The organism is Ruegeria sp. CDSA079 (assembly GCF_059612245.1).
On record NZ_JBXWQF010000010.1, the window covers coordinates 1 to 56,065 of the forward strand.

57 protein-coding genes (1 of these 57 cut by a window edge) are annotated in these 56,065 nt (G+C 58.2%); 27 read left to right on the plus strand and 30 right to left on the minus strand.

Annotated features, from left to right (window positions below; translation table 11 throughout):
- Positions 1-338 precede the first annotated feature (338 nt).
- Positions 339-1,532 carry a Zn-dependent hydrolase gene (locus AC2FJZ_RS12170; protein ID WP_496777813.1) on the minus strand — a complete coding sequence of 398 codons (1,194 nt, stop codon included), beginning with the start codon at positions 1,530-1,532 and terminating at the stop codon, positions 339-341.
- A gap of 135 nt (positions 1,533-1,667) precedes the next feature.
- On the opposite strand from AC2FJZ_RS12170, the gene AC2FJZ_RS12175 reads away from it, so the two are divergent.
- Genes AC2FJZ_RS12175 through AC2FJZ_RS12190 form a run of 4 tightly spaced genes read left to right on the plus strand, consistent with a single transcriptional unit; the run spans position 1,668 to position 5,167 of the window.
- Entirely contained in the window at positions 1,668-2,318 is a 651-nt protein-coding gene (locus tag AC2FJZ_RS12175; RefSeq protein ID WP_496670742.1) for a histidine phosphatase family protein, read from the plus strand.
- A gap of 18 nt (positions 2,319-2,336) precedes the next feature.
- Positions 2,337-2,951 (plus strand): glutathione S-transferase family protein, encoded by a 615-nt coding sequence (locus AC2FJZ_RS12180; protein ID WP_496777814.1) that lies wholly within the window; start codon positions 2,337-2,339, stop codon positions 2,949-2,951.
- 14 nt (positions 2,952-2,965) lie between these two features.
- On the plus strand, positions 2,966-4,021 hold the full coding sequence (locus AC2FJZ_RS12185; protein WP_496777816.1) for a saccharopine dehydrogenase: 1,056 nt from the start codon (positions 2,966-2,968) through the stop codon (positions 4,019-4,021).
- 3 nt (positions 4,022-4,024) lie between these two features.
- Positions 4,025-5,167 carry a saccharopine dehydrogenase family protein gene (locus AC2FJZ_RS12190; protein WP_496777817.1) on the plus strand — a complete coding sequence of 381 codons (1,143 nt, stop codon included), beginning with the start codon at positions 4,025-4,027 and terminating at the stop codon, positions 5,165-5,167.
- A gap of 85 nt (positions 5,168-5,252) precedes the next feature.
- Here AC2FJZ_RS12190 and AC2FJZ_RS12195 read toward each other — a convergent pair whose 3' ends face one another.
- The 4 genes from AC2FJZ_RS12195 to AC2FJZ_RS12210 form a co-directional block, all read right to left on the minus strand.
- The gene (locus AC2FJZ_RS12195; RefSeq protein WP_496777818.1) at positions 5,253-5,456 is read right to left on the minus strand and encodes a DUF1127 domain-containing protein; all 204 of its coding nucleotides are present in this window, start codon (positions 5,454-5,456) and stop codon (positions 5,253-5,255) included.
- Positions 5,457-5,514: 58 nt separating this feature from the next.
- Positions 5,515-5,742: a DUF1127 domain-containing protein gene (locus AC2FJZ_RS12200; RefSeq protein WP_050605049.1), complete on the minus strand. Its 228-nt coding sequence runs from the start codon at positions 5,740-5,742 to the stop codon at positions 5,515-5,517.
- Positions 5,743-5,981: 239 nt separating this feature from the next.
- Positions 5,982-6,299: a DUF3775 domain-containing protein gene (locus AC2FJZ_RS12205; protein ID WP_050605050.1), complete on the minus strand. Its 318-nt coding sequence runs from the start codon at positions 6,297-6,299 to the stop codon at positions 5,982-5,984.
- A gap of 85 nt (positions 6,300-6,384) precedes the next feature.
- Positions 6,385-7,158, minus strand: a complete 774-nt coding sequence (locus tag AC2FJZ_RS12210) for a DUF1365 domain-containing protein (protein ID WP_496777820.1) — start codon at positions 7,156-7,158, stop codon at positions 6,385-6,387.
- Between the two features lie 287 nt (positions 7,159-7,445).
- Between AC2FJZ_RS12210 and AC2FJZ_RS12215 the strand changes: the two genes are divergently transcribed.
- From AC2FJZ_RS12215 to AC2FJZ_RS12225, 3 genes are read left to right on the plus strand one after another with little or no spacing between them, the layout of a single operon-like run.
- Positions 7,446-7,961: a sigma-70 family RNA polymerase sigma factor gene (locus tag AC2FJZ_RS12215; RefSeq protein ID WP_496670764.1), complete on the plus strand. Its 516-nt coding sequence runs from the start codon at positions 7,446-7,448 to the stop codon at positions 7,959-7,961.
- 10 nt (positions 7,962-7,971) lie between these two features.
- Entirely contained in the window at positions 7,972-8,622 is a 651-nt protein-coding gene (locus AC2FJZ_RS12220; protein WP_496777821.1) for a ChrR family anti-sigma-E factor, read from the plus strand.
- 45 nt (positions 8,623-8,667) lie between these two features.
- The gene (locus AC2FJZ_RS12225; protein WP_496777823.1) at positions 8,668-9,072 is read left to right on the plus strand and encodes a hypothetical protein; all 405 of its coding nucleotides are present in this window, start codon (positions 8,668-8,670) and stop codon (positions 9,070-9,072) included.
- A 2-nt stretch (positions 9,073-9,074) separates the two neighbouring features.
- Here the strand turns inward: AC2FJZ_RS12225 and AC2FJZ_RS12230 are convergent, their stop codons facing one another.
- From AC2FJZ_RS12230 to AC2FJZ_RS12255, 6 genes are all read right to left on the minus strand, one after another.
- A complete protein-coding gene (locus tag AC2FJZ_RS12230) occupies positions 9,075-10,304 on the minus strand; it encodes a DNA recombination protein RmuC (RefSeq protein ID WP_496777825.1) in 1,230 nt (409 codons plus the stop codon).
- Positions 10,305-10,361: 57 nt separating this feature from the next.
- Complete coding sequence (mutL, locus tag AC2FJZ_RS12235) at positions 10,362-12,224, minus strand: DNA mismatch repair endonuclease MutL (RefSeq protein WP_496777826.1); 1,863 nt, start codon at positions 12,222-12,224, stop codon at positions 10,362-10,364.
- A gap of 262 nt (positions 12,225-12,486) precedes the next feature.
- Positions 12,487-13,416: a metal ABC transporter permease gene (locus AC2FJZ_RS12240; RefSeq protein WP_496777828.1), complete on the minus strand. Its 930-nt coding sequence runs from the start codon at positions 13,414-13,416 to the stop codon at positions 12,487-12,489.
- Positions 13,413-14,618 (minus strand): metal ABC transporter permease, encoded by a 1,206-nt coding sequence (locus tag AC2FJZ_RS12245; RefSeq protein WP_496777829.1) that lies wholly within the window; start codon positions 14,616-14,618, stop codon positions 13,413-13,415. Before AC2FJZ_RS12245 ends, AC2FJZ_RS12240 begins: the two co-directional genes overlap by 4 nt.
- A 3-nt stretch (positions 14,619-14,621) precedes the next feature.
- Entirely contained in the window at positions 14,622-15,425 is an 804-nt protein-coding gene (locus tag AC2FJZ_RS12250; protein WP_496670692.1) for a metal ABC transporter ATP-binding protein, read from the minus strand.
- Between the two features lie 3 nt (positions 15,426-15,428).
- Positions 15,429-16,382 (minus strand): metal ABC transporter solute-binding protein, Zn/Mn family, encoded by a 954-nt coding sequence (locus AC2FJZ_RS12255; RefSeq protein WP_496777831.1) that lies wholly within the window; start codon positions 16,380-16,382, stop codon positions 15,429-15,431.
- A gap of 200 nt (positions 16,383-16,582) precedes the next feature.
- Between AC2FJZ_RS12255 and deoC the strand changes: the two genes are divergently transcribed.
- Genes deoC through AC2FJZ_RS12270 form a run of 3 tightly spaced genes read left to right on the plus strand, consistent with a single transcriptional unit; the run spans position 16,583 to position 20,759 of the window.
- Entirely contained in the window at positions 16,583-17,581 is a 999-nt protein-coding gene (gene deoC, locus AC2FJZ_RS12260) for a deoxyribose-phosphate aldolase (RefSeq protein WP_496670679.1), read from the plus strand.
- An 11-nt stretch (positions 17,582-17,592) separates the two neighbouring features.
- Positions 17,593-19,926 carry an aldehyde dehydrogenase family protein gene (locus AC2FJZ_RS12265; protein WP_496777833.1) on the plus strand — a complete coding sequence of 778 codons (2,334 nt, stop codon included), beginning with the start codon at positions 17,593-17,595 and terminating at the stop codon, positions 19,924-19,926.
- A 23-nt stretch (positions 19,927-19,949) separates the two neighbouring features.
- Positions 19,950-20,759 carry an SDR family oxidoreductase gene (locus AC2FJZ_RS12270; RefSeq protein WP_496777835.1) on the plus strand — a complete coding sequence of 270 codons (810 nt, stop codon included), beginning with the start codon at positions 19,950-19,952 and terminating at the stop codon, positions 20,757-20,759.
- 21 nt (positions 20,760-20,780) lie between these two features.
- On the opposite strand, the gene AC2FJZ_RS12275 is transcribed toward AC2FJZ_RS12270, so the two are convergent.
- The 7 genes from AC2FJZ_RS12275 to AC2FJZ_RS12305 all read right to left on the minus strand — a co-directional run bounded on the left by AC2FJZ_RS12275 (position 20,781) and on the right by AC2FJZ_RS12305 (position 29,253).
- Positions 20,781-22,091: a M16 family metallopeptidase gene (locus tag AC2FJZ_RS12275; protein ID WP_496777837.1), complete on the minus strand. Its 1,311-nt coding sequence runs from the start codon at positions 22,089-22,091 to the stop codon at positions 20,781-20,783.
- A complete protein-coding gene (locus AC2FJZ_RS12280; protein ID WP_496777839.1) occupies positions 22,088-23,428 on the minus strand; it encodes a M16 family metallopeptidase in 1,341 nt (446 codons plus the stop codon). Before AC2FJZ_RS12280 ends, AC2FJZ_RS12275 begins: the two co-directional genes overlap by 4 nt.
- Before the next feature lie 81 nt (positions 23,429-23,509).
- Complete coding sequence (locus AC2FJZ_RS12285; protein WP_050605066.1) at positions 23,510-24,025, minus strand: DUF3035 domain-containing protein; 516 nt, start codon at positions 24,023-24,025, stop codon at positions 23,510-23,512.
- 50 nt (positions 24,026-24,075) lie between these two features.
- Complete coding sequence (gene lspA, locus AC2FJZ_RS12290) at positions 24,076-24,552, minus strand: signal peptidase II (protein WP_496777841.1); 477 nt, start codon at positions 24,550-24,552, stop codon at positions 24,076-24,078.
- Entirely contained in the window at positions 24,552-26,141 is a 1,590-nt protein-coding gene (gene purH, locus AC2FJZ_RS12295) for a bifunctional phosphoribosylaminoimidazolecarboxamide formyltransferase/IMP cyclohydrolase (protein ID WP_496777842.1), read from the minus strand. The genes lspA and purH overlap by 1 nt, the downstream gene beginning before the upstream one ends.
- Before the next feature lie 22 nt (positions 26,142-26,163).
- Entirely contained in the window at positions 26,164-27,903 is a 1,740-nt protein-coding gene (locus AC2FJZ_RS12300) for a heparinase II/III family protein (protein ID WP_496777844.1), read from the minus strand.
- Positions 27,904-27,993: 90 nt separating this feature from the next.
- Positions 27,994-29,253, minus strand: coding sequence for an RsmB/NOP family class I SAM-dependent RNA methyltransferase (locus AC2FJZ_RS12305; RefSeq protein ID WP_496777845.1), 1,260 nt, complete (start codon positions 29,251-29,253; stop codon positions 27,994-27,996).
- An 88-nt stretch (positions 29,254-29,341) separates the two neighbouring features.
- On the opposite strand from AC2FJZ_RS12305, the gene AC2FJZ_RS12310 reads away from it, so the two are divergent.
- Positions 29,342-29,524 carry a DUF1674 domain-containing protein gene (locus tag AC2FJZ_RS12310; protein ID WP_496777847.1) on the plus strand — a complete coding sequence of 61 codons (183 nt, stop codon included), beginning with the start codon at positions 29,342-29,344 and terminating at the stop codon, positions 29,522-29,524.
- Between the two features lie 4 nt (positions 29,525-29,528).
- Here AC2FJZ_RS12310 and AC2FJZ_RS12315 read toward each other — a convergent pair whose 3' ends face one another.
- Positions 29,529-30,383 (minus strand): LysR family transcriptional regulator, encoded by an 855-nt coding sequence (locus AC2FJZ_RS12315; protein WP_496777848.1) that lies wholly within the window; start codon positions 30,381-30,383, stop codon positions 29,529-29,531.
- Positions 30,384-30,481: 98 nt separating this feature from the next.
- On the opposite strand from AC2FJZ_RS12315, the gene tmpA reads away from it, so the two are divergent.
- Genes tmpA through AC2FJZ_RS12330 form a run of 3 tightly spaced genes read left to right on the plus strand, consistent with a single transcriptional unit; the run spans position 30,482 to position 32,870 of the window.
- Complete coding sequence (gene tmpA, locus AC2FJZ_RS12320) at positions 30,482-31,618, plus strand: 2-trimethylaminoethylphosphonate dioxygenase (protein ID WP_496777850.1); 1,137 nt, start codon at positions 30,482-30,484, stop codon at positions 31,616-31,618.
- Positions 31,615-32,205: a (R)-1-hydroxy-2-trimethylaminoethylphosphonate oxygenase gene (gene tmpB, locus AC2FJZ_RS12325; protein ID WP_496777851.1), complete on the plus strand. Its 591-nt coding sequence runs from the start codon at positions 31,615-31,617 to the stop codon at positions 32,203-32,205. Before tmpA ends, tmpB begins: the two co-directional genes overlap by 4 nt.
- Positions 32,202-32,870 carry an ureidoglycolate lyase gene (locus AC2FJZ_RS12330; protein ID WP_496777852.1) on the plus strand — a complete coding sequence of 223 codons (669 nt, stop codon included), beginning with the start codon at positions 32,202-32,204 and terminating at the stop codon, positions 32,868-32,870. The genes tmpB and AC2FJZ_RS12330 overlap by 4 nt, the downstream gene beginning before the upstream one ends.
- On the opposite strand, the gene AC2FJZ_RS12335 is transcribed toward AC2FJZ_RS12330, so the two are convergent.
- From AC2FJZ_RS12335 to dapB, 3 genes are all read right to left on the minus strand, one after another.
- Positions 32,857-33,534, minus strand: a complete 678-nt coding sequence (locus AC2FJZ_RS12335) for a DUF2306 domain-containing protein (RefSeq protein WP_496777853.1) — start codon at positions 33,532-33,534, stop codon at positions 32,857-32,859. The two genes, AC2FJZ_RS12330 and AC2FJZ_RS12335, sit on opposite strands and share 14 nt — an antisense overlap.
- 147 nt (positions 33,535-33,681) lie before the next feature.
- Positions 33,682-34,242: a M48 family metalloprotease gene (locus tag AC2FJZ_RS12340; protein ID WP_496777855.1), complete on the minus strand. Its 561-nt coding sequence runs from the start codon at positions 34,240-34,242 to the stop codon at positions 33,682-33,684.
- Positions 34,243-34,330: 88 nt separating this feature from the next.
- Positions 34,331-35,140: a 4-hydroxy-tetrahydrodipicolinate reductase gene (gene dapB, locus AC2FJZ_RS12345; RefSeq protein ID WP_496777857.1), complete on the minus strand. Its 810-nt coding sequence runs from the start codon at positions 35,138-35,140 to the stop codon at positions 34,331-34,333.
- A gap of 90 nt (positions 35,141-35,230) precedes the next feature.
- On the opposite strand from dapB, the gene rbfA reads away from it, so the two are divergent.
- The 6 genes from rbfA to rpsO all read left to right on the plus strand — a co-directional run bounded on the left by rbfA (position 35,231) and on the right by rpsO (position 39,372).
- A complete protein-coding gene (gene rbfA / locus AC2FJZ_RS12350; RefSeq protein ID WP_050605078.1) occupies positions 35,231-35,626 on the plus strand; it encodes a 30S ribosome-binding factor RbfA in 396 nt (131 codons plus the stop codon).
- Entirely contained in the window at positions 35,623-36,366 is a 744-nt protein-coding gene (locus AC2FJZ_RS12355) for a phosphodiester glycosidase family protein (RefSeq protein ID WP_496777859.1), read from the plus strand. The genes rbfA and AC2FJZ_RS12355 overlap by 4 nt, the downstream gene beginning before the upstream one ends.
- A 54-nt stretch (positions 36,367-36,420) precedes the next feature.
- Positions 36,421-37,326: a tRNA pseudouridine(55) synthase TruB gene (truB, locus tag AC2FJZ_RS12360; RefSeq protein ID WP_496777861.1), complete on the plus strand. Its 906-nt coding sequence runs from the start codon at positions 36,421-36,423 to the stop codon at positions 37,324-37,326.
- Between the two features lie 21 nt (positions 37,327-37,347).
- Positions 37,348-37,851 (plus strand): DUF1643 domain-containing protein, encoded by a 504-nt coding sequence (locus AC2FJZ_RS12365; RefSeq protein WP_050605081.1) that lies wholly within the window; start codon positions 37,348-37,350, stop codon positions 37,849-37,851.
- 94 nt (positions 37,852-37,945) lie between these two features.
- Positions 37,946-38,959 carry a calcium-binding protein gene (locus AC2FJZ_RS12370; RefSeq protein WP_496777862.1) on the plus strand — a complete coding sequence of 338 codons (1,014 nt, stop codon included), beginning with the start codon at positions 37,946-37,948 and terminating at the stop codon, positions 38,957-38,959.
- A gap of 143 nt (positions 38,960-39,102) precedes the next feature.
- Positions 39,103-39,372, plus strand: coding sequence for a 30S ribosomal protein S15 (rpsO, locus tag AC2FJZ_RS12375; RefSeq protein WP_050605082.1), 270 nt, complete (start codon positions 39,103-39,105; stop codon positions 39,370-39,372).
- 178 nt (positions 39,373-39,550) lie between these two features.
- Here rpsO and AC2FJZ_RS12380 read toward each other — a convergent pair whose 3' ends face one another.
- The 3 genes from AC2FJZ_RS12380 to AC2FJZ_RS12390 all read right to left on the minus strand — a co-directional run bounded on the left by AC2FJZ_RS12380 (position 39,551) and on the right by AC2FJZ_RS12390 (position 43,752).
- Positions 39,551-40,645 carry a Hint domain-containing protein gene (locus tag AC2FJZ_RS12380; protein WP_496777863.1) on the minus strand — a complete coding sequence of 365 codons (1,095 nt, stop codon included), beginning with the start codon at positions 40,643-40,645 and terminating at the stop codon, positions 39,551-39,553.
- Between the two features lie 415 nt (positions 40,646-41,060).
- Positions 41,061-41,813 (minus strand): class I SAM-dependent methyltransferase, encoded by a 753-nt coding sequence (locus AC2FJZ_RS12385; protein WP_496670607.1) that lies wholly within the window; start codon positions 41,811-41,813, stop codon positions 41,061-41,063.
- 337 nt (positions 41,814-42,150) lie between these two features.
- Positions 42,151-43,752 (minus strand): BCCT family transporter, encoded by a 1,602-nt coding sequence (locus AC2FJZ_RS12390; protein WP_496670604.1) that lies wholly within the window; start codon positions 43,750-43,752, stop codon positions 42,151-42,153.
- Positions 43,753-44,083: 331 nt separating this feature from the next.
- Here AC2FJZ_RS12390 and AC2FJZ_RS12395 point away from each other — a divergent pair, with 331 nt between their 5' ends.
- From AC2FJZ_RS12395 to AC2FJZ_RS12405, 3 genes are all read left to right on the plus strand, one after another.
- Positions 44,084-44,695 carry a hypothetical protein gene (locus AC2FJZ_RS12395; protein ID WP_496777865.1) on the plus strand — a complete coding sequence of 204 codons (612 nt, stop codon included), beginning with the start codon at positions 44,084-44,086 and terminating at the stop codon, positions 44,693-44,695.
- 465 nt (positions 44,696-45,160) lie between these two features.
- The gene (gene pnp / locus AC2FJZ_RS12400) at positions 45,161-47,311 is read left to right on the plus strand and encodes a polyribonucleotide nucleotidyltransferase (RefSeq protein ID WP_496777867.1); all 2,151 of its coding nucleotides are present in this window, start codon (positions 45,161-45,163) and stop codon (positions 47,309-47,311) included.
- A gap of 177 nt (positions 47,312-47,488) precedes the next feature.
- Positions 47,489-48,493: a Hint domain-containing protein gene (locus AC2FJZ_RS12405; protein ID WP_496777869.1), complete on the plus strand. Its 1,005-nt coding sequence runs from the start codon at positions 47,489-47,491 to the stop codon at positions 48,491-48,493.
- A 6-nt stretch (positions 48,494-48,499) separates the two neighbouring features.
- Here the strand turns inward: AC2FJZ_RS12405 and AC2FJZ_RS12410 are convergent, their stop codons facing one another.
- Positions 48,500-49,135 carry a DUF1326 domain-containing protein gene (locus AC2FJZ_RS12410; RefSeq protein ID WP_496777870.1) on the minus strand — a complete coding sequence of 212 codons (636 nt, stop codon included), beginning with the start codon at positions 49,133-49,135 and terminating at the stop codon, positions 48,500-48,502.
- Between the two features lie 255 nt (positions 49,136-49,390).
- Here AC2FJZ_RS12410 and AC2FJZ_RS12415 point away from each other — a divergent pair, with 255 nt between their 5' ends.
- Entirely contained in the window at positions 49,391-50,080 is a 690-nt protein-coding gene (locus AC2FJZ_RS12415; RefSeq protein WP_496777871.1) for an outer membrane protein, read from the plus strand.
- A gap of 228 nt (positions 50,081-50,308) precedes the next feature.
- Here AC2FJZ_RS12415 and AC2FJZ_RS12420 read toward each other — a convergent pair whose 3' ends face one another.
- Positions 50,309-50,959: a peroxiredoxin gene (locus AC2FJZ_RS12420; RefSeq protein WP_050605090.1), complete on the minus strand. Its 651-nt coding sequence runs from the start codon at positions 50,957-50,959 to the stop codon at positions 50,309-50,311.
- A 214-nt stretch (positions 50,960-51,173) separates the two neighbouring features.
- On the opposite strand from AC2FJZ_RS12420, the gene AC2FJZ_RS12425 reads away from it, so the two are divergent.
- Positions 51,174-52,613, plus strand: a complete 1,440-nt coding sequence (locus AC2FJZ_RS12425; RefSeq protein ID WP_496777998.1) for an aldehyde dehydrogenase family protein — start codon at positions 51,174-51,176, stop codon at positions 52,611-52,613.
- 59 nt (positions 52,614-52,672) lie between these two features.
- Here AC2FJZ_RS12425 and AC2FJZ_RS12430 read toward each other — a convergent pair whose 3' ends face one another.
- Positions 52,673-53,110 carry a glyoxalase superfamily protein gene (locus AC2FJZ_RS12430; protein WP_496777872.1) on the minus strand — a complete coding sequence of 146 codons (438 nt, stop codon included), beginning with the start codon at positions 53,108-53,110 and terminating at the stop codon, positions 52,673-52,675.
- Between the two features lie 174 nt (positions 53,111-53,284).
- A complete protein-coding gene (locus tag AC2FJZ_RS12435) occupies positions 53,285-54,136 on the minus strand; it encodes a bifunctional helix-turn-helix domain-containing protein/methylated-DNA--[protein]-cysteine S-methyltransferase (RefSeq protein WP_496777874.1) in 852 nt (283 codons plus the stop codon).
- Positions 54,137-54,252: 116 nt separating this feature from the next.
- On the opposite strand from AC2FJZ_RS12435, the gene nth reads away from it, so the two are divergent.
- A complete protein-coding gene (gene nth / locus AC2FJZ_RS12440; protein WP_496777876.1) occupies positions 54,253-54,897 on the plus strand; it encodes an endonuclease III in 645 nt (214 codons plus the stop codon).
- Positions 54,894-55,883, plus strand: a complete 990-nt coding sequence (locus AC2FJZ_RS12445) for an adenosine kinase (protein ID WP_496777878.1) — start codon at positions 54,894-54,896, stop codon at positions 55,881-55,883. Before nth ends, AC2FJZ_RS12445 begins: the two co-directional genes overlap by 4 nt.
- 71 nt (positions 55,884-55,954) lie before the next feature.
- Here AC2FJZ_RS12445 and trhA read toward each other — a convergent pair whose 3' ends face one another.
- Positions 55,955-56,065, minus strand: partial view of a PAQR family membrane homeostasis protein TrhA gene (gene trhA / locus AC2FJZ_RS12450; protein ID WP_496777880.1) — the end only. 531 nt of this gene lie beyond the right edge of the window; the window shows 111 of its 642 coding nt (coding positions 532-642); its start codon lies off the right edge, out of view; it ends in the stop codon at positions 55,955-55,957.

Sequence of the window (56,065 nt, forward strand, 5' to 3'; positions counted from 1 at the left end):
CAACCAGCTTACCACCCAACTCAACATGCAACGAATGCAAAGGCGTGCGTTTAAGTGAAGTCATTGCGGATACCTTTTCGTACCTGTGGGTTGACGCATCCCCGTCAGTCTGCCCCAAGCTGCGCGGATTGCAACGATTCCAGACAGTTTACACCCGACACACCGGCTTTGGACAGCACTGCATACGGAGGTATGCACATAAATGTTCCTATAGGAAACTTTTTTCCCTTAAGCAACACGCCTTGTTCGAACCCGAATATCCCGGAAATGTTTCCGCTGTTTTGCTCCAGCCTACTTGGCCGCAAGGATCAGAAAAAACAGTATTTTGCCTTCTCCTTTTACCATTGCCCCCCAAGCACCTGAAGGGCGGTGTCGAGCACGTTCAGTCCGGCAAGCAGATCGCTTTCTGCGGTGTCTTCGGCGAAATCGTGGCTGATTCCGTTGATCGAAGGCACAAACAACATTGCAACCGGCATCAGGCGCGACACGTTTGTTGCATCATGCAACGCGCCCGAGGGCATCCGGCGCCATTTCCCCGGAGCGACCTGTTGCGCGCCGCTTTCCAAGGCTTCCCGCAGTGTCCGGTCCATGGCAACAGGCTCTAGCCCCAGCATCGGGCCGTAATCCAGCGCCATCCCCTGTTCATCGGCAACATCCAAAGCTGTCGCGCGAATGATCTCTTCCATCCGGACCAGCCGGTCCGCATCGCCATCGCGCCATTGCATCGAAAACCGAACCCGCCCCGGAACGATGGACGAAGCATTGGGATGCACGTCAACACGCCCGATAGTCCAGACGGTCTGAGGCGTCACTACATTGCGGAAACGGTCATTGAGACGCGTGTTGAAAAGGGACAGTGCCTGAAACGCATCGCGGCGCAGGTGCATCGGTGTTGTGCCTGCGTGGTTCTGCTGACCCTCAAAAGTAATCGACATGTCGCGTATGCCGACAATATCGGTAACAACGCCGATCTGCTCACCCGCCGCGTCCAGGGAAGGGCCTTGTTCGATATGCATCTCAACAAAGCCGCTGAACCGGGAAGGGTCCACAAAGTCACCGGACATCCCGGACATTGAGGCACGGGCGGCACCAAAGCTGACACCCGCGCCATCCGTCAGCCCATCCGCCTGATCCAACGGCAGGCCACCGGACCATACGGCAGAGCCAGTGGTCACACCAAACCGCCCTTCTTCGTCCTGAAAGCTGACGACCGAGATGGGCCGTTCACTGGAGCGCGCGATCTCCAACGCGGCAATGACACCCAGCGCGCCATCCAGCCAGCCGCCTTCGGGTTGGCTGTCGGAATGCGATCCCATCAGCAACGAAGGGCCTTCGGCCAACCCGAACAGATTTCCGACCCGATCGAAATGTGGTGTCAGCCCGGCGTCAGACATGCGCTCTGCAAGCCATTTGCGCGCAGCAATATCCGCTTCTGAGTATGCCGGTCGGATCACGCCCTTGCCGACACCCGAGGCCCCAAATTCGCGTAACTTATGCAAATCTGCCAATAACCGCGTGTGATTGACCGACATGACATCCTCCGAGTTTTCCTTGGGCAGACCATAGCCACAAACCGGGTCACAGCGAGGATTTTTTCAATGGCACATGAAACCCCTCTGGTCCCGGGGTGGAACCTGCCCTAAGACGTCTGCGCAAGAGGGACTAACATGTCACATATTACATTGGTGCGTCACGGACAGGCCAACACCGCAGCGCGCGACGAAGTAAGTTATGACAGGCTAAGCGAGTTGGGGCATCAGCAAGCCCGCTGGCTGGGCGCGCATCTTCGTGACACCCGCAGCCACTATCCCCGCGTCTTTTGCGGCACTCTGACTCGCCATGCTGAAACAGCCGCCAGCATGGGGTTGGTCAATCCGGTGCAAGATGCCCGGCTCAATGAGATTGAGTATTTCACGCTTGCGCAACTGTTCGAAGAACAGCACGGTGTTGCGATCCCAACGGATCGCGAGGGCTTTGTCGAGCATCTGCCAAAGACATTTACAGCGTGGGCCAGTGGGGAAATCGAGGACACGCCCGAAACCTTTGACGAATTCGAAACCCGCGTCCGCGACGCGCTGCACGAGATCGGGACCGCAGGCGGACCGGCCATCGTGGTGACATCAGGCGCGCTGATCTCGATGGTGGTGCGGCAGGCAATGGGGCTGGACATCCCGTCCATGGCGCGGGTGGCCCTTGCCATCATGAACACGTCAATGCATCGTCTGCACCCGATTGGGGCTCAGCTAAGCCCGGTTCTGTTCAACGCCGTTCCGCATCTGGAAGCACCCGACCGGCAGTTCGCGCAGACACACCTGTAATTTGATCGGAGACCTCTGATGCAGCTTTACTATGCCCCCCGCACCATCTCGGTCGCTGTTGCGATTACCCTGGAAGAGGCAGGACTTGAGTATGAAGCGATCATGCTTGATTTTGCCGGGGGCGAGCAGACGAAACCTGCCTACAGGCAGATCAACCCAAAGGGCCGCGTTCCGGCGCTGGTTGTTGATGGCGGCATCCTGACCGAAACCGGAGCGTTGCTGGAGTATATCTCGGCCAAAGCACCTGAAGCCGGGCTGGTGCCCGCCGATCCGGTCATGGCCGCGCGGATGCGCGAGGTGATGTTGTACCTGGCCTCGACCATGCATGTGAACCACGCCCACAAGATGCGGGGCCACCGCTGGGCCGACAAGAAATCCAGCTGGAAGGACATGAAAGACAAGGTGGCGCAGACGATGACTGCGTCCTGTGACTATATCTGTTCAAACGGGTTGCGTGGTCCGCTTGTGCTGGGTGAGGCGTTCTCGCTGGCAGATGCCTACCTTTATGTGGTTTGCAGTTGGCTGGAAGGTGACGGCGTCGATGTCACGGCCTTCCCCAAAATTCTCGCCTTCCGCGAAGCGATGGAGGCACGGCCCTCGGTTCAGGCGGTCCGTGCCGCCGGAATGCTCTGACAAAAGGAAATACGATGACACATCTCTGGGTCCGGGCAGAACAGCGCCCGAACGAGGAACGGGTTGGGTTGACCCCCGAAGGCGCCGCAGCGCTGATTGCGGCTGGCATCCGCGTGACGGTCGAGGAAAGCCATGTCCGTGCCATTCCGATTGACGGCTACAAAGACGCAGGCTGCGAGATCGCGGCTGAAAACTCCTGGCCCGAAGCCCCGCTGGACGCGATCATCTTCGGTCTCAAGGAACTGCCCGAGGACGGCACGCCCCTGCCCCATCGCCACATCATGTTCGGCCATGCCTACAAGGGCCAGCATTCTGGTCGCGCGCTGTTGGAACGGTTCAAAGCCGGGGGCGGTACGCTGTATGATCTGGAATATCTGGTGGATGAAAACGGCCGCCGGGTTGCCGCCTTTGGCTATTGGGCCGGGTATGCCGGTGCGGCAGTTACCCTGAAAGCATGGGCCGCGCAGCTGCGGGGCGAGGTATGCCCGCCCGTAGGTGTCTACGCGGGCAAGGACGTGCTGAATGACGAACTGTTGGCTGAACTGGACGCCACCGGAACCGCCCGACCGCGCGCCATCGTCATCGGGGCCTTGGGCCGCGTTGGCACTGGTGCTGCCGATCTGTGCGAAGCGATGGGCGTCGCTGTCACCAAATGGGATATGGCTGAAACTTCCAGCGGTGGACCTTTCCCGGAGATCCTGGACCACGATCTGTTCCTGAATTGCATTTTCGCGCGCCCCGGTACGCCTATTTTTGTCCCGCAAGAGGCCCTGACCGCCCCGCGCAACCTGACCGCCATTGGTGACGTGGCCTGCGACCCGGACAGTGATTACAACCCAGTTCCGGTCTATGACCGCGCAACCACATGGGACGCGCCGGCCCTGCGTGTGGCGAATGATCCGGTGATGGACGTGATGGCCATCGACAATCTGCCGTCGATGCTGCCGGTCGAAAGTTCGGAAGACTATGCCGCACAACTGCTGCCTTCTTTGTTGACATTGAATGATCTGGACAGCGGTGTCTGGGGTCGGGCAGAATCAACCTACAATACCCATATCGAAGGACTCTGAACGATGACGATTCACTGGTGTGGCACCGGCCTGTCGGCCATTCCCGGCCTGCGCCGCCTGATAGAGGGCGGGCACAAGGTCACCGTCTGGAACCGAACCATCGAAAAGGCCAAGGCCGAGGTCGGAGATCTGACCGACGATATCCGAGCCTTCGACATTGATTCACTTGGCGCGGTGCTTGGAAAAGGCGACGTGATCGTCTCGATGCTGCCGGGCGACTGGCATGTTCCACTGGCAGAACTGGCGATCTCGAAACAGGCCAACTTCGTCTCGTCATCGTACATCGCTCCCGAGATGCGTGCACTGGACGACAAGGCGCGCGAAGCCGGTGTGGTTCTGGTCAACGAAGTCGGGCTGGACCCGGGCATCGACCACCTGATGGCCCATGCGTTGGTCGACGACTATCGTGCCTCAGAAGCATTTGACCCGGAAAACCACCTAAGCTTTATCTCATACTGCGGTGGTATCCCCAAAACCCCAAACCCCTTCCGCTACAAATTCAGCTGGTCGCCTCTGGGTGTGCTCAAGGCGCTGCGGTCGCCTTCGAAATCAATCCGTGACTATGCTCCGCTGGACGTAGCCCGCCCGTGGGACGCGATCAGCAGCTATGTTGCACCGCTTCCGACCCCGGAAAGCTTCGAAGTCTACCCGAACCGCGACTCGATCCCGTTCAAGGCGCAATACCATTTCGAGGATCATTGGCCGGTCAAGGAATTCGTCCGCGGCACCCTGCGCCTGAACGGCTGGGCCGATGCATGGTCGGATGTGTTCACCGAGATTGAAACCCTGTCGGGGCCTGAAGGCGATGCACGTCTGAAAGAGATGTCAGATCAGTTCTGGGACGAAAACGCCTATGAAGAAGGCGAGCCTGACCGGGTTGTGCTGTGCGTTGGCCTGAAGGCCGAGAAGGACGGCATCGAGGTTTGGAACAAAACCTATGTCATGGACGCGTGGGGTGATGCGCGCGGCACCGCGATGGCGCGTCTGGTGTCTATCCCCGTCTCAATGGCTATTGAGGCCGTCCTGAACCGCGCGATTCCAGCCGGGGTTCACGCAGCACCCAGCGACCCGAAGCTTGTGCAGGAATGGATGGGTGAGATCGATAAACTGGCGCAACATTTGCAGATCGTCGATCATCTGAACTAGTGGAAAGAAGAAAGCCATCCCAGGTTTGCTGGAATGGCTTTCATTGTTCTTCTTTAGGCATGTCTAGCTTTCCCTATTCGGGCCTTCAGATGTACCGCTCAATCGTGTCTTCGATATCGCAGCGATTGATGCCAAGCTCTGACAATTGGTGATCGTTCAAAGCGTTCAGATGCTGGGCCGCGCGGACAATGTCAGGGCTGATCGCTCGGATGCGCATGGCACGGTCGAACAGCAGCAATGCGCTGGCCGCAGGGGACGGTTGATTGATGGGCGGGATAACGTCAAACATACTGATAACCTCACTGACTGGTTCATTTGGGTAACTTGAAATCCGGCTGAGTTCGGTATCACTGCCGGTAAGGCTTGTTGTAATAAACACTCTCGTACGCGCGCCGTTTGATCTGGTCCCGCTGGATACCGATATCGGCAAGTTGCTGGTCGTCCAGCCTTTCGAGATCGCGCACAGTTTTTGCAACAATCCGGCGACGGAAGTGTTCGACCTTTCCATCGGCGTATTTCGAAAACAGGCCATCAAAAAGGCCGTTCCGGGTGTCTGCTGTCTGGGTATGTACCATGTCTTTGTCCTCCTGAATTTGATGTGCGTTGTCTTCCTGACATCAAATTTGGGAACGCTGCCTTAACGTTATCAAAGCGCTTCATTAAGGTTTGTTTAGATAGGTTCGGAGGAAGCGCGCGGTGGATCAGATCCGCCGAAGCGTATCTGCTAAATGCATCCGCAACACGCATCTTATTCAATGATTAAAATCAGATGGCGGGCGAACCGCCACCCATGGCACTTGGTCGACGAGGTGAATTACATCAGGTCGTTCTCAACATCCTCAGCCGAGATGCCCAACGCATCCAGTCCGTTCTCAAGGTGGTCCGACAGATGCGGGGTGCCGATCAGGTAGTCGGCGCAGGGGGTCGAGGCTTCGGACTTGGCGGTTGCGATGGCCTCGGCCAGGTCTTCAGCGAAAAAGCTTTCGCGGCCGATCCACATGATGGCGACCAGCTCGGCCTGCTCGTCTTCGCCCATGCGGCCGATGAACGCCCGCAGCTCACCCTCGGCCCGGTTCAGTTCGCGGCCCATCATGGCCACTTGGGCAACTTTCCTTGCCGAAATTTCCAACATGTCCTCAGCTCCTGTTGTTCGCGGTTGTCATGCCATCACAACCATCGAAGGGGGCCTGAGTCTTTGATCTTAAGCAAACCAGCGATCAGTCCCGCGCTCGGGATATCGGTTGTTCTGGTACAGGCTCGGATCGAAACGGGCGGAAGGATGCCTTTTTCACCCACAGTTTCAACGCCTGCCAAACGATCAGCGTAAAGGTCCGCCGAGCCCCAAATGGACGCCGAAGCAAAGACCACAGGATCAAACGATTTGTCAGTGGCTGGCGCGGTCCGGTCAGTGTGGCGATCAGCCCACCGTCGGGCCGTGTATAGTCAATCCAGACACCGACCCTGTCCACGCGAAAATCGAACCGGAACGTATAGGTGCCTTCGATCTTCTGGAACGGAGAGACATGCATCAGCTTATCGGCCACCACCCGGTCTGATGGCTCGATGGCTGCAAAACCAGGCTTGTGGCACAGATAGCTGTGTCGCGTCCCAAAGGTGTTCGTCACCTCGGCTACGACGGCGTAGAATTGGCCGTTGTCGTCAAAACAGAACCAGAAGCTCACCGGGTTGAAGACATGCCCCAGAACCCTTGGCTGAGTCAGCAACATGATGTGCGCCGGTTGCGGCACAGCCATCTTGTCAAAGCGGGCACGCAACCACGCGGCACCTTCACCTTTACCGGGCGCGCCACCATGATCGCTCGTGCGCCAGTTGGCGACATTTGCGCGGTCACGTGAAAATAGTAGCGGCGTTTTCAGCTGTGCCTCAGGGTCGAACAAAATGTAATCGATCGAATACCGAAACGCATTTTCGATCCCGCCCTTGCGCCCGTGATAGGTGTGGCCAGCGATATGATCTATTTCTTTTGCCATTGTTTGTTTTCAGACCTGCCCATAACTGCCTAAAACAGCATCGTTTTCTGTCCAATGCATACATTTATAGTACGGAATTTGGCGCAGGTTGGATCATAATGTCCTGATAAAGTGATCCGGCTTGGGGTGCGGCCCGTAATGTGGTTATGTTTACCGAGATCAATACTGCGACCTTGGACGAACCTGCGGTTGACACAGCCGCCCCTCAGCCTTGGCGCGGGAAGAAACGCATCAAGGGTAGACAGGTGAACGGAACAAAAGACAGTTGCGACACCAGATCCGAGTGGGTGGAACACGTCAAGCGCATCCGGGATGCGCAGGACCAGTCGGCCTTTGCCGAGTTGTTCCAGCACTTCGCGCCACGCATCAAGGGGTTCCTGATGAAGTCAGGGTCTGATGCCACCATGGCCGAAGAATGCGCGCAAGAGGTGATGGCAACCTTGTGGCACAAGGCCCATCTGTTCGATCCAACACGGGCCACCGTGGCCACGTGGGTGTTCACAATTGCTCGGAACAAGCGCATCGACGTGCTGCGCAAGCAACGCCGCCCCGAACCCGAGGAACTGGGATGGGGACCCGAGGCCGAGCCTGACCAGGAAGACGTCATCGCACTGCAACAGGAAACCGCGCAGCTGCGCACCGCCATGCTGGCGTTGCCGGAAGCGCAGAGAGAGCTGATCGAGAAGGCGTATTTCGGGGATCTGAGCCACGGGGAAATTGCGTCACAGACCGGGTTGCCCCTGGGCACGATCAAATCACGTATAAGGCTGGCGCTAGACCGCTTGCGCCATGCAATGAACTGAGATGAGTGAGATGAGCAAGTCGATTAAACATCACCTGACAGATGACCTGCTGATGGCTTATGCTGCGGGGAATTTGCCCGAGGCGTTCGATCTAATGGTCGCGACCCATCTGTCCCTGTGTAACCATTGCCGCGCACGGGCCGAGAGCTTTGACGCCGTTGGTGGGCAAGTTCTGGACGATCAAGCAGGTTTAGTCGCCATTTCTGATGCTTCTTTGGTGGCAACCATGGCCTTGATAGCTCAGGGCGCACCGACCCCCAAACCCGCGCGCGCCGGCTGCTCTGTTTTGCCAACTCCCTTGCAGGACTACGTGGGTGGAACCGTCGCAGACATTCGCTGGAAATCGATTGGCATGGGCGTGAAGCAGGCCATCCTGCCGACCACCAAAGAGGCCACAGCGCGATTGTTGTTCATTCCAGCCGGTGCGGCGGTCCCGGACCACGGTCATCAGGGCATGGAACTGACAATGGTACTGCAAGGCGCGTTTTCGGACGAGGTTGATCACTTCGCTCGCGGTGATGTTGAAATCGCTGACGAGAATCTGGAACACTCACCCGTTGCTGATATCTCGGAAGACTGCATTTGTCTTGCGGTCACGGATGCGCCGCTGAAGTTTAGCAAGCTCATGCCGCGCCTGTTCCAGCCCTTCCTACGCATCTGACCTGCTGGTGATTTCCACCTCAGGCCGACTTGAAAGGACACAGACATGACAGGAAAACTACTTTTGTCGACCCTTTTGCTGGGCGTTGCAGCTGGCGCATCAGCCCAAATGACGGCTGAGGTACAGTTTGAGTCCGGAAATTATGGCACCATGGTCAGCGGGACTGTCACTGGCGATGAATATTTCGACTATGTGCTGGGCGCCAAAGCCGGACAGGAGATGTTTGCCGACCTTCAGGTCAGTGACACCAATGGAAACGGCGTGATTTACTTCAACATCCTTCCACCGGGAAGCGACGGCGTTGCGATCTATAATGGATCGATTAACGGCAATACTGCCCGGATCAACTTGCCAGACGAAGGAGATTACACGATCCGCGTCTACCTGATGGGCAATGACAGGGACACAGGCAAAACCGTGGGGTACAATCTGGACCTGTCGATCCAGTGATTTCAGCCTTCGTGACGCGCCAACGGCACAACGTCTGACGCGGCATCAGATGCGATTTCCTCGAAATCAAAATTGTCCAGACGTTGCGCCCGTCGGCCGGCTTTTTCCGCACTGATCTTGATTTCCGAGATATCCTTGGCCGCCTGTCCAAAATGGCGGTCCAGATTGTTCACACGATCCCCCAGACGATCCACATCCTTGTGCAGCAACCCCAGTTCTTTGCGGATCGCACCGGCCTGTTCGCGCATGCGCGCATCTTTCAGGATCGCGCGCATCGTATTCAGCGTCGCCATGCAGGTGGTGGGTGAAACGATCCAGACGCGCTTGGCGAAACTCTCCTGAACCAGCTCAGGGAACTTGGCGTGAAGTTCAGCATAAACGGCCTCGGACGGCAGGAACATCAGCGCACCATCGGCGGTTTCACCGTCCAGGATATACTTCTCGGCAATGTCGGTGATGTGTTTGCGGACCGTACTGCGGAACATCTGCAAGGCCGCTTTCAGCTCAGCGTCATTGGTCGCACCGATCAATGCCTCATACGCCTCCAACGGGAATTTGCTGTCGATCACGATGGGGCCCGGAGGGTTCGGCAGATGGATCAGGCAATCCGCACGACGCCCGTTGGACAGCGTGGCCTGCAACTTGAAACTGTCCCGGGGCAGCGCCTTTGAGACAATGTCAGTCAGCTGAATTTCCCCAAACGCACCGCGCGTCTGCTTGTTTGACAGGATATCCTGCAGGCTGAGAACATCACCGGACAGTTTGGTGATATTGTCCTGCGCTTTGTCGATCGCGGCCAGACGCTCCTGCAATTGGGTCAAGGATGTCGCGGTCTGTTTCGATGACCCATGCAGGGATTCTTTCATCCTCTCCTGCATCTCGGCCAGCGCACGTGCAGACTTCATGGCGTTATCAGCCAGCCGGTCATTCATCTGCTGCTGGACCGAGGACAGACGCGCCTCGACCGTTTGGATCACCTGCACCTGCGCATTGGCCTGCGTGTCCGAGACATGCTGCAAGCCACCTCGCATTTGCTCTTGCCCCTGCCCCAATTGCTGCACATGCTGGCCCAGATGCGCCATTTGCCGCGCCAGAGGTTCCGCCATCCGGGCCGAGCGATTGGCTGCCCGTAAAGACAGGAACAAAAGCAGCAGGATCAGCAGGACAACCCCGCCGGCGGTCAGAAGAACCGGGTCGTTCAGTGGGATCTGGGTGCCTGCTATCTGGATCATGTCAGTCTTTATGTTCTCGTTTTGTTTCTATCTTCTTAATAGGTTCTGAACGACGGATCAACTGCGTCCGAACAACCTTTCGATATCGCTGAGCTTCAACTCCACATAGGTCGGGCGACCGTGGTTGCATTGACCGGAATGCGGTGTCGCCTCCATCTCGCGCAGCAGGGCGTTCATTTCTTCGGCGCGCATCCGGCGGCCGGACCGGACGGAACCGTGGCAGGCCACCCGGCTGAGGATCGCCTCGATCTTTGCCTGAACCATCTGGCTTTCGCCCTGATCGGCCAGTTCGTCGAGGATATCGAGGATCATCGCGCGGGCATCGACCTCACCCAGAATGGCCGGGGTTTCACGCACAGCGACAGCTCCGCCACCAAAAGGCTCAACCGTCAGGCCAAAGCGCGTCAAATCATCCGCAACGGCCATCAGACGTGCGCAGTCACTTTCCGACAGTTCCACGATTTCAGGGATCAGAAGCGCCTGCGCCGCGACGCCGTTCTCGGCCATCTGAGTTTTGAGTTTCTCATAGACCAACCGTTCATGTGCGGCGTGCTGGTCCACAATCACCATACCGTCGGCGGTTTGCGCAATAATGTAATTCTCGTGCACCTGCCCCCGCGCGGCCCCTAAAGGCAAGTCCTGCGGTTGGGAGTCTTGTGCTTCCGCTACCGGGGTAATTGGGCTCGGTTCGACAATGCTGCCGCTGTAATCATGGGCCAGTTCAGCAAAGCCCGGAGACTTCGCCCGATAGGCCGCCTGCCGCGCAGCGGGCGAAGGACGGTCCATCTGATACACCCGCGCCGGGGTCGGTTGCGCCGGTTCCGGCCGCATCGCGCCCAGGGTCGCGTTGGCCACGGTCGAGGACGCCCGATGTCCAGCCTCGGCCAGTGCATGGCGCAGGCTGGACACGATCAAGCCACGTGCAACGCCGGGGTCGCGGAACCGAACCTCGGATTTGGCGGGATGAACGTTCACATCCACCAGCGTCGGTTCACAGTCGATAAACAAAGCCGCCGCCGGATGACGATCGCGGCTGAGGAAGTCGAAATATGCAGTCCTCAAAGCGCCGGTCAGCATCTTGTCGCGCACGGGGCGGCCATTGACGAACAGATACTGTGCGACTGCTGCGCCACGCGAGTAAGTCGGCAAGGCAGCATAGCCATAAAGCCGGATTCCCTCACGTGTGGCGTCGATCCGCAGAGCGTTTTCGGCAAATTCACGCCCGATCACGCGGGCCAGACGGGCGTGGAGCGCGTCGAACAGATCTCCGTTCTCGCGATCCGCACGGAAAGTGACACGGCCCTCACCGCCTCCAGACACATCGCGCAGGGTGAAGGTCACGGAAGGTTCGGCCATCGCTAACCGTTTCACTGTGTCGCTGATGCCCTGTGCCTCGGCCCGGTCGGTGCGCATGAACTTCAGCCGGGCCGGTGTGGCGAAGAACAGATCGCGCAGCTCGACCACTGTGCCTGTGCGCAGGGCGGCGGGTTTGACGGCGTCCATCCTGCCGCCCGCAACGTGGATCTGCGCCGCATCCACGCCCGGCACGCGGCTGGTGATGGTCAAGCGCCCGACCGCGCCCAAAGAAGGCAGCGCCTCACCCCGAAAACCAAAGGTGTGGATGTTCAGCAAGTCTGACCCGTCGATCTTTGACGTGGCATGGCGGGACAACGCCAGCGGCAGATCATCGGGCGAGATACCGCAACCATCATCCGTGACACGGATCAGGGTCTTGCCCCCATCTGCAATATCGATGGCAATCCGCGTGGCCCCTGCGTCGATAGCGTTCTCGACCAGTTCCTTCACAGCAGAGGCCGGACGTTCCACCACCTCACCGGCAGCAATCCTGTTGATTGCAGCATCGTCCAGCTGTCGGATCACCGGGCGATTTTCGCCGATATTGGGGTTTGTTTGCGCCATACCGCTAAACCTAGCACAATCGCACGCGATTCTGCCACTGGTTTGCGCAGGTTTTCTGATCAGAAAAAAGGTGTCCGGGGGGCCGTGAACGGCTTTGCCTTCAGGTCCACCCGGACGCACCAAGTGAGTGGTGTGAGTCAGTTAATGAATAGTGGGCGTGTAACATGTGCCTGCCCAATAATCTTCTTAAGATTAACCTTTTGGGCATCTGGGCAGAGATTGGCCGACGACGCACGGGCAGGTGTGGCAGGAACATGCCGGGTCACGCAGATGTGTGCGCCCCGATACGCGCACGGCAGGGTCCGAACATAGCGGCTGCGGCAAGTATCAAACCTGACATCGTGGCTATCATGCCCGCCGCGCTGACCGCATCCGACCCGCCCAGCCATAAAGGGCCGTAGCCTGCCAGCACATAGCCCGACACTGCCGAGGCTGTGGCGAACACAATACTCCAGGCAATCTGCGCCTCGAGCCGGTTGGTCAACATTCTGGCCGCAGCCGGAGGGCAAATGAACATGGCGATCACGATGATCGAGCCTACTGCGTCGAATGCGGCCACCGCCGCGATGGCCGCGGTAATGACCAGTGCCATGCCCAAGGCACCCGTTCGAATGCCGATCGTGCGCGCAAAGCCTTCATCGAAGGTGGAAATCTTCAGCGGTCGCCAGAACAGCCAGGTGAACACAGACACACCCACCAGCGTTAGAGCAATCCGGGACAGTTCAGGCGGCAGACCTGCAAGGGCTTCGACATCCAGCAATGATCCCCAGCCGGTTGCATCCAGCCAGATCAGGCTTTCAAGGTTGCCATAAAGCGCATGTTCCACGTCCAGATGCACAGTCGAGGTGTCCGTCTGTTCAAGCAGCAAAACACCCGCCGCAAACATTGCGGTAAAGACAACGCCCATGGCTGCACCGGGTTCGATCTGACCCAGTCGGCGAATGGCCTCGATCAGAACCACAGCCACAATTGCAGCGCCCGCAGCACCCAGCATCATCGGCCAGGTTGATATTGCCCCGGTCAGCAGGAACGCCACAACAATACCCGGAAGCACCACATGGCTGATCGCGTCCCCGATCAGCGCCTGTTTGCGCAGCACCAGAAAATTGCCGGGCAAGGCGCAGGCAATGGCCGCAAATGTGCCAATCAGCAGCGGCGTCAACGACAGCGGTACAAACTCCTCACCACTCATGCCGGTACCCCCTGCGGTCCACCAATTTGACGGTCGATTTCAGCGATCTGATCATGGGTCATGACGGTTTCGATATCCCGCAACCCGTCATACAGCGCAGCCGTCGCCTCATGCGCCTGATCCCCGCGCACGATCTCCCAGCGTTTTTCGTCGCGCAGCGCCTTGGCGGCCCGCGCCTTGCCGGTGTCAGTGGCGACCCCGTCTGGCCGGACCAGACCCGCACGGCGCAGCAAGCGCAGTGTGAGCGGTTCGTAGATCTTCTGCCCCTGCGCCAGTGCCAACAGACCCTGACGGATATGCACCCGGCGTTGAAAGCGTAAATGCCGCAAGACCGCCGCCAGCACCCCGCGCTTTGGGGCGCAGAACAGGGACAGGACAAAAAACGCAAAGCTGACCAGAACGATGATCGGGCCTGTCGGCAAGTTGGGGGCAGAAGCGGAAATAGCAGCGCCGATGTATCCGGCCAGACCTCCGGCAAACCCGGCAAGCAGGACAACGTGCTCCGAACGCTCCGACCAGAACCGCGCCGTGACCGCCGGAATAATCAGCAGAGCCACAATCAGGATCAAGCCTACGATTTTCAGGCCGACCACAGTGACAGCCATGACCAACCCCATCATCGCAAGGTCGATGCGATGGATTGTCAAGCCACGGGCCGCAGCATATTCCGGGTCAAAGGCAACAAGAGTCATGGGACGGCGCAGGATCAGAACCAGCAGCAGCGTCGCCGCGCCACCGATGGCAATGATCATCGCATCCGCCCAAAGCATTCCGGCGGTCGAGCCCAACAGGAAGCCCTCCAACCCCGCCTGACGCCCTACACCCATGGTCTGGATGATTGTCAAAAGCACGATACCAAAACCGAAGAAGACGGAAAGGATCGCGCCGATCGCTGCGTCTTCGGCCAGTCGGGTGCGGCGCGTCAGCCAATTCATGCAAAGAAGCCCAACCCAGGCCGAAATCGCTGACCCTGCTAGCAAGCCCAACAGGTTGCGCCCATCCCCACCCAGCGCGACCAAAACCATGAAGGCCAGACAAACGCCCGGCAGTGTTGCATGGCTGATTGCGTCGCTGACCAAAGCGCGCTTGCGCAGGAACAGGAACGTCCCCGTCACACCCGCCGATACACCCAGCAAAGTCGCACCAATGGCGACCAGCGTGGCGTTATAGCCAAGCTGCAGGGTCAGAGCGTCCCAAATCATGTGTTACCCCAGTGCGCGCGAAATCTGATCAATCTGCGCGGTTGCCAGCCGCCCTCCATAAGCGGATTGCAACGTTTCCGCAGTGAAAGCCTCGGACACCGGCCCTTCGGCCACTTTGCGGGTATTGATCAGGAAAACGTGGTCGAAGTAATCGGTCACGGTCGCCAGATCGTGATGCACCACCACAACTGTTTTGCCCGCGTCTTTCAGGGATTTCAGCACCGCAATAATGGCCTTCTCGGTGGCGGCGTCCACCCCGGCGAAAGGTTCATCCAGAAGGTACAGATCCGCCCCTTGCGCCAAAGCGCGGGCCAGAAATACCCTCTGCTGTTGGCCACCGGACAATTGCCCGATCTGACGATCCGCGAAGTCCCGCATTCCGACACGGTTCAGACAGTCCATCGCGCAGGCCTTGTGACGGGCGCGAACGCGTCCCAGAAGCCCAAGCTCACGCGACAGGCCCATCAGGATCACGTCAATCACGCGTGTCGGGAAATCCCAATCCACGCTGGCGCGCTGAGGAACATAAGCAATGCGCGCACGCTGCTTGTCCAATGGCTGACCAAATACGGTTACCTGACCTGACAGAGGCGAAACGATACCAAGCGCCGCCTTGAGCAAAGTGGACTTCCCGGCCCCGTTCGGTCCGATGATCGCCGTCATCGCACCGGGCTGGACGGTCATATCAACCGAAAAGACCGCAGGCTTTTGCCCGTATGATACTGTCAGTCCGCGCACAGCAAGGGGGCTGTCTTCCAACCTTTGCGCCTCAACTGTCACGCCTTCATTGCTGATCAGGTCCAACATCAATCAAAATCCCGCCGACAGTTTTCCGTCCATGCCACGACCCGGCACATCGCCACCCAAAGCACCAGCAATGACAGTGATGTTATGGTCCAGCATTCCGACATAGGTACCTTCATAAGTACCCTCTTCACCCATGGCATCCGAGAACAGCTCGCCCCCGACTTTCACGTCATGCCCCTTGGCAGCCGCACCTTCGATCAGCGCGCGGATCGAACGATCCGAGACCGAGCTTTCAACGAAGACGGCCGTGACTTGACGGTCAACCAGCAGATCGACCAGTTCACCAATCCGGTTCAGACCAGCCTCGGACTGGGTCGAGATTCCCTGAATGCCCAAAACCTCGAACCCGAAGCTTTCGCCAAAATAACCAAAGGCGTCGTGGGCGGTGATCAGAACCTTGCTGCTTTCCGGAACGGAAGACAACGCGTTGTTGGCATACGTTGCCAGACGATCGATATCAGCCAGATGGGCCTTTGCATTTGCGGCAAAAACCTCGGCCGCTTCGGGGCGTGCTTCAGTCAATGCAGTCTGGATTTCCAGTACAACATCACGCCACAACTTGGGTGTCATCCAGACATGTGGATCAAACTTGTCGGCGTAATCATCATGCGCACGCAGTTTGGATTTATCGACCCCTTCAGCAACTGCGACCACGGCCCGTTTGCGCCCCAGATCATGGAAGAAATGTTCCATCTGCGCTTCCAGATACAGACCGTGCCACAGGATCAGATCCGCGCGGGTCATGGCCGCGATGTCACTGCGGGTCTGGCGATAGGCATGCGGGTCCACGCCGGGGCCCATCAGCCCTTTGACTTCAACCTGATCGCCACCGATCTGACGCGCCGCATCCGCGATCATGCCCGTCGTGGCAACCACTTTGAGCGGTGCCTCGGCCCAAGCTGCCAGTGGCAGTGAAACCGCCAGCACCAATGTGCAAAGAAAACTCCGACGAATCATCTTAGACCTCAATTTCGCGTCCTGATTAGGATAAATATGAGAACCACTCGCAACTAAGTCAACGCTAATGCGAATTATTCGCAAGAAAGTCATGTTTATTTGTCCATTTGGTCAAAAATTTCCCTATCAAATCCTCTCAACACCTTCCATTCCACGGCCTACCATGCGATTTTGTCGCAAACCTCCCAAAGGACGTGACTATGGATACGCAGAGCTCAGAAAGCCCCGTGCGCACCGCGCATCTGCCGCAAGTGACTGAACCCCGGAATCCCGGCATGGAACTGGATCTGGATTGGGTCCGCGCTGTTCAGGCCAACACTTCCGCGATTGAACGTCGGGCAGCCACCCTGCCCGGGCGTCGGTCAGTGAAAAAAGAGTATCAGGCCGCGTGGCTGCTGAAGGCGATCACGATGATCGACCTGACCACCTTGTCCGGCGATGACACCGTGGGTCGCGTGCGCCGTCTGTGCGCCAAGGCGCGCCAGCCCGTTGCGCCTTCAGTCCTCCAAACGCTGGAAATGCCGCCGATCACCACGGGCGCCGTCTGTGTCTATCACGACATGATCGAAACCGCCGTGAACGCGCTGAACGGCACCGGCATTCCGGTTGCTGCTGTCTCGACAGGTTTCCCGGCGGGCCTGTCCCCTTTCCACCTGCGCGTGGCAGAGATCGAAGAAAGCGTGAAAGCCGGTGCAGAAGAGATCGACATCGTGATCTCGCGCCGTCATGTGCTGTCGGGCGATTGGCAGGCGCTGTATGAAGAGATGAAGGCTTTCCGCGTGGCCTGCGGCGATGCCCATGTCAAAGCCATCCTTGCGACCGGTGAACTGGGCAGCCTGCGCAACGTCGCGCGCGCCTCGCTGGTCTGCATGATGGCGGGGGCGGATTTCATAAAAACCTCGACCGGCAAGGAAAGCGTCAACGCCACCCTGCCAGTGTCTCTGGTGATGATCCGAGCGATCCGCGATTACTATGATCGCACCGGGTATCGAGTTGGATACAAGCCTGCGGGTGGCATTTCGAAAGCCAAGGATGCGCTGGTCTATCTGTCGCTGATCAAGGACGAGCTGGGCGACCGTTGGCTGGAGCCGGATCTGTTCCGCTTTGGAGCGTCATCGCTGCTGGGCGACATCGAGCGGCAGTTGGAACACTATGTCACCGGGACCTACTCGGCTGGCTACCGTCACTCCATGGGCTGAGGACAAGAACAATGACAGTCAAAGAGATTTTCGAGACCATGGATTACGGCCCCGCCCCCGAAAGTGCTGCCGAGGCGCTGGCCTGGCTGGTCGATCAGGGTGACAAGTTCGGTCACTATATCGATGGCGCCTTCACCAAGCCCGGTAAAGGCTTCGACAGCCGCAACCCAGCTAATGGCGAAGTGCTTGCCAAGCTGACACAGGCGAAACAGGCCGACGTAGACGCTGCTGTTGGCGCTGCGCGACAAGCACAGCCAAAGTGGGAGAAGCTGGGCGGCGCAGGCCGCGCACGGTATCTCTATGCCATTGCGCGCCTGCTGCAGAAGCATTCGCGTCTGTTCGCGGTGCTGGAGAGCATGGACAACGGGAAACCGATCCGCGAGTCGCGCGATATCGACATCCCGCTGGCACAGCGGCACTTCTACTATCACGCGGGCATGGCGCAATTGATGGAGAGCGAACTGCCGGACACGCAGGCGCTTGGCGTATGCGGCCAGATCATCCCGTGGAACTTCCCGCTGCTGATGTTGGCTTGGAAGATCGCGCCTGCTCTGGCGATGGGTAACACGGTGGTACTGAAACCAGCCGAGTATACATCGCTGACCGCACTGCTGTTTGCCGATATCTGTTCGCAGGCCGGGCTGCCGAAGGGCGTGGTCAACATCGTCACCGGAGACGGTGCGGTGGGCGAGATGATCGTGAACGCGGACGTGGACAAGATCGCCTTCACCGGCTCGACCGTTGTGGGCCGCCGTATCCGCGAGGCGACTGCGGGTTCGGGCAAGGAACTGACATTGGAGCTGGGTGGTAAATCCGCCTACATCGTGTTCGACGACGCCGATATTGACAGTGCCATCGAAGGACTGGTGGACGCGATCTGGTTCAATCAGGGTCAGGTCTGCTGTGCTGGTTCCCGTCTGTTGGTTCAGGAAGGTATCGCTGATCGCTTCCACGAGAAACTGCGCGCCCGGATGGACGGCTTGCGCATCGGTGATCCGCTGGACAAATGCATCGACGTGGGCGCGGTCGTTGACCCGGTCCAGTTGCAGACCATCAAGGGCATGGTCGAAAGCAACACAGCTGGCCACGTGCATCAGGCGGCCTGCCAGCTACCCGAAAATGGCTGCTACTATCCGCCGACGCTTATCTCTGGCCTCGAAACCTCTGACCCGCTGATGCAGGAGGAGATCTTTGGCCCGGTTCTGGTGTCCTCGACATTCCGTACGCCTGCTGAAGCGGTCGAACTGGCCAACAACACCCGTTACGGGTTGGCCGCGACCGTCTGGACCGAGAATGTGAACCTCGCGCTGGATATCGCGCCCAAACTGGTTGCGGGCGTGGTCTGGGTCAATGCGACCAACCTGTTCGACGCCGCCGCCGGTTTCGGTGGTGTGCGCGAGAGTGGCTTTGGCAGAGAAGGCGGTTGGGAAGGTCTGGCCGCCTATACCAAGCCCAAAGGCAAGGCCAAACCGCTGTCGAAGGTCGATGCAACAATGGGCGAAGGTGCTCCGGTCGACCCGATCGACCGCACCGCCAAGATGTATGTCGGTGGCAAACAGGCGCGGCCTGATGGTGGATATTCGAAGCCTGTCTGGGGCAAATCCGGCCTGCTGGGTCACGTTGGGCTGGCTAACCGGAAAGACGTACGCAACGCTGTTGAGGCCGCTGCAGGTGCCAAAGGCTGGTCCAGGACCACCGGCCACCTGCGGGCGCAGATCCTGTATTACATCGGCGAAAACCTCTCGGCGCGTGCTGATGAATTCGCGGCTCGGATCGACGCGATGACCGGCAAGAAGGACGGTACGAAAGAGGCCGAAGCCTCGATTCAACGCCTGTTCACCGCCGCCGCCTGGGCCGACAAATATGACGGTCAGGTCCATGGCGTTCCGATCCGGGGTGTAGCGATTGCGATGAAAGAACCGGTTGGCGTGATCGGTGCCCTTTGCGCCGATGAAGCGCCCCTGTTGGGACTGGTTTCAGCCATGGCGCCTGCGATTGCGATGGGCAACCGGACGGTTTTGGTTTCCTCGGAACCCTATCCGCTGGCAGCGACGGACTTCTACCAGATCCTTGAGACCTCTGACGTCCCCGCAGGCGTGGTCAACATCCTGACCGGCAGTCATGCGGAACTGGCGAAACCGCTGGCCTCGCACCTGAACGTGGATGCGGTCTGGTCATTTTCGTCCACTGACCTGTCGAAAGAGATCGAAGCGGTCTCGGCCGGGAACTTGAAACGCACCTGGGTCAATAACGCGACGACATTTGACTGGAGCATGGACCAATCGCGCCGCTTCCTGCAGGCTGCGACCGAAGTGAAGAACATCTGGGTGCCCTACGGCGAGTAGGGCTCCCGCCACGGGAGGCCTACATGGATTATTCAGGAAAAACCGTCATTGTCATTGGCGGAACCAGCGGTATCAATCGCGGCATTGCCGAGGCCTTTGCGGCCTCGGGCGCTAAACTGGCGGTCGCAAGCCGGTCGCAGGAAAAGGTCGATGATACCGTCATCGCGCTGAAACAAGCGGGCGCACAAGACGCGATCGGCGCGGCGTTTGATGTGCGTGATCCGGATGCTGTAACCGATGGATTGAAGCAGTTTCACTACGCCTTCGGTGATTTCGACGTGCTGATCTCAGGCGCTGCAGGCAACTTCCCGGCACTGGCAGCTGAGATGTCGGTGAATGCGTTCAAGACGGTAATCGATATCGACCTGATGGGCACCATCCACGTGATGAAAGGGGCCTACCCCTACCTGAAACGTCCCGGTGCCAGCATCATCAACATCTCCGCACCGCAATCTTATCTGCCCTATGAGGGCCAAGCCCATGTCTGCGCCGCCAAGGCAGGCGTCGATCAGATCACCCGCACGCTGTCGATGGAATGGGGGGTCGAGGGCATCCGCGTGAACTCGGTCGTGCCGGGGTTCATCGAAGGCACCGAGGGTGCGAAACGTCTGGCCCCCACCCCAGATGCCGGAGAAGCGTTGCGCCGCGACGTGCCGTTGGGCCGCTGGGGTCAGCCGCAGGACGTGGCCAATGCCTGCCTGTTTCTTAGCTCGGACATGGCCAGCTATATCAGCGGAACGGTTCTGGCCGTGGATGGCGCGCTGTATCAACGCGGCTCAGGCAAATTCGGCCAAATAATGGGTGAGATGCTGCGCAGTATGAAAAAAGGGTGAGCCACGCTCACTCCTTCCAGTTCAGTTCGTTGTGTCCAGACCAACCGGTTTGCCAACGACAGTAAAGTGCAAGCCATCCGGGTCGAGCAGTTCGGCAGCGACCCGGTTCACGTCTTCCAAAGTCACCGCGTTCACCTTGTCATTCCGGGTAGCAATATAGTCGATTGGCAGACCTTCCATCTGCATACCAACCATGATCCCGGCAATCTGTCCGTTGCCATCAAAGCGCAACGGATAGGCGCCGGTCAGATAGGTCTTGGCGTCGTCCAGTTCCATCTGCGTCATGCCTTCAGTGGCCGCACGAGCCCATTCATCCCGGATCACCTCAACCGCTTCGGCAATACGATCGTTCGCAGAGGACACAGACCCCAGATAGACCGAGGCCAGATCCTTGGGTACCAGATAGGTTCCGACGCCATAGGTCAGGCCGCGCTTTTCTCGCACTTCCTGCATAAGGCGGCTTTCGAACCCGCCACCGCCGAGGATGTGGTTCAGGACAAACGCCGCAAAGAAATCCGGGTCGTCCCGATCAATGCCAGCCTGACCGAACAGGGCCACCGATTGCGGTGTGTCAAACTCGACGACGCTGACACCACCGGGAATAGTCACATCTGCTTTGTCCGGTATGGGCTTACCGGTCTCGGGCAAATCGGCAAGCAAGGTATCAAGCAACGCACCCAGTTCTTCCGCGGTGATGTCGCCCACGGCTCCGACATACAGGCGGTCTTTGGCAAACACGCTGTCATACGCGGCCACCACGTCATCCCGAGTCAGGGTCGAAACGCTTTCGATCGAGCCTTTCCCTTCGGACCCGTACGGATGGTCGCCATAGGCCATCTTTGCAAAGTTTAGGCCCGCGATCTCATTCGGGTCGGTCTGATCCGAGCGCAATCCCGACAGAATCTGCGCGCGCACGCGGTCAATGGCATCCTGATCGAAACGCGGCTCGTGCAGAGTGGTTCGCAAAAGGTCGACCACCTCATCCCGGTTCTCGGTCAGAAAACGCGCCGAGATCGAAACGGTATCGTCGCCCGCGTTATATTTGAAGGACGCGGCCAGCGCTTCAAGTTCACGGGCATAGGTTTGGGCGTCCATATCGCCCGCGCCTTCTTCGATCAGGCCGCTCATCAAATAAACGGCACCGCGCTTATTCGGATCATCCAGAGAGGTGCCGCCCCGAAACCGCAGTTCCAGCGCCGCGAAGGGAATCGAGTGATCTTCGACCAGCCAGGCTTTGATACCGCCGGGCGAGGTCACTTCTTCGATCTCGATCTCAGCCAGGGCCGGCAGAGCAACCAGACAGGCAATCAGAGTTGCAAGAAACCGTTTCATTGCGTCACCTCATCATCGCGCATCAGCCAGCCTGTGACCGATGTCTCGGGTTGCAGAACTTCGCGGGCGGTGGCGATGATTTCATCACCGGTCACGGCCTGAAGAATATCGGGCCAAGCCTGCACATCCTCTACCGTCAGGCCGCTGGTCAGGGCACGACCATACCGGTTGCCGATCCCATCCACATTGTCGCGGGCATAGATTTGTGACGCGCGTAGCTGCATCTTGATACGGTTCAGATCGTCTTCGTTCACACCTTCGGCAATAAAGTCGGCCACGGCCTGATCCATGGCATCTTCTGCCTCTTGCAGGGAAACACCTTCGGCCGGAACAACCAACAGATCGAAGGTCGTGTCATCCAGCGAGACGCCGCGATAGAACGCCCCTGCATAGACAACTTTTTGCTCATCAAACTGAAGCTTTTCGTTCAGGTACGACGTGGTGCTGCCGCCCAACAACTCGGCCAGCAAAAACAGGGCTGCGGCCTTTTCCTGGTCACCCGGATCGCGTTCCGGGGCCAGATAGCTGCGTTGCACATAGGGCTGCGCCACGCGCGGGTCCTTGTAGGTCAGGCGTCGTTCGGCCGTGTGTGGCGGTTCTTGCGACCGCACCCGCTCGGGCAAGTCCGCGTTGGCCGGGATCACACCGTAATACTGCTCGGCAAGGGCGCGGACCTCAACAGGCTCAACATCGCCTGTGACCACCAGAATGGCGTTATTGGGCGCATAATGGGTCTGGTAGAACGACAGCGCATCTTCCATGTCCAGTTCTTCCATCTCGTGCATCCAGCCGATGATCGGCACGCCGTAGCGATGGTTGAGATACTGCGCGGCATTCATCTGTTCGCCGAACAAAGCACGCGGGTTGTTCTCGGTGCGCTGGTTGCGTTCTTCAAGGATCACGTCACGTTCGGTCAGAATATCCCCTTCACTCAGGCGCAGGTTCCGCATCCGGTCGGATTCCATCTGCATCATCAGTTCCAGACGGTCGGCAGCAACGCGCTGGAAATACGCCGTGTAGTCATATGAGGTGAACGCGTTGTCATTGCCGCCATTGGCCGCGACGGTGGCCGAAAACTCGCCCGGGGCCAGCGTATCGGTGCCTTTGAACAACAGGTGTTCCAGGAAATGCGCCACACCGGACGACCCGATCGGCTCATCCGCGGATCCGGCGCGGTACCAGACCATGTGTTGCACGACCGGGGCGCGGTGGTCTTCGACCACGACGACATCCATGCCGTTGTCCAGAGTGAATGTGGTGACCGCTTCTTTTCCGTCCTCGGCAAAAACCGGGGTGGCGGCGATCAGGGCAGCCGATAAGGCCAGGGCCCGAACCATGGGGCATCCTCCGTTTCGTTTCTGGTATTCAAACTACGGTGGTGCGGCCCGGGTTCAAGCCCGATGACGGAAAGTTAAGAATTATTCACCCGGCGGCGATGACGGGGTTTCAATCCCGGCGTTACGCGCGGCGTTGGTTTCCGCATAGGGATTGATGGATTGCCGCTCGTAGACCTGCCCATAGCGGTCAACAGGGAACAGGCGCAAACCGGTCCAGCGGCCACGGCGTTTTCGGAACGCGGCATCTTCGGCCTCGACAACCTGGCGCGCATCGGGTGACACACCATACCGGCTGGAGGCCGTGACCAGTGCCGCGTCTGAAGATGGCACAGCTGTATTTGGGTTCAATGCCGACGCATTGCCACCCAGCGCAGCCACGGCGTCAGCGTTCGGATTCGGATCCGTCAGGTTTCCACCGCCGGGCGTAGGCGCGGGCAGAAATGCATAATCCTGAGGCTGCGTCAGCGGTTTGACCGGCAAAACCGAAAACTCGTCCGGACCGGGTCCCGGAGGCGCCAGATCCCGCAGACCGGGATTCGAACATGCCGCAACCGCAGCGGCAACAGTCAGAACAATAATGGCGCGCGGCATCCGCATTGGTGTCTCCAGCCTGTTTAAGGCGCTTTTATCGCATTTCATTCGGCGCGTCACGAGGGCTTTTTGCCATCAAACAGGACCAGACCAATGGCCCCTGCAAAAATAAACACATCTGCCAGGTTGAACACAAACGGGTTGTTGATGCCGCAACAGGACATGTTCAGGAAATCCAGAACGAACCCGTAAAGAACCCGGTCCACCACATTCCCAAGCGCTCCGCCAATCAGAAGACCAGCGCACAAGAGCATGAGATTCGATGTGGCCGTGCGGCTGAGCCAGACAAGAACTCCGACACAGATTGCAACCGATACGCCGATCAGCACCCAGCGCGCAGTGTCGGAGTCGCCCTGAAACAGGCCAAAGTTGATGCCGCGATTCTCGCCGTATTTGAAGACAAGAAACGGCGGCAGAACGTCGATGCCACTTGGTTGCTCAGCCACGCGCATAACATGAACGACCAGATACTTGCTGATCTGGTCGATCGCAAAGGCAGCCAAAGCCGCCCAGAGAAGCAGGCGAGACCGCATCAGTGACGGAAATGCCGCATACCGGTGAAGACCATGGCCAGCCCGGCCTCATCTGCGGCTGCAATCACTTCGTCATCGCGCATGGACCCACCGGGTTGGATGACGCAGGTTGCACCGGCGTCGGCGGCTTCCATCAGACCGTCTGGGAAAGGGAAAAAGGCATCCGATGCGACAGCAGATCCGATGGTCAGCGGTTGGGGCAGGCCCAGCACATCCGCCATCCGCTCGGCTTTCTTGGCCGCGATCAGGGCCGAATCCACACGGCTCATCTGGCCCGCGCCCACACCCACAGTCGCGCCATCCTTGACGTAGACGATGGCGTTGGATTTGACGTGTTTCGCCACTTTCCACGCAAACAGCAGGTCACGCATCTGTTCGTCAGTCGGGGCTTTTTTGGTGACGACCTTCAAGTCATCCATGCCGACAAACCCGTTATCCTTGTCCTGTACAAGCAGGCCTCCGGCCACCTGACGGACGGTTTTACCACCTGCTGTCACATCAGGCAGGCCGTCGGTCGTCAGCAGGCGAAGGTTCTTTTTGGCTGCAAAAATCGCCTTGGCTTCGTCAGAAGCACCCGGAGCAATCACCACTTCGGTGAAGATGCCGGTAATCTCTTGCGCGGTTTCTGCATCCAGCGGCTGGTTCAGCGCCACGATCCCGCCGAAGGCCGAGGTTCGGTCGCAGTCAAACGCGGCCTTGTAGGCCTCAAGCAGGTTTGCACCTGTGGCCACGCCGCAAGGGTTGGCGTGTTTGATAATGGCACAAGCCGCGCCCTGAGCGGGGTCGAATTCAGCAACCAGCTCAAACGCAGCGTCCGTGTCATTGATGTTATTGTAGCTCAGCTCTTTGCCCTGATGCTGCACGGCGGTGGCCACACCCGGGCGGTTCGTGCCGTCCGTATAGAAGGCAGCCTGCTGATGGCTGTTCTCGCCATAGCGCAGGGTCTGTTTCAACTCACCGGCAAAGGCGCGGCGCTTAGGGGCTTCAAGCTCCAGCGCATCGGCCAGCCAGTTGGATACGGCTGTGTCATAGGCCGCGGTGCGGGCATAGGCCTTTTGCGCCAGCTTCCGGCGGAATTTCGGACAGGTCGCACAGTTGTGCTGATCCATATCGCCCAGCAGTTTGTCGTAATCCTCTACGTCCACGACCACGTTTACAAACGTATGGTTCTTGGCCGCCGCGCGGATCATCGCCGGACCGCCAATGTCGATATTCTCGACGCACTCATCATAACCTGCGCCTTTGGCAACGGTGGCCTCGAACGGGTAGAGGTTCACCACCAGCAGATCAATTGCACCGATGCCGTGTTCATCCATCGCGGCAACATGGGTGTCATTGTCGCGCAACGCCAGCAGGCCGCCATGCACCATTGGGTGCAGGGTTTTGACGCGGCCATCCATCATCTCGGGGAAGCCGGTGACCTCGCTAACATCCTTGACCGCAAGCCCCGCATCGCGCAGCGCCTTGGCCGTGCCGCCGGTCGACAGCAGCTCGACCCCGCGCTCGGCCAGCGCCTTGCCCAGCTCGATCAGCCCGGTTTTGTCGGATACGGAAAGCAACGCGCGGCGCACGGGGTGAAGATCGGTCATGGGTCCAAAGGTCCTTTTGGCGTCAGTCGAATTCTGGCTCGTCCCGGTGCGTATCGCGCACGGCATAGGCTGTGTCCTGTGCCTTGCTCAGAGTCCACCGGATGCGCGTCGCATACTCCATTGCGCGGCCAGATAGAACGATCTGTTTTGTCGCGCGTGGCTTTAAACGCCCTTTTTCAAGGTAAACGCTTGGCTCGACGGACAATTTTCCAACGCCATCATGGCGGAAAACCCAAATCTCACCGCTTTTGAGCGCCATGGACACCGCCGCCCCGCCCAGATCCAACGCTGCATCCACGTCTGGATGCAGATGAAAACGGATATCAAACCCGATCCCCTTGAGCCCCGAGGCGTCCAACGCCTTGTCAAACTGGCGCTTTGCCTTGTCAGTCGCGGTCAGCAGAATATCCTCGACCATCAGCTCACGACCATCGAACCGCAATTCAAAGGTCCGCGCATGGGTCAGGCCGAACACTTTGCCATACCCGTCATGCCCGGCCATGAAGCGGATACCTTCAAATGCATCTTCGAAATCAACAGGCACATCTTGCGGCGCATCCACCAACGCCTGACTTTCGCGGCCGGGCATGGGATTGGCCAGCCGGGCGCTGGAGAATCCATCCAGGCACAGTGTCGAATGCGACGGCGTTGCCCGCCCGGCGCGGCGCCATTCCAACCCGAAACTGGCCCCAGACCCGCAATTCACAATCAACGGACGCCGCCCCGAAGTCAGCTCGAACGCCAGAGTAGAGGCGTGGGCATTGAACGACGCGGCACCGGTGGGCGGCGCACTGGCATCCACGATTACGGTGGTGCGTGCAGCGGACAGGCGGGCGTAGCCCATCGGTAATTCCGTCGCTGCCTTATGTTTGACGCCACTTTGTGCAAGGGCCTGTTCCAGACGTCCCTCGACACCGCGTCCGCCACCATGGAACCGCGCCAGCGCCCCATCTGCATGGCGCAGGCTGCGCAGGGTCGGCGCAATCCGCTTGATCGCATTGACCTGCGCGACAGGCGCACCGCGCCCCAGATTATTCAGTGCCGCCGTGGTCCAGCTGAGCAGTGTGAACACTTCCAGCAATTCCTCTGGGTTTCGGGTGGGAATACCGCCCTGCGCGTCCACCTGCCTGTCGCATTCGCTGGCCAGGGCACGCAAGGCTGGATCAGCCATATGCTCCAACCCTTCCAACGCCAAACCGGCCTGCACCAGCCCGGCCAAAGCTTCGAATCGGGGCAGGCCCGGGGTTGCAGCCTGCCAGCGTTTGGACAGGAACCATGTCTGTTGGGCCAGCGAGCGAAAGAACAGCTTGCTTTGCTTTTCATCTGCACCACGCAGCAGAAAGATCGCGTGGTTGATCCAGCGCATGACTCGCCGACCGGTCAGGTCAGGCACCCAACCGGGGCCTTGCCCGCGACCATGCGCTTCAATCCAGCCCCAGACCCAACGTTGCGCCTTTTCGCGTGCACGCATGTCTCCGACTGCGGCCAGATCGTCCAGCCATGCGAAACCATGGCGTTCATCATCAAAGCCAGCGCTTGGGGCTGTGACATCCCACAGTCCGGTATCTTCCGCCTCGACCAGATACCCGGCGAACAAAAGGTTTCCGGCGACCAGTTGCCGTCCGCGGGCAAACGAGCCCACAGTGCGCGGATCAGGTTGCGCTACAAATCCCGTGACCGCCTTTTGCCGTTGGCTCAGGCGCGCGTAGAAACGGTTTTGAAACCGCATCCACCGACTGGTCATGGTGTCCGAGTTCGACATGTCTCGCGTTACTCTGCCCCTTGCGCTCTGCTGGCGCTTGAGACCCAACGATAGACCGCGCCGATCGTCAAGTCATCGAAAAGCGTACACTCAGGCGGATTTGGTCAGACAGGCAATATAGAACCCATCCATGCCACCATTATCCGGCCAGTAGTCAGGTCGCAGACGCAGGCCGCCCTCGTCGGTCATCCACCCAGCTTCGACACCCGGTATGTTCGTTGCGTCGCGATCCACGCTCATATCGGGATACATCTCCAGCGCCTCTTCGACCTGCACCTCACCTTCATCCGGCAACAAGGAACAGGTGCAATAGACCAGGCGTCCACCGGGTTTCAACAAGCCCCAGGCATGGGCGAGCATCTGGGACTGAAGTTCAATCAATCCACCGAATTCAGACCCATCCTTGGCAAACGGCAAATCTGGGTGCCGTCGGATCGTACCCGTGGCCGAACACGGCGCATCCAGCAGGATCGCATCGTACTGGCCTTGATGCTCCAGCGCATCCGCAACAACAACCTCCGCCTTCAATCCGGTCCGTGCAAGGTTTTCACGCACCCGGTCCATCCGAGAGCCCGACACATCCAGCGCCGTAACATCCACCCCGGCGGCTGCCATTTGCATCGTTTTACCTCCGGGCGCTGCACAAAGGTCCAGCACCTTCTCGCCCGCCTTGGGCGCCAGAACGCGAACTGGCAAAGCAGCCGCCGCATCCTGCACCCACCAATCCCCGGCTTTGTACCCCGGCAGGGTCGAAACCTGACCGGCATCCTGCAAGCGAATTGAGCCTGTCGGCAACACATTACCCGAAGGGCCTGCCGCCCCCGGCTTCAAAGTCAGATCAAGCGGTGCACCGGCGAAATGCGCCTGCTCCATCCCGGCCACGGCATCCGCGCCCCACGCCATGATCAGGGGATCGCGAAGCCATTTTGGCAAACGTGGGACACGCATCTTGGGCCAGGCTTCCGGCCCTTCGGCTGCCACTTTGCGCAGAACTGCGTTAACCAGACCCTTAAGACGCCCATGCTTGCGCGAACGGCTGATGATCTCGACCATCGAATTCACCACGCCATGCGCGGCTTCACCGTTGCACAGCTCAACCGCGCCCAATCTCAGCGCGTTATGAACCGTTAGGGCGGGTGTGCGGTTCAGATGGTTTTCCAGCAACCTGTCGGCGCGTTCCAGTCCGCGCAAGGTCTCCAACGCCAACCGCTGAGCACGCGCGCGATCTTCAGGCCCCAGCCGGTCCAATGCGCCCGCTGCGAGACATTCGGGCAACAGGCGGCCTTCCCCAAGGACCTGATCGAGAAGATAGATTGCGCTGCGCCGTGCTGCAGTTGCGCTGTTTTCCATTGTACCGCCTTCATGTGACCTGCGCCCGCATTGCCATTGGCGGACGCGGGCGTATATCAAGACGCAGCACGGAAAGGAAGCCGATGTCATGACTGACGACCGCAAAGATCTGCCCCCCGCCGCCCAGCGCGCACTGGCCGAAGCGGAAGAGCGCCGACGCAAAGCCGAAGCCAAGGCCAAGGAACTGCCCAAGGAACTGGGCGGGCGCGATGGACCGGACCCCGCCCGTTATGGTGATTGGGAAAAGAAGGGTATCGCGATCGATTTCTGAACGATCAGCCGCGCAGCGCCTGCAAGAAATCCTCGATCAATGCGCGCTGTTTCTTGGACTTTGCCCGGTCTTCGGGCCATGTCAGCCAATACCCGTCTTTGGTTTGAAGTTCAGGCTGGTCCAACCTGCGCAATCGCCCCTCTTGAAGATCGGCCGAGGCCAGGGGAACCGACCCCAGCACCACACCAAGCCCGCGCCGCGCCGCCGAGATCGAATGCTCCATCGAATCAAAACTGATTTGGGACGGCGGTACATCCTGTTGATCGCATTTCTGGGCCCATTCTCGCCAACCGGGGCGTTCACCACGCAAATCGATCAAAGGTGCGCCCCAATCGACACCCGGGGCCGCCATGGGCACAAGGACCTCGCGCGCGATCAAAGCCGCATCGCGCCCCACCCACATGCCTCGGCCATATCGGATTTGCAGCCACGTGCGTTCTTCATCCAGCGAAGACCGCCGTGCAACCGAGTCCGTCATCACCCCCACCTTGGGCCACAACTGGTGGAAGGCAGGTAGAGCAGGCAGGACCAGCGCATGAATGTTCGAAGACAACCCGGCCACCCGCAACTCACGCGGGGACTTCCCGAACAAATCCTCGGTGTTGCGCTCCAACGCTTGCAGGCTGTCTTGCACTAGCGGCAAATAGCTCTCGCCTTCCACAGTAAGCGAAACACCCCGTGCCTCACGTACGAACAAAGACCGGCCCAGCCAAGCCTCGAGGTTTCCGATCCGTTGGCTGACAGCGGCCTGTGTCAAACCAAACTCTTTGGCTGCGGCCGAGAACCCACCCAAACGCCCCGCTGCCTCGAACACGCGCAACCAGTCCAGAGGTGGCAGTCCGATCTTCTTTTTAGCCATAAGATTTTCCAAGCCTCAGCCGAAATAAGGATTAATTGTCGTAATGCCACGAACAGCCTATCTGCTCAACTAAAGCCCGCGCTGAACAGGAGACCCCCATGCTGCGCTCTGCCACCCACGACACCTCGGTCGTCACCGTCGCGTTTGACACCGGAACCCAAGCCCGCTTTCACGCCATCTGGCTGCGCGACAACGCGCTGGACCCCGAAACCCGCGCGCCCGGAAACGGCCAGCGTCTGATCACCATCGGCGATATCCCTGCAAACATCTCGGTCAGTGCAGCCGAGGTTGTTTCGGGCGGTTTGCAGGTCACGTTCCAGCCTGAAGGCAAGACTGTTACCTTCCCGGCCGACTGGCTGGCCGAACACAGTTACGACCGCGATCAAGATGTAGCACTGGGTCGTATCTCACCGGGTATAAAGACATGGGAACGCGGCATCGAAGCACCCAGCGGCGATTGGAACGAGGTCCATGCCAGCCCTGCAGCCAAGCGCAATTGGCTGGCTTCTGTGGCAGAATTCGGCTTCGCCAAGCTGACGGGCGGGCCAACCGAGCCGGAATCGCTGCTGAAAGTTGCGGGCCTGTTCGGCTATGTGCGTGAAACCAACTATGGCCCCTATTTCGAAGTGCGGACCGAGGTGAACCCGACCAACCTCGCTTATACCGGGCTGGGTTTGCAGGCCCATACCGATAATCCCTATCGCGACCCGGTACCTACGCTACAAATCCTCTATTGTCTTGAGAACTCAGCCGAAGGTGGCGACTCGATCGTGGTCGATGGTTTTCGCGCTGCCGAAAAACTGCGCGCACAGAACCCCGAGGGTTTTGCCCTACTGGCAGGCCACCCAGCACGGTTTGAATACAAAGGTTCAGACGGGGTCTGGCTGCGGTCGCGCCGTCCGATGATCGAGCTGTCTCCGGATGGGGAATTGATCGGCATCCGCTTCAACAACCGTTCGTCCGCGCCTTTCGTGGACGTACCATTCGACAAGATGGAAGCTTATTACGCCGCCTATCGTCAGCTAGGCGAGATCATCGACGACCCGGCCATGGGCGTGTCGTTCAAACTGGAACCGGGTGAAAGCTTTATCGTCGACAACACCCGCGTTCTGCACGCACGGCTGGGCTATTCCGGTGCGGGTTCGCGTTGGTTGCAGGGGTGTTACGCCGACAAGGATGGTCTGCTGTCGACGCTGGCTGCGATGCAGATGGCCCAACCGGAGGCAGCGGAATGAAACCCGATTTCTCAACTTTGAACAGGGAAAACATCGTGGCCTTCATTGGCGACATCTTTGAACGTCGCGGCGGCGAAGAATATTTGGGTGAACCCGTCACCATGGCCGAGCACATGCTGCAAGGGGCCACCATCGCCGAGCAGAACGGTCAACCCGAAGAAATTATCGTCGGCGCGTTGCTGCACGACATCGGGCACTTTACGTCCGAGTTCGGCACTTATCACCCCGACGACACCGAAGACCGCCATCACGAGGATGCAGGGGCCGAAGTGCTGGAACAGTTCTTCCCCTCGGTCATCACTGATTGTTGCCGTTACCACGTGGCGGCCAAGAGGTATCTCTGCGCCACTAAGCCCGAATATTTCAACCGCCTGTCTGCCGCCTCGGTCCATACATTGGAACTGCAAGGTGGACCGATGAGCGCCCAGGAAGTAGCCGAATTCGAAGCCAACCCAAACCTGAAAGAGATCATTCAAGTACGCTATCTCGACGAGGCCGGGAAACGCGCGGATATGGAGACCCCCGATTTCGCCCATTTTGCACCGATGGTGCAGCGCATGGTCGACAGACATCTGGGAACAACATGACTGCGCCCGAGTACATTTTCGAAGCCAGTTCCAAGCCATCCCTGCCGTGGCATGAGGTTCCCCTGATTAGGGCAACGGAAGATACGGTCAAGGGTTATGGCTGCCTTGTCGATGACCCTGAATCTTTTGAAATCGAAATAGTGCGCTGGCCCCAGCAAGGCTGGCGCCCCATCGACGAAGGAACAGGTGACGAAGGTGGCTGGGTCGAAGGCACGTTCAAATGCGATTGGCAGGGCGATGTCCTGTATGGCGAAAACGAAGCGGTCAAAGGTCACTACGTTCTTGGCTGGTCTGCCGATCCTCAGAACGCGCAGACGGACCGGCAAACCACGCCACGGGATCAGGTGCTTCTGTGGCACATGAACTACCACCCGGATGGAGGGCAGATGTTCTGGCCGCTGGACAACAAGCCGTTCATCGTGCCAGCTGCCCTTCCCGGAGATAACCTGACCCCCGACAAGGTGGTGGCATTCTGGTGTGACGGATCGCGCGGTTTGTATATCCACCCCGGTATCTGGCACGAAGGGATTTTCCCGGTCGAAGACAATCAGCGCTTTCTTGACCGTCAAGGGGCCGTTCATGCCCGGGTCAGCGCGGATATTGGCAAGGAATTCGGCGTGTATCTGGCCTGCTCATTGCGCGAAGACAAGATCAGGAACCTGTAAACAAATCCCCTTGATGCCCTGACCGTCTGCGCACGATCCAAACCTGCACGGCCAGCAAATACGGCACGTAGAACGCAAAGTTCTGAACCAGATCAAAAGGGCCCGAGAAATCGGGCTCTGACCCAAGACCACCGGTCGCCAGATACCAAAGTGTGTAATGCACCCGATACAGCCACGACCCCAGCGCCAGCCAGAACAGCCGCAACCCCCAGCTCCAATGTCTTGCGCGATCCCCGGTCAGGGCCATGCGCGCCACCATTAAGGCCGCAGTGAACAGGCAGAGGCCATACAGAAAGAAGGCAGCAGACATCACTGGGCCGCCGATTGTTCCGCGTAATGGGATATATGTCATGCCCGCCGCCCCGGTCATCAGCGCCAACGCAACCAAGCCAGTTCCCAACGCGCGGTGAAATCGGTTGTACCTGAGGCGAAGGCCTTTCAGCAGTTGAAGCGGCACAAGCATGAGCAACAATGTGCCAGCCAGGATGTGCAACGTCATGGCCGTATTGGCGACAATCTGGCCATCGGCAAACAGGTAGCTTTGCGTGGCTGCTTTGTCCGACAGCCCAACGCCAATCATACCAAACCCATGCACAACAAAAGGCAGTAGCGTCAGATAAAACAGCGCCAAAAGAAGGCCCGGCACCACTCCAGATTTCAACATACCCATAGCAGAACTTTAGCTTTGAAAGACGATCCGTCTACGAGGATAAAAGTCAGAACTCGAATCTTGACATGCAAACACGGCAATTGCTGTTTTAGCCCCCATTCAAAAAGGCGGTGAGGCGTCATTGAACCGTGCGACCGGCAGTCACTCGTGATCAATCGAATGCGAGCTCGGTGATGGCCGTGTCCTGATAATGTGTTCCGGGATAAACTTCAGTGATCTCAAAGTTGACCCACGATACTGGACCATAGTCGGCAAGCGCAGATCTGCCCTGCCAGCCGGCGGCTGTGCAGCCGGAGTTGCTGTGGCAGGTGACTGTCCTTTTCGACGCAACCAGCCACGCTCAACAGCCGCGAGGCGTTGATGTTGCGGTGGGTGCGTCACTGACCCCTCTGCTGGCAGCGTGGCCCAAAGAGACTGCGCCTCTTCCAGGTTCGCTCCGAGTGCTGCCAGGATGAAGCCTGCGTATTCGTCTGCTTCCAATTCGGTCGGCGGACGTGATCCTGTACCGGTAATGGTATGCCCCTGCAGGTGATGACCGACCTCATGCGCCATGACGCCATATAGCTGCCAGCGCGCATTGGGGTCCGCCTCGTACTGCGCCAGCCATTCGGGGTTGAATGCCAGATAGCGTTCGCCGTCTATGATGACCGCAGCAGCGTTACCAACTTCATCCGTTTCAACTACCTGATAATTCGGCACCATACCTGACCTTCTCTTGTTGAAGTCAGTCTGGGTTTGTTTTTCTGCAATCGTAAAGGGTTATGAATGCGAAACAGGGTTGTAAACTGGCTCACAACCCCAGCACGTCCACCATATCGTATTGTCCGGGTGCCTTGCCCTGCCCCCACAGCGCGGCCTTGAGTGCACCACGGGCAAAGATCGCGCGGTCGCTGGCCAAATGACGCAGGACGATGCGTTCTCCGGGCGCGGCGAACAGCACATCATGTTCACCAACAATGTCGCCGCCGCGAATGGCGTGGAAGCCGATGTCACCGCGCTTGCGCGCGCCGGTGATGCCATCGCGACCCCGATCAGACACATCCGCCAGCTTGACGCCGCGCCCCTCAGCAGCCGCCTCACCCAGCATCAGTGCCGTGCCCGAGGGCGCGTCAACCTTGTGGTGGTGATGGCCTTCGATGATCTCGATGTCGAAATCTTCATCCAACGCCGCAGCAACCTTGTTGGTCAGTTGCACCAGAAGGTTCACGCCAAGACTCATATTCCCGGCCCGCACGATCACTGCATGGCGCGCGGCAGGTTCCAGCGCCGCGATTTGGTCGTCGGACATGCCGGTTGTCCCGATCACGTGGACACAGCGCGCCTGCGCAGCCAGAGCGGCAAATTCCAAAGTCGCTTCGGGCGCGGTAAAATCGATCACCGCTTGCGCCTGTGCGAATGCTTCCAACGGGTCATCGGTCACGATGACACCCAGCGCCTGCCCGCCCATGGCCGTACCCACATCCTGACCGATCCAGTCATGCCCTTTGCGCTCGACCACGCCAACCAGACGCGCCTGATCGCTGTCGGTGACAGTCTTGATCAGCATCTGCCCCATACGGCCCGAAGCCCCTGTGATGACGATCCCCGGAATATGGGTCATTGCGCTGGTCCTTTCTCGAATTCGGCTCAAAGCCTCCTACCCCGTTCGCGCCCGCTTGGCAAAGCCCCGCTTTGGGCTTAGATCGGAGATATGGCAAAGAACAAATTCCACGATGGCCCCGGCCCGTCCCAACGACAGCTGCGTGTCGGCGAACTGATCCGCCGCACACTGTCCGAAGTTCTGGCGCGCGGAGATATCCACGACCCCGACCTGAACCGCATGTCGATCACCGTAGGTGAGGTGCGCACCTCGCCCGATCTGAAGATCGCAACCGCCTTTGTGCTGCCCTTGGGCGGTAAGGGGCAGGAGGACGTGATCGAACTGCTCGCCCGCAACAAGGGTGAGCTGCGGCGCGTGATCGGCAAAAAACTGAACCTAAAATTCTCGCCCGATCTGAGATTCCGCCTGGATGACACGTTTGACCGTCTGGACGACACCCGCCGCATGTTCCAGCAGGACGCGGTGCGCCGCGATCTGGACGAGTGATCCGCACTCTAACGACATTGGGCGCGATCTTGTGCGCCGCACAAGCCTTTGCGGTTACGTGTGAAAATCTGACCCATGAGGATCTGCGTTATACCGTCTGCGAAGTTGACGCGTCCGCCGCAGACCTGCGCTTGTTTCTGAATGGCGAAGACGGCGAAGTGCTGGGGCATTTCTCCTCGGTCAACGAGACACTTGCGCCCGAGGGCAAACGGCTGGCTTTTGCGATGAACGCGGGTATGTATCACGACGACCGCTCGCCCGTTGGTCATTACGTCGAGGACGGGCAGGAGCAGATGCGGGTAATCCCGAACCCCGGTCCTGGAAATTTCGGCCTGCTGCCCAATGGAGTGTTCTGCATCCGCGACGGGCGCGCTGATGTTTTCGAAACGCTGGATTTTGTGGATCAAGCCCCCACCTGCCGCTTTGCCACCCAATCCGGCCCTATGCTGGTGATCGACGGCGCACTGCACCCTCGCTTTCTGCCCGATTCGACATCGCGCTATATCCGCAACGGCGTGGGTACCAGCGCCGATGGAACGCGGGCCGTTTTTGCAATCTCCGAGGATTATGTCACCTTCCATGAATTCGGCAGCCTGTTCCGCGATGTGCTGGATACCCCGAACGCGCTGTTTCTGGATGGCAATATCTCGCGGATGTTTGACCGGGCGAGTAACCGCTCGGATCTGGGATTCTCGTTGGGGCCCATCGTCGGCGTAGTCGAGGATATGCCGGCAAATTGACAGGGCGGGTATGATCCGCTAACTCGCGCGCCTCAGCAAAGGGCAAGGTGCAAGATGGGACGTAAACGCAAGGGTCGTGACATTTCCGGTTGGCTGGTGGTGGACAAGCCTGCGGGCATGACTTCGACCGCCGTGGTCAATAAGGTGCGTTGGGCGATGGACGCCAAAAAGGCGGGCCATGCGGGCACATTGGATCCTGAGGCGACTGGCGTTCTGGCCGTGGCCCTGGGCGAGGCGACAAAGACCGTTCCTTACATCACCGATGCGCTGAAAGCCTACACGTTCACTGTGCGGCTGGGTCAGGCCACCAATACCGACGATGCCGAGGGCGAAGTGATCGCACAAGGCGATGCGCGCCCTACGGATCAGGACATCAAAGCGGCGCTAACCCCGTTTCTGGGCGACATCATGCAGGTCCCGCCAAAGTTCTCGGCGGTAAAAGTTAACGGTCAGCGCGCCTACAAGCTGGCCCGCGATGGCGAAGATGTGGAACTAACCGCCCGGCCCCTTTGGGTCGAGGAACTGGTCCTTGTCGACCGCCCCGATGAAGATCACGTGGTGTTGGAAATGACTTGCGGCAAGGGTGGCTATGTGCGCTCGATTGCGCGCGATCTGGGTGAGGCATTGGGATGTCACGGCCACGTCAAGGAACTGCGCCGCGTCTGGTCCGGCCCTTTCGAGGCCGAAGATGGCATGACCATCGAACAGATCGACGAGATGGCCAAGACCACCGCGCTGGACGCGTATCTGCACCCTCTGGAAACCGGCCTGTCGGACCTGCCCGAGCTGAAGTGCACTGCCGAGGGCGCCACCCGTTTGCGCAACGGCAATCCGGGTATGGTATTGGCGTCAGACGTCGAATACGGCGATGAAGCCTGGGCCTCGCTGGATGGCAAGGCGGTGGCAGTGGGCATCTACAAATCGGGCGAGTTGCACCCCAGCCGGGTGTTCGTCGCCTGAACCACGTGTTAGGCGGATGGCATGATCACCCGAACGCATACCAAGGGCGACGCGCCCTCGACCGCTATCTACTCCGATTGCGAAAAGTACCGCTATAGCCTGACCCGTGTCTGGGATGCGGCGGGGCGGAAGGCATTGTTTGTGATGCTGAACCCCTCGACCGCGACCGAGGTGCAGAACGACCCCACGGTGGAACGCTGCGAACGGCGTGCGCGGGCGTTGGGTTTTGGCGCGTTTCAGGTTACCAACATCTTTGCCTGGCGCGACACCGACCCACGCAAGATGCGTGCCGCTGCCGACCCAGTCGGGCCTGCGAATGACGCAGCCATTCTGGACGGTGTGAATTGGGCCGATCAGGTCATCGCCGCCTGGGGCACCCATGGTGCGCATTTGGACCGTGGCCCGGCAGTTGAACAGCTGTTGCGCAACACGGGTCAACCACTGTTCCATCTGGGTCTGACCAAAGACGGCCACCCCAAGCATCCCCTTTACATCGCCTACACCCAGAAGCCTGAGCGATGGTGACAAAGTATTAACCATTTCAACGACTTGCCTTTGACGTCGCTGCCCGCAGCATGAAACATTCACCCTCGGAGCATTCTGCTATTGGAGGGGTGTCATGTTTCTGGCCGGATTGATCGGACTGGCCGCCATTGGCGGTGCAGCGTACGCGATGAGCGACATGCTGATCGAAGACGAGGACGTGTCAGATGACATCCCCGAAGATGACGCAGAAACCAGCGTCGAAACCGGAGAATTTCTGGATATCGGCGAAAATGTCGAAGACCCCGTCGAAACCGAGGTCACACCCCTGTCCACTGGTATCGTGATTTCGGAATTCGAAGGCGATCTGGTGATTGCCGGGGGTGACGGTCCCGATGTCATTACCGGAGAGGACGGCGTGGATCAGATCAACGGCTATGGCGGTGACGATACGATCCAAGGCGGAAAAGGAGATGACGTTCTGCATGGTGGCGACGGGATGGACACCATCTATGGCGGACAGGACGACGATGTCCTGCATGGCGAAGCGGATGACGACCTGCTGTTTGGCGACACGGGCGATGACGCTCTGTTCGGGCATTTTGGCGACGACACTCTGGACGGGGGCGATGGCGAAGATGAGCTTTATGGCGGTCAGGGGGACGATACACTGGCAGGCGGGGCCGATGACGACGCATTGCAGGGCGGCTTTGGGGATGACGTCCTGTCAGGCGGCGCAGGCGAAGATGCGATCTTTGGCGGCGACGGGGACGACTTTGTGTTCGGCATCGAAGAGGGCGTTGCCGAAAAGGATTTCCTGAACGGCGGGGATGGGGATGATACCATTGTAGCGGGCTCAGGGGATGTGGTGACCGGCGGTCAGGGCGCAGATGACATCGTATTGAGCCCGGGTGACGAAGAAGTCACCGTCATGGGCTTCCAGCCCGGTGAGGACAAGCTGCTCGTTACCTGGGAGGATGAGACCACCCCCGAGATTGAAGTTGAACCCGACACTGACAACGCCAATCTGACACGCGTGATCATCAACGGTCAGGACGTAGCGCAGGTATACGGGGCCGAGGGGATGACCATCGCCGATATTCAACTGATTACAGAAGCGCAACTTGCGCAATACGGCCACATGGTCTGAAGCCGTAGATTCCCTTTGCCATTTGACGAAAATGCGCCTATACGCGCCCATCCGCATCGGAATCGGTGCGGTTTTCTCCATGGGCCTGTGCTGGACGACATCCCGGCCTGCGCCATCAACTCTAACCTATGAAGGAGACCCCGATGTCGATCACTGCCGCTGATAAAGCACGCGTCATGAAAGAATTCGCAACCAAGGACGGCGACACCGGTTCGCCTGAAGTCCAGGTTGCAATCCTGACCTCGCGCATCAACACCCTGACCGAGCACTTCAAGACCCACAAAAAAGACAACCACGGTCGTCGCGGTCTGCTGAAAATGGTTGCTCAGCGCCGTAAGCTGCTGGACTACCTGAAGGGCAAAGAAGAAGCGCGTTACCAGGACCTGATCAAAAAGCTGGGCATCCGCCGCTAAGCGCTTTTGCGATTTTTACGGGTCCTCAGACCCGGATAATCTGACTTGAACGCCCGCCATTTTGGCGGGTGTTTTCCTTTTTAAGGGGATTTGAATCCTGGCGTTGCATTCCCGCATTTCTTGCGGGTCAAACTGCATGACAGCGCAGAACCAACATCGGCTATGCCGGCCAATCAAATCAGACCGTGGCGACAAACGGCTGGTTGTTCTTTTCGAGGCGGGCAATAAAACTTCTCTGTTGCCGCCCCTTTGGTGTAAACCTTGCAAGCTTTTCCTGAGCACCACGTTCAGCCAACTCGGGAAACAGCTGGAAGATTTCTTCCAAGGCTTCCGGAGGCAATGTTTTCATCGCTTCTGGTCCAGTATGCATGCTCTCTGTAGGTGTCCCTTCCGCATAGATGATTTCGTGGCCATCGAACAGAAGATGATAATACGTTATTGGCTGAACCGGATCTTCGACTTCAACGTCTGGAAGCTCAGTAAGTTTATGGGCTGGAACCAGGATTTCTAAAGCTCCGAACATGCGTCTCGCAATTTCGGACACGGCGAGCATTCTGTGTTGGCGGGACACAACCAGATCCCGGCATGGCAGACCAGAAGACAATGCACCTGCCTTAATGCGCACAGGGCGCAGCTTTCGGTTTTCGCGAAGCCGATCTGTCGAGACTTCTTTCCTGCCGATCCAACGCAGCGGTTGATATCCGTTGTCGCGGGTTAAAACCCTATCGCCGGGGACAAGATCCTCGACTGATTTCGGGCCATCGTCAGTCTCGATCTGCGTACCATTGGTGAAGCACACGACATCGCCAATGTCGCCGGTCGTCAAAAACAACCAGCCATGCTGCTGATCCGGGTCAAAATTGGTGAGTGTGATCTGATCAAGTGGACCTGGAACTGTCACGGTTTCCGTCACGTTCGTGCCAAAGGGCGCTTCGTACACAGCGGTTGTGCCACTGGTTCCAAAATTCAGATTTGTTACAACAGGCGACCCGTCAAGCGTTGACTGAACTGTGATTTGGTCGTTGAAACCGCCACCAAACCCGTTCGAGTTCACATCACCAACCGTGAAAGTGAAATCCTTGACCGGTTTCGAGAAGGTCAGGGTGAACGAATCCGGATTGGTATCCACCGCATTGTCGGATTGTACGTCGCCGGAACCATTGACGAAGAAGTCACTTGAGAAGGTTGCAGTTACGACAACAACATCACCATCGGCATCAACGACAGTCTGCGAACCATTTTGCAGCAACGTGGTAAAATTAATCGCAACCAATATTCAATCCTAACACTCTTGACCCGTGGTGTTCAAAACCAAACAAACCATTGAGTTCATTTCGTCTTACGTCGTTATTAAGTTGGGAACTTCCCCGTTACAATAGCGTCCTATCGCTTGGTCCCCCATCGCCCGGCCACAACAATAGCGTCAGCCCGACGCGGCTTTGTTCGTATTGGCGAACGCGTAAGTCCAGTCAAAATACCGTGAAAACCACCCCGACTTATGCACACTCCACAGAAATCAAAAAACGACAACACAGAACCTCAATTGCTACGCGGCATGGTACGATCTGCTTCAGCAGGGCATGCGCATTTAACCTGAACTGGGATCAAGATTTCATACCCCTCAGAACGTGCCACAACGGTTGGAAAACCATTGAACGCCAAGGAAGCTCTATCGAGACGCACCGCTGTTAGCTATCAGCGTGTTTTTCCCAACGCGTGGCATAGTCACTTTGCGACACGCTGGCGGGTTTCCCTGTATCAGCAAACGGTTTTCGGACCACATAATCCAAAAGCACCGGCAATCCGGGATTAAATGACCCAAGCGGGCGCGGACGTTTCTTTGTCTTGTTGGGGTCCGTCATTTTCACCACATTACGCGCGGCATATGGCCTTAACGGTTGCCACACACATTTCAGAGCCTCGTAGTTCATCGCATTGACCCAGAAGCCATACACGATCTCTGGGCAAATCTGATAAAAGCCGTGATTGATCCAATTGTTCGAAGGAGAGTGTGCAATAAACACCCCACCGGGCTTAAGCATCGTGTCAATGTTCCGGTAGGCGGTCGGCAAGTCGAAAACGTGCTCGCAGGTGCCACCATCATAAATGACGTCGAATCTACCAACCAGAGTGTCAGGCAAATCCCCGGCGAGATCCTGAACAATGCTCGCACCTTCGAAGTCCGAATAATCCAAAGAGTCCACTTCAGAGAACCCCAGTTTCCGAAAGAAGGTTTCCGAGTAACCATCCTCCGAGTTGCAAAGATCGGCTTCGGTCACGCCGGGCAAGTGTTTCTGCAAGGTTTCCCTGAACAAGTCTGCGGATGCCGACCGGCGCGCGCCCACCCAGTCCTGCCGCCCAAGCATCAGGAAGTTGCCTGACAGGTCATTGGATTTGACATCTTCAATCAGGCGCGCAGCCAGAACATCAACAATTGACACTTGTTCCTCCCAAAGTGGTTCAAAGCAGTTTATTTTGCAGTGAAAGTCCTATTCAGAGGATTCAACGTCAACGCAATAGCTCAGCCCGAGAATACTTGAAAATGCGGGCAAGGTTCTCTGCCTAAGGCAAAGTTGGATACTTCCCTGTTTCAACGGTATCATAAAGCTTGGGTTTCCAACGCTTGGCCACAAACACAGCGCCGCCTAACGCAGCTTTTTTCATACTGGTGAGCGTATATATAGCCGTGAAAGTCACCGTTCCTTATGCGCACTCGACAGAACCCAAAAAAACGCCCACTGTTCGGTGGGCGTTTGGGTCGTTGAAACACACCCAATTCTACATTTTCGCTTTCTCTGACTTCAATGCCAGCCACAAGCAGTAGCACATCATCAGGACCACCAGTGTAAACGGTATCCCTGTTGAAACCGCTGCACCTTGCAGAGCGGACAGACCACCCCCAAGCAGCAGGGCGATGGCCACCAAACCTTCGAGCGTGCACCAGAATACGCGCTGTACAACCGGAGCGTCCATCTTACCGCCTGCCGTGATCGTGTCGATCACCAGCGAACCCGAGTCGGACGATGTAACAAAGAAGATCACGATCAGAACCAGTGCGATCGGGGCCACGATGCCGTAAAGCGGCAGCTCTTTCAGGAAACCAAACAGCGCGCCCTCGGGGGCATAGCTGTCGATCACTGTGGCGCGGACACCTTCCGCTCCGCCTACATTCAGCATGTCGATGGCGGCACCGCCGAAGGTCGACATCCACAGTGCGCAGACAGCCGTTGGCGCCAACAATGCGCAGAGGATGAACTCACGCACCGTGCGGCCCTTGGAAATGCGGGCGATGAACATGCCCACAAACGGCGACCATGCGATCCACCAGGCCCAGTAGAAGGTCGTCCAGCCGTGGAAATAGCTCGTGTCTTCCCGCCCGAATGGGTTGGACAAGGCCGGAAGATGCGTCACGTAATCCACCATCACGTTGAAGTACCGCGCGATGGCTGTGCCGACGCCGGTAACGACGATCACAAAGATGAACAGGCCCACGGCCATGATCATGTTGATCTCGCTTAGCCGTTTGACGCCCGCATCCATTCCCATCAGGACCGAGCCAAGCGCGATCAGTGTGATGCCGATGATTAGCAGGACTGTCACGGTCGGGCTGGGTTCGATGCCAAACACTTCGTTTAACCCCGCCGCAACTTGCTGCGCCCCAAGACCCAGAGAGGTCGTCAGGCCAAACAACGTCGCAAACACCGCAAGCGTGTCGATGGCGTGGCCCCACCAGCCCCAGACCCGCTCTCCAAGGATCGGATAAAAGGCCGAGCGCAGGGTCAGTGGCAGGTTCAGGTTATAGGCGAAAATCGCAAGGCTCAGGCCCACAGCGGCATAGACCGCCCATCCTTCCAGGCCCCAGTGATGGATTGTGCCGACGACGCCGATGTATTCATTGCCCGGAACTGCAATATCAATACCCAAGGGCCGCGCATTCCCGTCTTCGGCAAAGTTGTAATAGACCGGCTCCATCACGCCAAAGAACAGCAGACCGATACCAATACCGGCGGCGAACATCATCGCGATCCATCCGGCATAGGAATAGTCAGGCTTGGCATCCTTGCCACCGATCCGAACACTGCCCACCGGCAGAATAATCAGAACCAGGCAAAACAGCGTGATTGCATCAACCGAAAGAACCAGAAACCAGTCAAACGTACTGGTTAGCCAGGGCCGGAGCCAGCCAAAGAACGTGGCCGTCGCCTCTTGGTTGGCCAATGCGATCAGAACGAAAGCAAAGATCAAAATACTTGAGATCAGAAAAACCGGGTTGTGAATATCCAGACCAAATGGCCGGACGTTGTCCTGCCCCAGTTCATATTCTGTTTCGAAGTCGTAAATCCGAGGGTCCGGATCCAGCATCTTCTTTGTTTGTGCCATTCGATTGCCCTTCTGTTCGCTATTTGCAAACGCCAAGGTATTCGGTCGGCGGACGGTTATGAGATGGTTACCCCCTTGGCGCTTTTCCGTCATTTCGACCGCGGGCTTGTTCGTAAGAGCTTATACAACCTTGCTATTTCTTCAATTGCATTCAACTTTAGCTATGTGATTGATCTGTCCTGATTCCAGATCGCACAACCCTCCAGAATACTCCTTGCACATCTCTCTCCAATAAGTAGAGCTTACTGAAACACTCTTTTCGAAAAGTTCACGTTTCACACGTCAAGTCACTGTACCTGACCATTGCATACATAGTTTTCGAACCCATTTTATGTTCGCCATCCTAAGAGCTGTCCCCGTATCATTCGGCGTTTTTTTGCGGATGATCGTTCCGGTAATCGTTACCTATTTCCTTTCATCGATTGTCTGGCCGCTTTTGGACACCATTACAGCCGATTATGCAGATACCCTGAGCGAACCGGTCAACTCTGCCATAATTACCCTGTTTGGTATACGGGCCGCCCTTGCAATCAAAGGGGACACGCGTCGCACTGACCTAAAGATACTCATTCTGAATGCTTTAAAATACGGAGTGTTTTCCCTGATCGTGTTGGGCGCTCTGAGTATAGTGGTGAGTGTTGCCTCGGCGGTTTTTTCCCTCTGGAAGCTTGATCTGCCAATCTCATTGACAGCGGTAAAAGATGCTGCGGACTCAGTTCAGACTTCGTTTGTTCTGCTTACCTTCGGCAGCACAGCCATTGTTTTGTACATCATCTATGCGGCCGTCAGTGCCGCGATGGCCGTCCCTATGGCCAGCGCCGCACAAGAAGCGGGTTTCGGCGCACCGAGCCGTGGATTTTTTACGGCTTTGGCCGCAGTTTCATCCCGTTGTTCTGCGTTTTTTTCTTCTCGATCTTGCTTCAGTTTTATTTCGGACTTTTGACAGCGCTTTTTGCGCTTCTGCCTATCTTCATTTCCGTTATCTCGATCATCCTGACTCAGTCTCTGCCGGATTTCGATTTAGACCTTGTACTGAAGGGAACAGCGGCAAGTGCGGCTCTGCTTTGGCTGAACTCTTGGATCTGGTCGGTTTGCGCTCTGGCGTTTCTGAAACACCGCGGCGATGCAACTTTGCGGGCGACCAGTCCGCAACCGGGTCCTGAAACAGCAACGGACATCCGCTCACTACGGAAGTCCCGCGAGCGATCTTTCTGAGTGGGGAAACCATCCCAGCGTTAAGCTAGACCTCTTTCCTTTCAACGCATTCTCATGTATGCGCGCGGTATCTGAGACGTTGTGCCCTGACCCTGGCACTCGAATGGAAGATAAAGTGGGGTCGGCGGCAATGGGGCCGCCATTCAAACGGGAGACCCGGAGGGCCGGGAGTGCTCCCTTCTAGGATACGCATATGTTTGATGTAACAAAGAAATCGATGCAGTGGGGCGAAGAGACGCTCACACTGGAAACCGGCAAAGTTGCCCGTCAGGCCGACGGCAGCGTGATTGCCACGCTGGGCGAAACCAGCGTCATGGCAAACGTGACCTTTGCGCGGGCTCAAAAGCCGGGTCAGGACTTTTTCCCGCTGACCGTCCATTATCAGGAAAAATACTATGCCGCCGGTAAGGTTCCGGGTGGCTTCTTCAAGCGCGAGGCGCGCCCGACCGAGAAAGAGACGCTGACCGCGCGTCTGATCGACCGTCCGATCCGCCCGCTGTTCGTTGACGGCTTCAAAAACGAAGTTCTGGTGATGTGCACCGTGCTGTCCCACGATCTAGTCAACGACCCCGACATGGTTGCGATGATCGCAGCATCGGCTGCGCTGACCTTGTCCGGCGCGCCGTTCATGGGCCCGATCGCCGGTTGCCGCGTTGGCTTTGAGGATGGTGATTACGTCCTGAACCCGACCGTCGACGACATGCAGGACCTGCGCCTGAACCCCGAACAGCGTCTGGATCTGGTTGTTGCCGGCACCAAAGACGCTGTGATGATGGTTGAATCGGAAGCTTACGAGCTGTCCGAGGCGGAAATGCTGGGTGCGGTCAAATTCGCACACGAGCAGATTCAGCCGGTCATCGACCTGATCATCTCGCTGGCCGAAGACGCCGCGAAAGAGCCGTTCGACTTCCAGGCACCCGACTATTCCGAACTGTCTGCAGCCGTGAAGGCCGCCGGTGAAGAACAGATGCGCGCCGCCTTCGCGATCACCGACAAGCAAGAGCGCACCGCCGCTGTTGCCGCTGCCCGTGAGGCGATCAAGGAAGCACTGACCGAAGAGCAGCTGGAAGACGGCAACCTCGGTTCGGCAATGAAGAAACTGGAAGCTGGCATTCTGCGCGGCGACGTCGTCAAGGGCGGCAAGCGGATCGACGGTCGTTCGACCACCGACATCCGTTCGATCGTTGCAGAGACCTCGATGCTGCCGCGGACCCATGGTTCGGCCCTGTTCACCCGTGGTGAAACACAGGCACTGGCCGTGACCACGCTGGGCACCGGCGACGACGAACAGTTCATCGACGCGCTGCACGGCAACTTCAAATCGAACTTCCTGCTGCACTACAACTTCCCTCCGTATTCGGTTGGTGAAGTTGGCCGGGTCATGGGCCCGGGCCGTCGTGAGATCGGCCACGGCAAGCTGGCATGGCGCGCCTTGCAGGCGGTTCTGCCTGCAGCAACCGACTTCCCCTACACGATCCGTATCGTGTCGGAGATCACTGAATCCAACGGCTCCAGCTCGATGGCGTCTGTCTGCGGCGGTTCGTTGTCGATGATGGATGCGGGTGTTCCGCTGAAATCAGCCGTTGCCGGTGTGGCCATGGGCCTGATCCTGGAAGATGACGGCGAATATGCCATCCTGTCGGACATTCTGGGTGACGAAGACCACCTGGGCGACATGGACTTCAAAGTGGCGGGAACCGAAAACGGCATCACCTCTTTGCAGATGGACATCAAGGTCGCGGGCATCACGCCTGAGATCATGGAAAAAGCCCTGTCACAAGCCAAAGACGGCCGGATGCACATCTTGGGTGAGATGAGCAAAGCCCTGTCCGAGACCAACGATTTCTCGATCCATGCGCCGCGCATCGAGACCATGAACATCCCGACCGACAAGATCCGTGAAGTGATCGGCTCGGGCGGTAAGGTCATCCGCGAGATCGTCGAAGTTTCGGGTGCCAAGGTCGACATCAACGACGATGGCGTCATCAAGATCGCCTCGCCCGATGGTGAATCGATCAAGAAGGCCTATGAGATGATCCACTCGATCGTCGCCGAGCCGGAAGAAGGTCAGGTCTACACTGGTAAAGTGGTCAAGATCGTCGACTTCGGTGCCTTCGTGAACTTCTTTGGCAAACGCGACGGTCTGGTCCACGTATCCCAGATCGAAAACCGCCGCCTGAACCATCCGTCAGATGTTCTGAAGGAAGGTCAGGAAGTGAAGGTCAAGCTGCTGGGCTTTGACGATCGCGGCAAGGTGCGCCTGTCGATGAAAGTTGTCGATCAGGAAACCGGCGAAGAGATCGTTCCCGAGAAGAAAGAAAAGAAAGAGGAAAGCGCAGAGTAATCTGCCCTTCTTGCTGAACTCGAAAGGCCCCGGCGTTGCCCGGGGCCTTTCTTTTGTGCAGGGTGACCATACGCAGCCGCCACACTCTGGCTTTGGTAAATCAACTATTAACGTTTCTTAAACGTATTAGCACAACCTTAAGGGTGATTTTGTCGCTCTCAGGGATGTTGTGCAACCGTGGCTTCGATTACCGTTTATGAAATCAGCGCGGACCCGTTCAGCACGCGCGACGTCGACATCACGGCAGCGTATTCTGTTGAAATCACGGATAACGACGCCATCTTGCACGATCCTGACCCCGACAGCACCCAATTGGATCTTTCCGGATTGCCGGGCTTTACTGCCTCTTCTCAGAATTTCAGCACGTTCGAGACATATACTGGTACGGTCGATGGCGCTCCGGTCAGTTTCACCCTGATCCAGTTCACCAACCCGCGTTACATCATCGTCACCTCGGGTCAGGCGGCGCTGAATGACACCATCGAGGACACCAGCTTTGGCGGCACCGCGTCTTCTACCCCGTACCAGAGCCTGCCCTCTTTCGTGTGCTTCACCAAGGGGTCACTGATCCTGACCCCTACGGGACAGTGCCAGGTGGAAGGGCTGGTGCCCGAAGATCCGGTCATAACCTCAGATGGGCACATCCGTCCGGTGCGTTGGATCGGTCGACGGCATCTGTCGGCGAAAGAGCTGCGCTCCTCTCCGCATCTGTGCCCGGTGCGCTTCAAGGCGGGCTGTTTCGGGCCGAACAGCCCCAAGCGCGATCTGTTAGTGTCGCCGCAACATCGGGTCGCCGTTACCTCAGCCATGATGGAACTGACGCATGGCGAGACCGTGATGCTGGCCCCGGCGAAGGCATTGATCAATGGGCAAAGCATTGTGCAGGACCTGCCTGCGAAAGGGGTTGAGTATATTCACATCCTCTTCGATCAGCATGAGCTGGTGAGTGTCGAGGGGGTCTGGTCCGAATCCTTCTATCCCGGCGAAACCACCCTCAGTGCGATGGCACCTGCCACCCTGCGCAGGTTGTTCAACCTGTTTCCGAACCTGTCCCGCGGCGCGGACGGTTACGGGCCGACTGTGCTGCCGGTCCTCAGACCTTTTGAGGTCGGAATGCTGAAAGCAGACCTGAAGGTTCCAAATTGGCGAGTACATCCAAACCTGCTGAAGAGAGCCGCCTGATGCTGTTTAATGAGCGACGCCGCTCGGCCCATGTTTCAGGACATGCCACTGACCATAGCTGTCTTTCAAATCCAGCTTGATCGCCGCATCTGCGCGCGTGGTGGCACTGCCGATCTCGGCCAAAGAAAACTCGATACCGCCGGGAATATCGATACGCACGCGATGCGGTCCTCCGCCATGAGGGGCTTCAATGGGACGCCCCGTCGAGCTTAGCACATCGCCGATGGACACGTGGGCGGTGCGCTCTTCCATGTCCATTTCAAAATCAATCGGCAGGTAAAGCGTTTCGTGCACCTTCTCGCACATGGCACGAAACACGTACCAATGTGTTGCCATCTCTTCTGTTTCTTCACCGTGAAAGACCTTTTCAAGCGCAGCGCGTTGCGCCGGGCTCGCCGCAGGATCAACGATCACCTGCATTTCTCCGCCACCCTCGAAAATCGGCCCCGGCCAGGCATAGATCAGCGCTGCCTTGGTACCACTGAGATCTGTGTCACCGAAATACCCGTTGCCAATCTCAAGCACTTCGAAGCCCCGGCAGTTTCCGTGGGTGGGTAGTTCTTCGAATTGGCAAGGACAGGCATAACCGCAATTGCAGTTGCCAAAGCTTTCTCCTTCAACGTACCAATCTGTAAACGCCATGGTTCTCTCCTGCAAAGTACAGTGAAATCCCGATGGCCTTCGCCTGTAGAACAACGCCCTTCTGACATAATAGCACGTCCACGCGCATACCAGAAATCGACGGCTTGACGTTCAGCGACAACAGTTCGGCGAAACGATTTATTCTGTCACGCGGTACCAAGATAGAGTGACCCGATGTGAGCATCCAAACCCTTTCCCTGCAACGCCAGACACACGATCTACACCGGGAAGCGTTTTGGAACAAAGGACATGATCATGGTTAGTCGTTTCATCCTGACCTCCGCCGCCCTGATGCTGGGCACAACCGCAGCAACCGCACAGAGCCTGGGTGATGGCACCTATGTTCAGGGCTTCATCGGCTACAGCCAACTGCAAGACAGCAACCTTACGGGCACGATCGGTGGCGCGCCGCAATCGGTCGATACGGGTTTTGATGCAGGCTTTGGACTGGGTGTGGCCATCGGTAAAGAGATCCCGCAGTGGTCCAATGACACGGTCGGAACGCGCGTCGAACTGGAACTGTCGTACCGCGAAAGTGATGTGGATGGGGTAAATTTCTCGGGCAATGGTCCAGCACCAGAAGGCAACATTTCCGGCGATGTTTCACAAACCTCGCTTTTCGCCAACGTGCTGTTCGACTTCAAACAGGCTGGTGCGCTGACTCCGTTTGCGGGTTTTGGTCTGGGCGCCACCTATTCGGATCTGGATTTTGCCTACGGACCCGGTGTGGCATTGGATGACAGCGACACCACTTTTGCCGCTCAGCTGATCGCGGGCGTGGCCTATGACATCAACCCGTCAACCGCCTTTACCGTGGACGCCCGCTATGCACGGGCCTTTGACGTTTCGTCGGAACGGTTGGCCCAGAATGGAGCATTGACGGGAACGGTCGAAGATAACCTGGATACGTTCAGCGTCAATTTCGGACTTCGTTACAAGTTTTGATCATATGGGGGTTAGGTTTCTCTCCGGTTTTCCTTCCCCTATTTGCCCACGCGCTTCAGGTGCGGGGGCATTCTGATTAATCGACAGAGATCAGCTTACATTAGGTTTTCTGCGGATCACCCTGTCCGCAGCAACCGCCTGCTTCATCTGGCCAATAAATATCTTCGGGGGGAATCGCGCAGAAAGGCGTGATTGGGGGGCAGACATCCCCCCAACCCGGCAACCGTCTTAGGACGGTGCTTTGGTTTTGCGCAGATAGGGAAAGATCGTCTCAAACTCGCCAAACTTGGCTTTGGCGTCTTCGTTCGACACGGCCGGCGGGATGATAACGTCTTCGCCCGGCACCCAGTTGGCCGGTGTTGCAACGCCTTTGGCCGACATTTGCAGCCCGTCCAGCGCGCGCAGGATTTCAGCAAAGTTCCGACCCACGGTCATTGGGTAAGTCATCGACAGTTTCAGTTGCTTGTCCGGGCCGATGATAAAGACCGAACGCACGGTGGCGCTGTCAGCCGGTGTGCGGCCATCGGGCAGATAGGCTTCGGCAGGCAGCATGTCGAAAGCTTTCGACACGGCCAGGCCGTCATCGGCGATAATCGGAAAGCCGGGATTGGCCTTGCCGTATTCTTCGATGTCTTTCTTCCACTTCTTGTGGTCTTCGACACCGTCGACCGACACGCCGATCACTTTGGTGTTGCGTGCGGCCCATTCGTCATTCAGCTGCGCAACAGCCGAAAACTCGGTGGTGCAAACAGGGGTGAAGTCCTTTGGGTGCGAGAACAGAATGGCCCAGCTGTCGCCAATCCAATCGTGAAACTGAACGGTGCCTTGATCCGTTTCTGCTGTGAAATTCGGGACGGTGTCGTTGATGCGCAAACCCATGGGGCATCTCCTTTCCTGTGAAAAACCTGAGTCGGTTGCTGGGAACCTAATCACTTTGAGCGAAGGTTAAACCATCCACCTCGCCCAAGGATACGGAATTCGTGGACACCTCGAGAAAATAATTTGATCAAATCCACTATTGCCCGATCCAGGTATGGATGACAGAGTGTGCGCGAACAGCCGGATGAATGCTGAACCTTCAGGAGGGCTCATGATGATCGAAAAGCGGGATTTCTATATTAACGGTCAGTGGGTCGCTCCATCGCGGCCCAATGATTTCCAAGTCATCGACCCCTCGACCGAAGAGCCCTGCGCGGTGATTTCGCTGGGTTCTGAAGCCGACACCAATGCAGCTGTTACGGCTGCCAAGGCCGCCCTGCCCGGCTGGATGGAAACCCCGGTGGAGACCCGCATCGCGCTGGTGGAAAAACTGGTCGATCTTTATGCGGCCCGGTCCGAAGATCTGGCGCAGGCAATGTCGCTTGAGATGGGCGCCCCGATCGATCTGGCGCGCTCGGCACAGGCGGGCGCAGGTATCTACCACCTGAAGAATTTCATCCGCGCAGCCAAGGCATTTGAATTTGAACGCCCGCTGGGTGATCACGCGCCGAATGACCGGATCATCCATGAGGCGGTTGGCGTTGCCGCTTTGATTACGCCGTGGAACTGGCCGATGAACCAGATCACACTCAAGGTCGGTGCGGCAGCGATTGCAGGCTGCACCATGGTGCTGAAACCATCAGAACAAAGCCCGCTGAACGCGATGATCTTTGCCGAGATGATGGACGAAGCAGGCTTCCCGCCCGGCGTGTTCAATCTGGTGAATGGTGACGGGGTAGGCGTTGGCTCTCAGCTGTCCGGCCACCCGGATGTAGATATGGTCAGCTTTACCGGCTCGACCCGCGCGGGCACCGCGATTTCGAAGAACGCCGCCGATACGCTCAAGAAAGTGCATCTGGAATTAGGCGGTAAAGGTGCGAATGTGGTCTTCGGGGACGCAGACGAGAAAGCGGTCAAGCGCGGTGTGCTGCACATGATGCAAAACACCGGCCAAAGCTGTAACGCCCCCAGCCGGATGCTGGTGCAGCGCCCGATCTATGACAAGGCGGTGGAAACGGCGACTGAAGTGGCCAACATGATCAAGGTCGGTCCAGCCGCCGAGGAAGGCCGCCATATCGGCCCGGTGGTGAATGAGGTGCAGTGGACCAAGATCCAAGACCTGATCCAGAAAGGCATCGATGAAGGCGCGCGCCTGGTCGCTGGCGGCACTGGACGGCCTGAGGGGCTGAACAAGGGCTACTATGTCCGCCCCACGGTCTTTGCCGATGCGAACAACCAGATGACGATCGCGCGCGACGAAATCTTTGGCCCGGTCCTGACCATGATCCCGTTCGACACCGAAGAGGAGGCGGTCGAGATCGCCAATGACACGCCTTATGGCCTGACCAACTACGTTCAGACCCAGGATGGCGCGCGTGCCAATCGCATGGCGCGGGTTCTACGGTCGGGCATGGTCGAGATGAATGGCCAGTCACGCAGCGCGGGCTCTCCGTTCGGGGGCATGAAGCAATCCGGGAACGGGCGTGAGGGCGGTGTCTTCGGTCTGGAAGACTTCCTTGAAGTCAAAGCCGTCGGCGGCTGGGCTGCGGAATAAGCTTCCCGGCGAGTTGCGTGGATTGGGCGAGGCGACTCATGTGCCTCACCCTTACTGTATTATACAGGCCGTACCACAAGTTGGGGTTCCCCATCGGAAGTGCGCCGTAGGGATCGACCGTCCCAGCCAATCTCTCCGGTAACGCGCTGTCGAAAAGCAGAGAAGCTATCGAAGCGTACCACGTCAACCGGCGTATCGAAGTGCAGGGTTACACGGCGACGAGCACCATCGCCCAGCATAGTTATACCGCGAATTTCCGCGGTGAACGCCTGACTCAGATATCGCCCTTCGACCCTGTCGCCTACACGCAAGTGCATCCGGTTCCCGGCCATTGCATTCAATGTGTTCCAGTCTCGTACGCCATGCTGATGGGCCAGCAGTTCCAATGCGGCGCTGTGCGACAGTGCAACACCTGTCGCCTTCAGTTTTTCCCGCAGGCGTTTCGCCTGCGCTTTCAGTTCGTCAACCGGAGCAACGGTTTGGATTCGTGTCATCATGTGCCTCGTTTCCTTGAACGGGCGCGAAGTCTGGACGGGGTTCGCATTTCCATCCGCGCGCCAGAAATGGGCAACAGATGTTCTTCAAACCGGGTTTCACCAAAGCCAAAGGCCGCGAACGGCAGGGGACCCGAACCTGCGGTGCCTTTTCGCAGCGGTCAGGTCATCTGTCAATCAGGCATCTGCCTGCGCCGCTTCAAAGGCCAGCATGGCGCGTTTGACCGGCAGACCCCAGTGGTAGCCGCCCAAACCACCCGACTTGCGCAGCGCGCGGTGGCAGGGGATCAGCCAGCTGACCGGGTTTCGCCCAACCGCCGTTCCAACGGCGCGCACGGCTTGTGGTGAGCCCACGCGCTGCGCGATCTCGGAATAGGTGGTGACCTGCCCCGACGGAATGTGCATCAGCGCTTCCCAAACTTTGATCTGCAGGGGTGATCCGATCAGATAAAGCGGCGTTGGCTCCAGCCGGTCACTGGCGGCGCCAAAAGCACTGAGCACCCAAGGGCGCAAGCGCATCGGATCCTCGACAAATTTCGCTTTCGGCCAGCGCGAGATCATGTCCTCCATCGCGGCCTCTTCGCCGGTCTCGGCCCCGAAGGCCATGCCGCAGATGCCCTTGTCGGTGCCCATGACAAGTGCAGGGCCAAACGGGCATTCGAACCAACCCCAATAGATCGTCAGGCCTGCGCCCTTACGGGCGTATTCGCCGGGGCTCATGGATTCCCACTTCAGGAACAGATCGTGCAGACGGCCGCTGCCGGACAGACCCACGTTGTGAGCCGTTTCCAAGGTCGTGAACCGTTCGCGCAGCAGTGCCTTTGCGTGCCCCAGTGTCAGGTATTGTTGGTACCGTTTCGGCGACACCCCAGTCCAACGCGAGAACAGGCGCTGGAAATGGGCCGGGCTCATATCCATCTGGCGTGCCAGTTCATCAAGGCCGAGACCCTCGCCGCTCTGATCAATCAGGTCGATCGCCCGACGCATGACGTTGTAATGGTATCCGCTTTCTGGGGTCTGGACGTTCATGGTTCTACCTCATTTCCTGACAAAACCATAGCGCGCACGCCACGCCCAAGCGACCCGGAACTTGCGCATTGGCTTAGGGCTTGTGTCACGGCTCGGCGGACGGCATTAAGGCCCGGATGGCTAAGCAACTCGACTATCATACGATCCGCGAGATTTTCACGCGCTTTCAGGAGGCCGACCCCGAACCCAAGGGCGAGCTGGAGCATGTGAACGTCTATACTCTGGTCGTGGCCGTGGCACTGTCGGCGCAGGCAACCGATGCCGGCGTCAACAAAGCCACGCGCGACCTGTTCAAAATCGCCGACACGCCGCAAAAGATGCTGGATCTGGGCGAAGAAGGTCTGATCGAACATATCAAAACCATCGGCCTGTTCCGGCAGAAGGCGAAGAACGTCATCAAACTCAGCCGAATTCTGGTCGAGGATTACAATGGCGAGGTGCCCAATTCCCGTGCCGCGTTGCAATCACTGCCGGGTGTGGGGCGCAAGACGGCCAATGTGGTTCTGAACATGTGGTGGCGGCAACCCGCGCAAGCGGTGGACACACACATCTTTCGCGTCGGCAATCGCACCGGCATTTGCCCCGGCAAGGATGTGGACACGGTCGAGCGCGCCATCGAAGACAACATACCTGCTGACTTTCAACTCCATGCGCATCACTGGCTGATCCTGCATGGCCGGTACCATTGCAAGGCGCGCAAGCCGCGATGCCCGACCTGCATCATCCGTGATCTCTGTCAATTCGAGGACAAAACCTTATGAAAACTTACCAACTGACTGGCATCGGGAATGCCGTTGTAGACGTGATTTCCCAGGCCGATGACAGTTTCCTGGAGCTGATGGGCATTGAAAAAGGCATCATGCAGCTGATTGAGCAGGAGCGTGGCGAGGTGCTGTATGCTTCGATGGAAGGTCGCGTGCAGACCCCAGGCGGGTCTGTGGCGAACACGATCGCGGGTGCCGGTGCGCTGGGGCTGGATTCCGCCTTCATCGGTCGGGTGCATGATGACGCATTGGGTCGTTTTTACGCGGATGCGATGAACGAAGACGGCGTTGATTTCGTGAACCCGCCGGTTCCGGGTGGAGAACTGCCGACCTCGCGCTCGATGATCTTCGTGTCGCCCGATGGCGAACGGTCGATGAACACCTATCTGGGGATTTCGTCCGAACTGTCCTCGCAGGACGTATCGGATAACGTCGCTGGCAACAGCCAGATCATGTTCCTCGAAGGCTACTTGTTCGATAAGGAAAAAGGCAAAGCCGCGTTTCTTGAAGCTGCACGAGCCTGTCACAAAGGCGGCGGCAAGGCCGGTATCGCCATTTCCGACCCGTTTTGCGTGGAACGTCACCGGGTCGATTTCCTGCTGCTGATCGAGAATGAGCTGGATTTCGTAATCGGCAACGAGGCCGAGATCAAATCGCTGTTTGAAACCGACGATCTGGACGAAGCACTGGCTAAAACCGCCGCGATCTGTCCGCTGGTGGTTTGCACCCGTTCAGGCGACGGTGTGACTGTTTTGAATGGTGACAACCGCATTGACGTACCGGTCGAAAAGGTTGTGCCCGTGGATGCAACAGGTGCGGGCGATCAGTTTGCTGCGGGCTTCCTGTTTGGCATGGCCACAGGTCGGGACTACGAGACCTGCGCAAAGATCGGCAATGTCTGTGCCCGCGAAGTCATCAGCCATATCGGCCCACGCCCCGAGGCAAACATGCAGGAATTGCTGCGCGCCGAAGGGTTGCTCTGACCTCGGATCAGGGCCTTCCTGATGTACTCACAAAATGGATTGGGGCGCCCACGCCCCGACCCCACCGCTTTCTAAGAGAACAGTGCCAGCCAGATCCCGACGAACATCAGCACTCCGCCCATGTTCACCCAGACGTGCCATATCGCGTAACGAAACGGCAGTGTCTTTTGGGCATAAAACAT

Bases quoted from the DNA above. Each gene is read 5' to 3' on its own strand.
- AC2FJZ_RS12170 (WP_496777813.1), bottom strand. From the start codon at position 1,532: ATGTCGGTCAATCACACGCGGTTATTGGCAGATTTGCATAAGTTACGC.
- AC2FJZ_RS12175 (WP_496670742.1), top strand. From the start codon at position 1,668: ATGTCACATATTACATTGGTGCGTCACGGACAGGCCAACACCGCAGCG.
- AC2FJZ_RS12180 (WP_496777814.1), top strand. From the start codon at position 2,337: ATGCAGCTTTACTATGCCCCCCGCACCATCTCGGTCGCTGTTGCGATT.
- AC2FJZ_RS12185 (WP_496777816.1), top strand. From the start codon at position 2,966: ATGACACATCTCTGGGTCCGGGCAGAACAGCGCCCGAACGAGGAACGG.
- AC2FJZ_RS12190 (WP_496777817.1), top strand. From the start codon at position 4,025: ATGACGATTCACTGGTGTGGCACCGGCCTGTCGGCCATTCCCGGCCTG.
- AC2FJZ_RS12195 (WP_496777818.1), bottom strand. From the start codon at position 5,456: ATGTTTGACGTTATCCCGCCCATCAATCAACCGTCCCCTGCGGCCAGC.
- AC2FJZ_RS12200 (WP_050605049.1), bottom strand. From the start codon at position 5,742: ATGGTACATACCCAGACAGCAGACACCCGGAACGGCCTTTTTGATGGC.
- AC2FJZ_RS12205 (WP_050605050.1), bottom strand. From the start codon at position 6,299: ATGTTGGAAATTTCGGCAAGGAAAGTTGCCCAAGTGGCCATGATGGGC.
- AC2FJZ_RS12210 (WP_496777820.1), bottom strand. From the start codon at position 7,158: ATGGCAAAAGAAATAGATCATATCGCTGGCCACACCTATCACGGGCGC.
- AC2FJZ_RS12220 (WP_496777821.1), top strand. From the start codon at position 7,972: ATGAGCAAGTCGATTAAACATCACCTGACAGATGACCTGCTGATGGCT.
- AC2FJZ_RS12225 (WP_496777823.1), top strand. From the start codon at position 8,668: ATGACAGGAAAACTACTTTTGTCGACCCTTTTGCTGGGCGTTGCAGCT.
- AC2FJZ_RS12230 (WP_496777825.1), bottom strand. From the start codon at position 10,304: ATGATCCAGATAGCAGGCACCCAGATCCCACTGAACGACCCGGTTCTT.
- mutL (WP_496777826.1), bottom strand. From the start codon at position 12,224: ATGGCGCAAACAAACCCCAATATCGGCGAAAATCGCCCGGTGATCCGA.
- AC2FJZ_RS12240 (WP_496777828.1), bottom strand. From the start codon at position 13,416: ATGAGTGGTGAGGAGTTTGTACCGCTGTCGTTGACGCCGCTGCTGATT.
- AC2FJZ_RS12245 (WP_496777829.1), bottom strand. From the start codon at position 14,618: ATGATTTGGGACGCTCTGACCCTGCAGCTTGGCTATAACGCCACGCTG.
- AC2FJZ_RS12250 (WP_496670692.1), bottom strand. From the start codon at position 15,425: ATGTTGGACCTGATCAGCAATGAAGGCGTGACAGTTGAGGCGCAAAGG.
- AC2FJZ_RS12255 (WP_496777831.1), bottom strand. From the start codon at position 16,382: ATGATTCGTCGGAGTTTTCTTTGCACATTGGTGCTGGCGGTTTCACTG.
- deoC (WP_496670679.1), top strand. From the start codon at position 16,583: ATGGATACGCAGAGCTCAGAAAGCCCCGTGCGCACCGCGCATCTGCCG.
- AC2FJZ_RS12265 (WP_496777833.1), top strand. From the start codon at position 17,593: ATGACAGTCAAAGAGATTTTCGAGACCATGGATTACGGCCCCGCCCCC.
- AC2FJZ_RS12270 (WP_496777835.1), top strand. From the start codon at position 19,950: ATGGATTATTCAGGAAAAACCGTCATTGTCATTGGCGGAACCAGCGGT.
- AC2FJZ_RS12275 (WP_496777837.1), bottom strand. From the start codon at position 22,091: ATGAAACGGTTTCTTGCAACTCTGATTGCCTGTCTGGTTGCTCTGCCG.
- AC2FJZ_RS12280 (WP_496777839.1), bottom strand. From the start codon at position 23,428: ATGGTTCGGGCCCTGGCCTTATCGGCTGCCCTGATCGCCGCCACCCCG.
- AC2FJZ_RS12285 (WP_050605066.1), bottom strand. From the start codon at position 24,025: ATGCGGATGCCGCGCGCCATTATTGTTCTGACTGTTGCCGCTGCGGTT.
- lspA (WP_496777841.1), bottom strand. From the start codon at position 24,552: ATGCGGTCTCGCCTGCTTCTCTGGGCGGCTTTGGCTGCCTTTGCGATC.
- purH (WP_496777842.1), bottom strand. From the start codon at position 26,141: ATGACCGATCTTCACCCCGTGCGCCGCGCGTTGCTTTCCGTATCCGAC.
- AC2FJZ_RS12300 (WP_496777844.1), bottom strand. From the start codon at position 27,903: ATGTCGAACTCGGACACCATGACCAGTCGGTGGATGCGGTTTCAAAAC.
- AC2FJZ_RS12305 (WP_496777845.1), bottom strand. From the start codon at position 29,253: ATGGAAAACAGCGCAACTGCAGCACGGCGCAGCGCAATCTATCTTCTC.
- AC2FJZ_RS12310 (WP_496777847.1), top strand. From the start codon at position 29,342: ATGACTGACGACCGCAAAGATCTGCCCCCCGCCGCCCAGCGCGCACTG.
- AC2FJZ_RS12315 (WP_496777848.1), bottom strand. From the start codon at position 30,383: ATGGCTAAAAAGAAGATCGGACTGCCACCTCTGGACTGGTTGCGCGTG.
- tmpA (WP_496777850.1), top strand. From the start codon at position 30,482: ATGCTGCGCTCTGCCACCCACGACACCTCGGTCGTCACCGTCGCGTTT.
- tmpB (WP_496777851.1), top strand. From the start codon at position 31,615: ATGAAACCCGATTTCTCAACTTTGAACAGGGAAAACATCGTGGCCTTC.
- AC2FJZ_RS12330 (WP_496777852.1), top strand. From the start codon at position 32,202: ATGACTGCGCCCGAGTACATTTTCGAAGCCAGTTCCAAGCCATCCCTG.
- AC2FJZ_RS12335 (WP_496777853.1), bottom strand. From the start codon at position 33,534: ATGTTGAAATCTGGAGTGGTGCCGGGCCTTCTTTTGGCGCTGTTTTAT.
- AC2FJZ_RS12340 (WP_496777855.1), bottom strand. From the start codon at position 34,242: ATGGTGCCGAATTATCAGGTAGTTGAAACGGATGAAGTTGGTAACGCT.
- dapB (WP_496777857.1), bottom strand. From the start codon at position 35,140: ATGACCCATATTCCGGGGATCGTCATCACAGGGGCTTCGGGCCGTATG.
- rbfA (WP_050605078.1), top strand. From the start codon at position 35,231: ATGGCAAAGAACAAATTCCACGATGGCCCCGGCCCGTCCCAACGACAG.
- truB (WP_496777861.1), top strand. From the start codon at position 36,421: ATGGGACGTAAACGCAAGGGTCGTGACATTTCCGGTTGGCTGGTGGTG.
- AC2FJZ_RS12365 (WP_050605081.1), top strand. From the start codon at position 37,348: ATGATCACCCGAACGCATACCAAGGGCGACGCGCCCTCGACCGCTATC.
- AC2FJZ_RS12370 (WP_496777862.1), top strand. From the start codon at position 37,946: ATGTTTCTGGCCGGATTGATCGGACTGGCCGCCATTGGCGGTGCAGCG.
- rpsO (WP_050605082.1), top strand. From the start codon at position 39,103: ATGTCGATCACTGCCGCTGATAAAGCACGCGTCATGAAAGAATTCGCA.
- AC2FJZ_RS12390 (WP_496670604.1), bottom strand. From the start codon at position 43,752: ATGGCACAAACAAAGAAGATGCTGGATCCGGACCCTCGGATTTACGAC.
- AC2FJZ_RS12395 (WP_496777865.1), top strand. From the start codon at position 44,084: ATGTTCGCCATCCTAAGAGCTGTCCCCGTATCATTCGGCGTTTTTTTG.
- pnp (WP_496777867.1), top strand. From the start codon at position 45,161: ATGTTTGATGTAACAAAGAAATCGATGCAGTGGGGCGAAGAGACGCTC.
- AC2FJZ_RS12410 (WP_496777870.1), bottom strand. From the start codon at position 49,135: ATGGCGTTTACAGATTGGTACGTTGAAGGAGAAAGCTTTGGCAACTGC.
- AC2FJZ_RS12415 (WP_496777871.1), top strand. From the start codon at position 49,391: ATGGTTAGTCGTTTCATCCTGACCTCCGCCGCCCTGATGCTGGGCACA.
- AC2FJZ_RS12420 (WP_050605090.1), bottom strand. From the start codon at position 50,959: ATGGGTTTGCGCATCAACGACACCGTCCCGAATTTCACAGCAGAAACG.
- AC2FJZ_RS12425 (WP_496777998.1), top strand. From the start codon at position 51,174: ATGATCGAAAAGCGGGATTTCTATATTAACGGTCAGTGGGTCGCTCCA.
- AC2FJZ_RS12430 (WP_496777872.1), bottom strand. From the start codon at position 53,110: ATGATGACACGAATCCAAACCGTTGCTCCGGTTGACGAACTGAAAGCG.
- AC2FJZ_RS12435 (WP_496777874.1), bottom strand. From the start codon at position 54,136: ATGAACGTCCAGACCCCAGAAAGCGGATACCATTACAACGTCATGCGT.
- nth (WP_496777876.1), top strand. From the start codon at position 54,253: ATGGCTAAGCAACTCGACTATCATACGATCCGCGAGATTTTCACGCGC.
- AC2FJZ_RS12445 (WP_496777878.1), top strand. From the start codon at position 54,894: ATGAAAACTTACCAACTGACTGGCATCGGGAATGCCGTTGTAGACGTG.